Source organism: Gordonia sp. SGD-V-85, assembly GCF_001456905.1.
In the GTDB taxonomy this organism is placed as follows: Bacteria; Actinomycetota; Actinomycetes; order Mycobacteriales; family Mycobacteriaceae; genus Gordonia; species Gordonia hongkongensis.
Window position 1 is genome coordinate 1 of record NZ_LNQO01000025.1, and the last position, 57671, is coordinate 57671.

The following is a 57671-nucleotide window of genomic DNA, read 5'->3' on the forward strand; positions in this document are numbered from 1 at the left end:
CCTTCGTGGCTCGTCGCTGATATGTAGTGCTGCTCTGTCAAGTCCCATGGCGAAATTGCCTCCTTCTCAGGGGCTGTTGTGGGGTTGGCCACCCGCCGCGGTGTGTGGTGGTCGTTACTCGCGACGGTGTTGTCGGACTGATATACGCGGGTTGGTTACCGCTCAACGGTGTTCGACAGGAGATGAAAACGCTGGCCGACGGGTCTATGTAAACGTGCGTACCGTGCACCCAAAAGTGCTGGCGCACATAGCGACGCCGTGGATTCGTTCCCTGTTCACCACAGCGGGAGTCCCGCGACGGGTGGCCAAGATTGTGTGTCAGTGCTGGTTAGTCGTCGAGCACCGCCAGCGACCAGCACCAGCCGGCGAGCTCACGAGCGATCGCGGTGTTGGCCACGCAGGGATGTTTGCTGCGGCGGTCGAATTGTTGCCAGCGCTTGTGTAGCCGACGATTGCCGGCATGGCCACGGGCGCGGGCAGCCGGTGAGGCCGCCTCCCACCGGCGGCGCATGGTCTGTCCGGGTGTGGCGTAGGGGCGTCGGTGTTGCCAGGCCGCCTCGACCAGTAGCCGCCGCACGTGGGCGTTACCGGCCTTGGTGATCGATCCCTGACTGCGGGTCCCGCCGGTCGAGTATTCCGAGGGCACCAATCCTGCGTAGGAGCCGATCGTGGCGCCGCTAAACCGTGACCAGTCGCCGATCTCGACCGCCAGAGCGAACGCGGTCAGCGTCGACACACCCCGCAAACACGACAGCCGGGTGACCACCGCCTGCCACGGATCGGTGGCCGCGGTCTGTTCGATCAGCTCATCGAGGCGGTCACGGCGGGCGGTCACGCTCAACACCGCGTCCAGGTCGTTGTCGAAGGCGGCTTGCAGCAGCGGCAGCTCGAAACGTTGACGCTGCAGCCACCGCTGATGAACACCGGTCCAGGGTTTCCCGCCGGAGTAGACGATCCCCTGTCGCAGAAGCAGTTTGGACAATCGATGCCGAGCGCGCATCAGGTCGCTGCGGGCGTCCTCGCGGGCGCGGACCAGATCCCGTGCGGCTTCGGTGCCCACCTCAGGAACACTGACCGCCACCACTTCGCCCAGGCGCAGCAACTTCGCCAAGTGTGCAGCGTCTCGGGCATCGGTCTTGACGCGGTCCCCGGCTGGCCGCTGCAGCTTCGAGGGCGCGGCAACCACACACCCCATCCCGGCCGCCGTGATCGCCCGCGCCAATCCGAAGCCGGTCGGACCGGCCTCATAGGCCACCCGCACCGGCGGGGCCAGGCCTTGTAGCCAGCTGACGATGGTCGCCGCATCGGGGACCAAGGTCTGCCGAATCACCTGCCCGGTGTCTTCATCGATGGCATGAGCGACCACCGAGCGTGCGTGAACATCCAATCCGACACTTGTACCCTGAACAATCACCGGAGGCCTCCTGATCTGCAATGTGGTGCTACCGCAGAGTGTGAACTCAGCAGCAGCAACCCACGATGTGTTTGCAGCTTGAGGCCTTCGGCCCCAAGGCCCTCATACCGTCTATCGCTCCTCGCACCTCAGGGAGCAATGGTTATGTCGTTCTTTCGGATCAGGGAGCAGTGTGGTCGCGCCCTCCGCAAGCTCCGGGAGCAGAACGGGACCAGGGGGCATGCGGTTCTTGCGGATCAGTCGCAGGCGGCCAGGAGCTGCTTGATCTCGTCGTCGAAGGCGTTCGCGATGGCCCACGGGTCCGGGGTCTGATCGGTGCAGCCGACGATGCCGATGTTGAGGTTGCCGTCGGCGGAGAAGACCGTGATGTTGAGTCCCAGGCCATGCATGATCGGGCCCAGCGGGTAGACGCCGGTCACGCGCGCGCCGAGGAAGTACAGCGGGAAATCCGGGCCGGCGACGTTGGACACCAGGACGTTGAACACCGGCGGATGCGCCGACGCCCAGTTGCGGTCGCCGTAGATCTTCATCGCGGTGGACAGTGTCGTACCGGGAGCGAACTGCGCCCAGGACCGCAGGATGTTCGCGTCGATCTCGGCGTGGTGCTCCTTCGAGGTCCGGCTCAGCTCTGCCTGCTTCCGCAGCCGCGCGACCGGATCGGGCTCGTCGGAGGACAGCAGGGTGAACATGCCGGTCACCTTGTTGGTGCCCTCGACGACGAGGTCCTTCTCGTCGGCGCCGTGCACCGAGACCGGGACCATCCCGACCAGCGGACGATCGGGGAGCTCGTCGTGGCCGAGCAGGTAGGTGCGCAGTGCCCCGCCGACCATCGCGAGCACGACGTCGTTGAGCTTCACCTCGAAGTGGTCTTTCACTCGCTTCACATCGTCGAGCGAGAGCTGGGTGACGGCGATGCTGCGGTGCGGGGTGATGGGTGCGTTGAACCGAGTCCGCGGGGCACGGAACGGTGCGGGCATCGCCGAATCCTGTTGTGCCCGACGGAACCAGCCGACGGGCACGCTCAACGTGCGGGGGAGCAGTTTGGCCATGGCGAGGGGCCGCTGCACGAAGTAGTTGACCGCGCCGCCCGCGGCCATCGCGACGCGCGACGACGGGCCGGCCGACTCCCCCACCTTCTCCGCGTCGAGATCCGGCGGTTCGGGCGTGAGCGTGCACATCTGGGCGAGCATCTCGGCGCCCGTCACACCGTCGGTCCCGGCGTGGTGCATGCGCAGCATCGCGCAGACCCGGCCGTCGGCGAGACCCTCGATGATCCACAGCTCCCACAGCGGCTTGCCCCGGTCGAGCGTCTGTCCGGCCAGATGACCGCACAGTTCGGCGACCTCGCCGGCGCCGCCGGGGGCCGGCACGCCGACCCGGTGCACGTGACGCTCGATGTCGAAGTCCTCGTCTTCGATCCACACCGGGTGGTCGATGTTGAACAGCGAGTTGTCGAGTTTCCGCCGGAACGCGGGTATGGCAGCGATGCGTCGTTCCATCTCGGCGCGGAGTTTGTCGAAGCGGTAGCCGCCCGGCATGGTGCTCGGATCGATCTCGAACAGACCGATGACATGCATCAGTTGCGAGCGCGTCTCGAGGTAGAGAAACGATGCGTCCAGTCCGCTCAAGCGCTGCATGGGATTCGCCTTCCCTCGACGTCGGGCACCCGACCCCGTGGGCACCCCACGCCATCATGCCGCACGTGACGACCCCGGCGGGGTCGGTTCCGACACAGCCGTGACGGCGTCGAGATGCCAGATGATCCCGGCTCAGAGCGGCAGCGCGTCGACCATGTCCAGAATGTCTTGTCCATCCGTTTCGAGGACGACGATCATGGCCAGCTCGCGCGACGGGTCGTCGGTGATCTTGAAGACCCCGCGTCCGTTCTCGTCGATCAACCCCGTCCCGTGCCGCCATCGCACCGGCCGCGACGTCGCCGAGGAACGCGAGTACTCCGCGTTCAGCGCATCTCGGGACGCGAACCAGAACACCCCGAAGGGGCGATCGACCGAGCCCGCGGCACATCGGACGACGAACACGGTGCGCACCTGACCCGCTCCGGTCTCCGACGGCCCGACCTCGTCGCGGCCGCCGGAGTATCGGCGGATGCACTCGGTGTTCATCCACTGCGCCGCGGTGTCGGGGGCCTGCGGGAGCAGCTCCGGGAACTGCGCCACCAGCGGCGCGAACTCCCCCCAGCTCGCGCCCGTCCGGACCCGCTGCACGGGCCCAGGCTCGGAGTACACACCCGCGCGGATCGCGATGACCCGGTAATCATGTTCTCCGGCAGGCACACTCACGTCCTCGGCGGAGGTCTCGGGTCCCTGGTGGACGACGTAGCCGTCGCCGCGGAGCAGCTGATAGGCCGACGCCCCGGCGACCGGGTCCCACGACGCGACCACCCGTCCCGGTCGCGCCTGCAGGGTCAGGCCGCCGGGGGTGTCCGGCGCGTCGGGCGCGGTCACCGACCGGACGACGACGAAGCCGCCGACGGCGACCACCGCAGCGACGAGCACGATCAGCCCGATCAGCCACGGGCCCGACTCGAACCGGCGTGGCGAGCGCGGTGTCGTGGTGGGGGCCGTCGAGGGTGTCGGCGAGGTCATCAGATCGGCAGCCTTCGCAGAACGTCGCCGGCTGCGGCGGCGGGCTCACCCGGGACGACCACCCACACCACCGAGCGGGCATGGTCGCCATCGTCGAAGGTGAGGATCGCCTGCCCCTGATCCCGCTGCTTGTCCGACAGGTACAGCGTGCCGGTGTGCCCCTGCGCGGTGGTGTAGTCGACGCCGCGGAGGTCGTGGGCGGTCACCCTCGCCGCCGCGACCGCTTCCTCCGGGGTCTCGTAGGTGTCGACGATCACTTGATACGCCGCCACACCCGGGTCCGACGCCCGCCCGCTGTCGTCGCCGGTCGCGGCGTCGGCGTCGCGGGTACACGACACGGTGCGTTTGCTCGACGAGAACGCGAGATCGCCGTCCTCGCCCCAGCAGCGCATCGCGTCGAAGCCGTTGGTGCTCAACGGCGTGGCCGGGATCAGGTCGTGGTACAGGTCGGCGATGGGCTGCAACTCGCCCCATGTCATGAAGACATCGACCTGTTCGGAGTTCCGGGAGAAGTCCGACACCCGGCCGCCGTCATGCGCGGCGACCTGATACGTGTACATGCCGGGCACCGGCCGGGGCGCAGTGAACTCGGTGGCGGGCCCGGAATAGATCACGTCCTCGTTCTGGGTGACCACGTAGTCGGTGGCCCCGGCCACGCCGTTCCAGGTCAATTCGACAGCGGTGGTCGTGACCTCCACGTCCGGGGGATCGGGGGTGTCCAGGGAGGTGGCCGACATGCGTGCGAAACCGATTCCGGCGCCGAGGATTCCGGCAACGAGCACCGCCACGATGGCGATCGCGGCGAGGTGGCGAGGCCGACGGACGGAAGTGGGTTGCGTCGCATCGTCATCGGGTGGCCAGGTCTGCAACGGACCCGGTTGCACGGGCGGTGGCGTGTACCCCGTGCTCCCCGCGACGCCGGCGCCGACGTGCCGGAACCCCGGGCTCGGTTTTGGACCGGCCGGTGCGGGCCCGACGGGGGTCCCGGCCGGGGGCTCCGTCGGGGGCTCGGGCCTGATCGCCGGGCCGATGAGCGTTGCGCGGGAATCGAAGACGTCGGCGAGCGCGGCGGCGAACTCCCCCGCCGTCGGGTGACGGCGACCCGGCTCCTTGGCGATCGCCCGCGCGAGCACGGCGTCGACCCCGGCGGGCAGCGCCCGGTTGCGGGCGCTCGCCGACGGGGGTTCGTGATGCATGTGCGCGGTCATCAGTCCGTGCAGCGACGGTGAATCGAACGGCGGTGCACCGGTGAGGAGTTCGTACGCGGTGGCAGCGAGAGAATAGATGTCGCTCCGGCCGTCGACGCGCAACCCCTCAATCTGCTCTGGCGAGGCGTAGCGCATGGTCCCGATGGTGATCCCGGTACCGGTCAGGTGGGTCACCTCGTCGAGGACCTGGGCGATGCCGAAGTCGGTGAGCTTGACGGCCTCCGGGGCGCTGTCGGTGTCGCCGTCCGCGCCCGGCGTGATGAGGATGTTTGCCGGTTTGATGTCCCGGTGCATGACGCCGCGCCGGTGCGCCGCGTCCAGACCCGCCGCCGCCCCGGCGATGATCGTGCACGCGAGACCGGGGTCGAGGGGCGACTCCCGGGCGAGCATCCGGGCCGCGTCGGTACCCGGCACGTACTCCATCGCGATCCACAGCAACTCGTCGAAGACGCCACGGTCGTAGACGGCCACGATGTTGGGATGGTGCAGCGGAGCGACGATGTCGGCTTCGCGTTCGAACCGCGCGCGGAAGACCGGGTCCGCGGCGTGGACCGAGCGGAGCACCTTCAGGGCGTCGGCGCGCGGCAGCCGGGGATGCGCGGCCTGGTAGACCTCGCCCATGCCGCCGCGTCCGAGCACGTCGAGGACGCGGTACCCCGCGATCAGGTCCCCTACCTGGTACATGACGTCCTCACCGATCCGTGTGCGGTGGCTGTGCTGGGGACGAATGGTACCGATTGTCGCGAAACGCGGTGGACCACACCGGTGCGGACTCTACGATCGGCGGCGATGGAAACCACCGAGAACCCGACCCCGACGACCGCCGAATTCACCCCGGCAGAGCTCGACGAGGCCTTCGCACGGTTCCAGCGCACGGTCGCCGAGATCGCCGTGACCCGGGACTGGGATCGCTATGCCGAACTGTTCACCGAAGACGCCGACTACATCGAGCACGCCTTGGGCACCATGCGCGGCCGCGAGGAGATCCGGACCTGGATCTGGCGGACGATGACGTCGTTCCCCGGCAGTCACATGACCGGGTTCCCCTCGCTGTGGCATGTGGTCGACGCGCCGACCGGCCGGGTCATCTGCGAAGTCGACAACCCGATGCGCGATCCGGGCGACTCGACACACATCACCGCCACCAACATCACCATCCTCACCTACGCCGGCGACGGCCGGTGGAGTCGCGAAGAGGACGTCTACAACCCGATGGAGTTCGGGCGCGCGGCGATGCGCTGGTGTGAGAAGGCACGCGAACTGGGCACCATCGACGAACCGGCCACGGCGTGGATGGAGACGACGGGCGCGATGTTCACCTCGCGTCCACGTTCCGGTTGAGGGCCCGCCGACCTGCACGAACACCGGTTCCGGCGTCGCCCGTACCGACGTGACCGACACCACCGGCCGGACGCGTAACGCGACGCGCGGGCGTGAACGAAACCCAGGCGACGGACTTGGGACACCGGTGTGCGTGCCGTACGCTAGAACTTTGACCAGTGGCGACGGGGCGGCGCGGGGGACCCGGCCCGACACACCACGGTTCGGTGGGCGGGTGCGCACCTCCCCACGACGACGTCGCGAACCACGGTCGTGGCCGCCGGCCACGCACGCGGATCGATCGACACGACGCACGACGACGACACGCAATGACGACACACGCGGACACCGTTCGGAGGACATCTATATGGCACGCGACCTGACGCAACTCGAGCTACTCAAGGAGCTGGCCCCGGTTGCCGAAGACAACGTCAACCGCCACCTCAAGATCGCCAAGGACTGGAACCCGCACGACTACGTGCCGTGGGACGAGGGCCGTAACTTCGCCGCCCTGGGTGGCGTCGACTACGACCCCGAGCAGTCGCAGCTCGACGAGGTCGCCAAGGCCGCGATGATCACGAACCTCCTCACCGAGGACAACCTGCCGTCGTACCACCGTGTCATCGCCGACAACTTCTCGATGGACTCCGCCTGGGGCCACTGGGTCGGTCGCTGGACCGCCGAGGAGAACCGCCACGGCATCGTCATGCGCGACTACCTCGTGGTCACCCGCGGCGTCGATCCCGTCGCCCTCGAAGAGGCGCGGATGATCCACATGACCAATGGTTACGACCCGATGCTGGCCGCCGCCGGACGCGTGGACGAGCTCGAGGAGCACGCCGACGAGCTCGGTCTGCTGCATTCCGTGGCGTACGTGACCTTCCAGGAACTCGCGACCCGCGTCAGCCACCGCAACACCGGCAAGGCGTGCAACGACCCGATCGCCGACAAGATGCTGCAGCGCATCGCGGCCGACGAGAACCTGCACATGATCTTCTACCGCAACATCTGCGGTGCGGGCTTCGACATCTCCCCCGACCAGACGCTGCGCGCCGTCACCGACATCGTGACCAACTTCCAGATGCCCGGCGCCGGTATGCCCAACTTCCGTCGCCACGGCGTGCTCATGGCCAAGCACGGCATCTACGACCTGCGTCAGCACCTCGAAGAGGTCGTCATGCCGGTCCTGCGTAAGTGGAACGTCTTCGAACGCGACGACTTCAGCAGCGAGGGCGAGAAGACCCGCGAGGAGCTCGCCGCCTTCCTCGAGCAGCTCGAGAAGGACACCATCCGCTTCGAGGAGATGCGCGACCGTTCGCTCGCCCGCGAGGCCAAGAAGCGGGAGCAGCAGGCATCCTGAGCACCCTCGTCGACAGCCACCCGGCGCCCTCGACCACCGAGGGCTCGCTTCCCAGCTCCCTGAGGAGCGAGCTTGCGAGCGTCTCGAAGGGACTGCGTATCGGGTCCATCGAACTGGCCAGCCCGGTCGTACTGGCCCCGATGGCGGGTGTCACCAACGTCGCGTTCCGGACGCTGTGCCGCGAACTCGAGCTCGCCCGCACCGGAACCGTCTCCGGGTTGTACGTCTGTGAGATGGTCACGGCCCGCGCGCTCGTGGAGCGGCACCCGGTCACGATGCACATGACGACCTTCGGACCCGACGAGAACCCGCGGTCGATGCAGCTCTACACCGTCGACCCGGAGTACACGTACCAAGCCGCGAAGATGATCGTCGACGAGAATCTCGCCGACCACATCGACATGAACTTCGGCTGCCCGGTCCCCAAGGTGACCCGCAAGGGCGGGGGGTCGGCGATCCCCTACAAGCGCACGCTGTTCCGCAAGATCGTCGCGGCGGCCGTCCGGGCCACCGAGGGTACCGACATCCCGGTGACGGTCAAGTTCCGGATCGGCATCGACGACGATCACCGCACCCATCTCGACGCCGGCCGGATCGCCGCCGAAGAAGGTGCCGCGGCCGTCGCCCTCCACGCGCGCACCGCATCGCAGCGATACTCCGGTGAGGCCGACTGGGACGAGATCGCCCGCCTGAAGGAGCACGTCACCACCGTTCCGGTGCTCGGCAACGGCGACATCTTCGAACCCGCCGATGCGGTCGCGATGATGCGCCGGACCGGCTGCGACGGCGTCGTCGTCGGCCGCGGTTGCCTCGGCCGGCCCTGGCTGTTCGCCGAACTCGCCGCCGAACTCGGCGGTTTCGACGCGCCGGCGCCGCCGAACCTGGGCGAGGTCGCCGACATCATGGTCCGGCACTGCCAGCTCCTCGTCGATCACCACGGCGAGATGAAGGGTTGCCGCGAGATCCGCAAGCACGTCGCCTGGTACCTCCGCGGTTTCCCGGCCGGCTCGGAGATCCGGCGGCGGATGGCGCTCGTCGGCAGCGTCGACGAACTACGTGAACTGCTCGCCGAGCTGCCGGCCGACGCGCCGTTCCCCTCCGACGGTCACGGCCCGCGCGGCCGGCAGGGTTCGCCGGCGAAGGTCGCGCTGCCGGACGGCTGGCTCGACGACCCCGACGAGGACGTGATCCCCGCAGGCGCCGAGATCATGCACTCCGGCGGTTGAACCGGATTGCGAAAACCGTCACAACCGGTGCCCGGCTGAGACGCTTTCTCAGGTGGGATCAGTACTATTGCGCGGAGGTCCCGGCCGCCGGGGCCTCCATTCTGTGCGCACCGCGCTGGTCGAGCCCCGATCCGCGGTGACTCCGCGACACGACCACGGGGCATGAGGAACGTGCATTGAGTCGTAGGACACCGGGCCCGGACGACCCCGAGGTGGGCGACGCCGGTCGCTCTCGTCGTGGTCGACGCGCCGGACGCTCCCGCGACGACTTCGAGCCCGTCCCCGGTCCGGATGCGCCCGGTTCCACCGACCCGGGCTCCCCTCCCCCGGCGCACCCCAGCCTCCGCGAGCCACGCTCGGCAGATCGCTTCGTCCGGGGACGCACTCGCCTGACGGTTCGCCAGCTCATGGAGCAGATGAACGCGGAGGAGTCGTCACCGTCGGAGCCCCCCGCCGGCTCCGGCCGGTCCGGCACCCGCCGCGCTACTCCGCCGCGCCCGGAGTCGCGGACGTCCGAGCCCCCGTCGTCGACCCGCGGGCGGTCTCGCCGCACCGGACCGCCGTTCGGCGGAAATGCCACGCCACCGTCGGCCCCGGGCGGGCGGGTCCCCGCAGCTCCGCAGCCGGCGCCCGACGACCGCCCGACGACCGTCCATCGTTTCGACAACGAGGTCACCCAGAAGATCCCCACCGTCGGCGACGCCGCGCCCGACCTGTCCGATCGCGCCACCGAGCAGCGGGTGATCGAGGAATCCCGCGCGCAGGAGCCGGTCGCCGGCGGCCCGGCCGGACCGCCGGCCCAGCCCCCGCTGGAACGCACACCCGACCTCACCGAACCCCTCGCCCTGCGCTCGGCGCCTCGGCGCCATCCCGGACGCGACGAGGACCGGCAGCGCGCGATGCTGCGCAAGACCGCCGCGACCGGACGCATCCTGGTCGCCATCGCGTGCGTGCTCGCACTGGTGGGCACCGGCTTCGTCTGGGGTTACCTGCAGTCGTGGAACGGCAACTGGCGGAACGTCACCGCCGTCGACCCCGATGACCAGAACATTCGGAACAAGGACGCCCAGTACGGCGACGAGACGTACCTCATCGTCGGTACCGACACCCGCGGTGGCCAGAACTCCAGGGTCGGCGCCGGCACCACCGCCGACGCCGAGGGCGCCCGTTCGGACACCGTCATCCTGGTGAACATCCCGGCCAACCGCAGTCGCGTCGTCGCGGTGTCGTTCCCGCGAGACCTGCAGGTCGACCAGCCGGCCTGCCGCGCCTGGGACAACACGACCGGCGCCTATGGCGCCGAGATGCAACCGGCTTACGACGTGAAACTCAATGGCGTCTACGCCGCGGGCGGCCCGCAGTGTCTCGTGCGCGTGATCACCGCGATGAGCGGTTTGAACATCAACCACTTCATCGGGATGGACTTCGTCGGCTTCGAGAAGGTGGTCCGCGCGATCGGCGGCGTCGAGGTCTGCTCGACGGTGCCGCTCTACGACTACGAGATCGGCCAGATCCTGCGCAAGCCGGGCAAGCAGAAGCTGACCGGCCGCCGTGCGCTGAATTACGTGCGCGCCCGCAACATCAGCACGGAGGGCAACGGCGACTACGGCCGGATCAAACGCCAGCAGCTCTTCATGTCGTCGCTGTTGCGGTCGAGCCTGTCGGGCAATGTGCTGTCGAACCCCAACAAACTCAACGGGATCGTCAACACGTTCATCGAATACAGCTACGTCGACGGCGTCGACACCCAGTCGCTCATCAACCTGGCCGAGTCGATGCAGGGCATCGAGGCCGGCCGCGTCTCGTTCCTGACGATCCCGACGTCGGGTACCTCCACCGACGGCGCCAACAACGAGATCCCGCGCACCAGCGACATCGACGCGATCTTCGACGCCATCATCGACGACCTGCCACTCCCCGGCGAGCAGGCGCGTAAGAAGCCGCCGTCGTCGTCGAAGGCGCCGACGACTCCCGGCGCACCGAGTACCGACTCGAACGCCAGTGCTCCCGGACCCGTGACCGCGACCGCCCAGAACCCCGGCAATGTCGGCGTCCGGGTTCTCAACGGCACGGGCCAGACGGGCCTCGCCACCGAGGTGTCCGAGCAGCTCACGCCGTACGGTTTCGACGTTCGGGGTGTCGCCGATGCCTCGGAGAACCGCGACGACACCGTCGTGCGCTACGGGCCGGGACAGCGCGACGCCGCCGCGACGCTGGCCGAGATGTTCCCGAACGCGAGCATCCAGCTCGACCGCACGGTCAAGTCGGGTGTCGAGCTCATCGTCGGTGCGGATTTCACCGGCTCCCTGGAGTCGGTACCGGCCTCCGGGGCGACCCTGACGGCGAACCAGCTCGCACCTGCGGAGAACACCGGCAATCTGCCCAACGACCTGGCCATCACGAACGCGGGCGACACCACCTGTACGTGATTTCAGGTGTCGGTGCACTCGCAGGTGGACGGATCTGCACCCGACGTTCACTGGACGTTCATCGATCGGAGTCGGCCAGGAGTGATCACGCACGTATCCTTGGACCATGCGTACCGCCTATCAAGAGCAACTCGAGGCGCTGACCTCGGTATTGGGTGAGATGTGCGAGCTCGCCGGCACCGCGATGGCGCGCGCCACGCAGGCACTGCTGCAGGCCGATCTCGCCATCGCCGAAGAGGTCATCGGGGACACCGACCGGATGAGCCGGCTGACGGCTCGCGCGGAGGAACAGTCCTTCGCGCTCCTCGCCCTGCAGGCCCCGGTCGCCGGTGACCTGCGTGGAGTCGTGAGTGGATTCCAGATCGTCGCCGACGCCGATCGGATGGGTGCACTGGCGCTGCACGTCGCCAAGGTCGCCCGGCGCCGGCATCCCGCCAAGGCACTCCCGGAGGAGGTCAACGGCTACTTCGCCGAGATGGGCCGCCTGGCCGTCACCCTGGCCAAGAACGCACATGAGGTCCTCGTGACCAGCGACCCGCAGGCCGCCCTTCGTCTCCAGGAAGACGACGACGCCATGGACGACCTCCACCGCCACCTGTTCACCGTCCTGATGGACCGCGAATGGAAGCACGGCGTCGCCGCCGCGGTGGACGTGACCCTGCTCGGCCGCTACTACGAACGGTTCGCCGACCACGCCGTACTCATCGGGCGCCGCGTGGTGTTCACCGCGACGGGCAAGACCCCGGAGCAGTTCCAGAGCGTGGGGTGATTTCTCTCGCTCGGTGCTGAACATCGAGCGAGGGCCACACCGAAAGAGGCCGAGAATTCAGTTTCCGACACTGAATCTCGGCCTTTTTTCGTGTCCGTGAATATCTGGGCCCCAGCGACGTCGAGGAGATTTCACACGCGCCGAGGTCGTCGTTAGGGTGGCGACATGGCCCAGCACTATCCGACCGAGCCCGATTTCAATGCGGTGACCGACGAGGACGCAGAGGCTGCCGCCCACCGCCGCAAGATCCTGGCGTACCTGGGTGTGACCGCGTCGCTGGTCGCCCTGCTGGTGATCCTGCTGCTCAACATGTGACACCCCGACACGACGACCCAGGCACGACGAGGCCCGCTCCCCCGGACGGGTGAGCGGGCCTGTTCGTGCGCGGAGGCTCAGCCGAAGCGGCCCGAGATGTAGTCCTCGGTCTCTTTCTTCGTCGGGTTCGAGAACATCGTCTCGGTGTCGTTGATCTCGACGAGCTGTCCCGGCTGGCCGACCGCCTCGAGGTTGAAGAACGCGGTCTGGTCGCTGACGCGGGCGGCCTGCTGCATGTTGTGGGTCACGATGACGATGGTGTACTCCTTCTTGAGTTCACCCATCAGGTCCTCGATGGCCAGCGTCGAGATCGGGTCGAGCGCCGAACACGGCTCGTCCATGAGCAGGACGTCGGGAGAGACCGCGATGGCGCGGGCGATGCACAGACGCTGCTGCTGACCACCCGACAGTCCGCCGCCCGGCTTGTCGAGGCGATCCTTGACCTCTTCCCAGAGGTTGGCGCCGCGCAGGCTCTTCTCGGCGACGTCGTCGAGCTGTGATCGGTTCCGCACACCCTGCAGACGCAGGCCGGCGACGACGTTGTCGCGGATCGACATCGTCGGGAACGGGTTCGGCCGCTGGAACACCATGCCGATGGTCGCGCGCACGCTCACCGGGTCCACGGTCTTGCCGTAGATGTCCTCGCCGTCGAGCAGCACGCTGCCCTTGGCGTAGGCACCCGGGGTGACCTCGTGCATGCGGTTGAGGGTTCGGAGCACGGTCGACTTACCGCAGCCCGACGGGCCGATGAACGCGGTGATGCAGCGCGGCGGCACCTCGAGGGTGACGTCCTTGACCGCGTGAAAGTCGCCGTAATAGATGTTCAGGTCTTTGATGTCGAGGCGCTTTGCCATGTCATTGGTCCGTTCTGGAAAAGATGACCCGAGAAGGGTGGGAGGTCAGGAAGTCTTGGGGGCGAAGATCTTCGACACCGCCTTGGCGCCGAAGTAGACGATGGCAACGAGGATCACCAATGTCAGCGCCGCGCCCCATACCTGATCGAAGGCGCCCGGTCCGTTGTTGTACTGCTGCACCATCATCAGCGGCAGCGACTGCTGGTTGCCGTCGAAGGGATTCCAGTTCATCGCGCGTGTGGCACCGACGAGGATGAGGACCGGCGCCGATTCGCCCATGACCCGGGCGATGGCCAGCATCACGCCGGTGACGATGCCCGACAGGGCCGTCGGCAGGACGATCTTCACGATCGTCTTCCACTTCGGGATACCCAGGGCGTACGACGCCTCGCGAAGGTCCTGCGGGACGATCTTCAGCATCTCTTCGGTGGCGCGCACCACGAGCGGGACCATCAGCAACACCAGCGCGATCGCGACCACGAATCCCGAGCGGGGCAATCCGAGGGTGGTGCGCCACACCGCGTAGACGAACAGCGCGGCGACGATCGAGGGCACACCCGAGAGGATGTCGACCATGAACGTGGTGACACGCGCGAGGAGCGATTTCTTCGTCGCGTACTCCACCAGATAGATGGCGACGAAGATGCCGAGCGGGATGGAGATGACCGCCGCGAGGGCGGTCTGCATCAGCGTGCCGACGATCGCATTGGCGGCGCCGCCGCGTCGCTCGGCCTGGGTCCACCAGTCGATGTCGATGATCGTCTCGATACCCCGCGACACCAGCGTGAAGACCAGCCAGAGCAGGGGAACCAGCGCCAGCAGCAGGGCGGCCATGACGGCGACGCGGACGGTCCCGTCGGTGAAACGCCGACGCCCGGACATCGGGGTGAAGCCGGAGGGCTTCTTGACCGGATCGGCCGCGGAAGTAGTCGTGGTCACAGACATGGTCACTTCTTTCCGGCGACGACCGCGCGGGCGGCGGCGTTGACGATGAAGGTCAGGACGAACAGGGTCAGGCCGGCCGAGATGTAGGCGCCGGTCTTGGCGGGCGAGTCGAATTCGGCCGCGTTGTTGGCGATCTTGGTCGCGAAGGTCTCGCCGCTCTCCATGAGGTTGAAGTTCATGGGACCGGCGGTCGAGATGATGAGCAGCAGGGCCATCGTCTCGCCGAGCGCGCGGCCCAGGCCGAGCATCGAACCGGAGATGTATCCGGAGAACCCGAAGGGCAGCACGGCGACCTTGACGACCTCGAACTTGGTGGCGCCCAGGGCGAGCGCGGCCTCACGATGCCCCTTGGGGGTCTGCATGAAGACCTCGCGGGTGACCGCGGTGATGATCGGCAGGATCATGACCGCCAGCACGATGCCTGCGGTCAGCAGCGTGCCGCCGGTGCTCATGTTCGCGATCTGGGTGGGTTCCTGGAAGAACGGCAGGAAGCCGAGATTGCCGACCAGCCACTCGTTCACCGGCACCAGCGCCGGGCCGAGCACGAGGATGCCCCAGAGGCCGTAGACGATGGACGGCACCGCGGCGAGGAGGTCGACGGTGTAGGTGATCGGGCCGACGAACCGCTTCGGCGCGTACTCGGTGAGGAAGATCGAGATACCCAGCGCCACCGGCATGGCGATCAGCAACGCGATGACCGACACCACGACCGTTGCGTAGAACAGCTGGGGGATACCGAAGGCGAGCTGATCTCCGCTGGTGATCCACTGCCCGGTGTAGGTGAAGAAGTTCTCCTCGTTCTGCGCCAGCGACGGAATCGCCTGTGCGAGAAGGAAGAGTGCGATCAGCGCGATGACGATCGAGACCACGAATCCCGAGCCGACGGCCAGGGTGCGGAACACCCGATCGGCGACGCGGTGATGCGCGGCCGCGTGGAGCGAGGATCCGGGTTGGTCGGGCGATGACCCGGGGGCCTGGACTTCGCCGGTGTCCGGCGGGATCGCGCCACCCTCTTTGCTCAGCGAGGTCATGCGTCCTTCTTGTGATTCGGCTCTGGTCATTGGGGCCACTTCCCGCCGTCTCGTGGACACGCGAAATGTCGTGTCAGTGTGTCAACCACACGCGCGGGGCCGCAACCGAGGCGGCCCCGCGCACGTGATCAGAGGGGATTGATCAGGCGTTTCCGGACCCACCGGACAGCGAGTCGATGGTCCCCTGCAGCTTGGTCTTGAAGGCGTCGGGCACCGGCACGTAGCCGATCTCCTCGAGACCGGCCTGGCCGTCGTTCAGGACCGCGGTGAACGCGTCCTTCAGCGTCTGGCTGGTGGCCTCGTCCTCGTAGCCCGCCGAGCAGACGATCGAGTACGGGGTGAGCAGCAGCGGGTAGGCGCCCGGAGCCTTCGAGGCGAACAGGGCGTCGGTGTCGACGACGAGGTCCTTGCTGGCCGGATCGGCGAAGGCGAGCGACTCGAGGGCGTTGCCCGCGCTCTCCGCGTTCAGCGTGACCGGACCGGCACCGAAGTCGACCTGGGCGACACCGAGGTTGTTCTCGGTGGCGAAGCCCCACTCGACATAGGTGATCGAACCGGGGGTCTTGCTGACGGTGTCGCCGACGCCGGTCGACTTCGAGGCACCGGAACCGACACCCTTGGGCGCGAATTCCTTGCTGTGCTCGTACGGCCAGTCAGCCGGAGCCGCGTTCTCCAGGAAGCGCTGGAAGTTGTCGGTGGTACCCGAGCTGTCCGAGCGGTAGACCGGGACGATGTCGGTGGTGGGCAGCGACACACCGGGGTTCAGCGCGGCGATCTTGGGATCGTTCCAGGTGGTGATCTTGCCGTTGAAGATCTGCGCGATGACGCTGGGATTGAGCTTGAGGTCCTCGACACCGTCGAGGTTGTAGGCGACCGCGACGGGGCCGACGACCAGCGGGAGGTGCCAGGGGGCGTTGCCGTTGCAACGTGCGGTGGCGTCGGTGACCTCGTCGTCCTTGAGGGCCGAGTCCGAGCCGGCGAAGTCGACGTCGCCCGCGATGAACTTCTTGATGCCGTCGCCCGAGCCGCTGCCGGTGTAGTCGAGCACGATGTCGCTGTTGTCGGTGAGGACCTGGCTGAAGTGCTCCATGGCCTTCTGCTGCGCGGTCGAGCCCTCGCCGCTGACAGTCTGTTCGCTTCCCCCACCGCCGCACGCCGTGACGAGTGTCAGTGCCGCGATCGCCGACACCGACGCCAGGGCGCCGTTCCGATTGATTTTCACCGCTGGTGTTGCCTTTCCGTTCGCGTTCCCCGCTCCGACCGGCGTCGGCTCCGGAGTGTCCGAGTGGAAAGCTATGGGGGCGTGGTGGACTGATCCCCTCCAAAAGATGAACGACAGGTGAACTGGCCAAGGCAGACGGGATGCGACCTGCCCAGGCGTGATCGTACGTGATCTGCGTAACCCGACATTCGAGACTTGGGCACCTGGCTACAGGACGGATCGTCGGGCTCGCGCGAATCGGCCCGCACACCCGGGGCGGGCTCCTGCCCTCGCCCCACCGGCGAGACCGCCCGGTGGCCTGCCCGACGACCGGCGGCCGCGCGACGCCTCGAGGCCGACGGGCACCATGTCGATCTGGTCGTCGTGGTGGACACGTTCGTCCCACCGCGGGTGCTGCATCGCGCCAAGCGCGCCGACCCGTCCCTCACGACGGCCACCACATATGAACCGCTCCCCGGAAAGAATCGTGGCGCCGACGAATTCGGGTTCCGCTCGCCGGTGTGGTGAGAACCTCGCCGACCGCCGACGCGCAGGCGCTCGAGGAACTCGGTGTCCGGGTGGCGCGGCTGCACCGCCCCCGCCCGTACACCGGTCGCGCGCTCGTGGTGCAGGGCAGCGAGAATCGTGACGACCCTTCGGTGTGGCGGCGGCACATCGTGACCGGGGACGTCGACGTCCTCCGTCTCGAGTGCAATCACCTGTCCGTGGTTCGCGAGCCCCACATCGGCGACGTCGTCGACGCCATCGGCGCCGCACTCGGGCAGCCTCAGCCGTAGGCGACGTCGACGGCGTATCGGGTGAACCCGAGGCGCTCGTAGGTGTGCAGCGCGGCGACGTTGTCACCCTCCACGTAGAGGTTGATCTCCGAGACGCCCTCGCGCGCAAGGTGATGCAGGCCGGCGAGCGTCAACAACCGACCCAGTCCGCGACCCTGCGCCGCAGGATCGACGCCGACGATGTACACCTCGCCGAGGTCCGCGTCGTGCCGCTTCGTCCAGTGGAACCCGAGGAGCTTGCCATCTCCCCCGCCCGATCCGTCGCCGGCACGGTCGAAGGCGAGGAACAAACCCGCCGGATCGAACCAGTCGGCGGCAACCCGTTCACGGATCTGCTCCGGCGACCAGCCACCCTGCTCGGGATGCCAGTCGAAGGCCGCGTTGTTCACCCGCAGGATCTCGGCGTCATCGGCCGGTCCGGCATAGGTCCGCAGGTCGACCGTCGGGTCGACGACGAGTTCGGGGAGTTCGTGGCCGGGTCCGACCGGGCGGCGCAGCTGCAGCAGTTCGCGACGTTTCGTCAGCCCCATCGCCGCGGCGAGCGCCACCGCACCAGGCAGATTTCCATGAGCCCACACCCGGACCCCCGACCCCGATTCGGGCGCGGCCCCGAACGCCGCGTCGAGCAGCGCCCGGCCATGTCCCTCCCGTCGGTGCGCCGGGTCGACAACCGCCTCGATCATCGCCGGCTCGCCGTCGCGACCGGGGACGATGACGGCGTACCCCGCCTTCGACCTGACGTGCACGATCGGCGAGCCCTCGGGGGCGTCGATCGCGGCGACCGCCCCCTCCGAGAGCGGGGCGACACCATCGGCGTCGTTCGCCTCGCGCACCAAACGGTGAGCGAATTCAGCGACGTCGTCGGGCAGTGCGCCTCGACGCACCTGCGGGTCCTCAGTTCCCGGCACTGGCACTGAACTCCTCGTCGAACGGATCGGGACCGTCGAGCGCGTCGTCGAAGTCATCGGTGCCGACCGCATCGGGGCCAGAGGCGTCCTCGGACAGGTCGGCGTCGGCCGCGGGCGCCCGGCCACGCGTCGGACGGACTGCCTTGTATCCGACGTTGCGGACGGTCCCGATCAGCGACTCGTGCTCGCTGCCGAGTTTGGCGCGGAGTCGACGGACATGGACGTCGACGGTGCGGGTGCCGCCGAAGAAGTCGTACCCCCACACCTCCTGGAGCAGCTGGGCGCGCGTGAACACGCGACCCGCATTCTGCGCCAAGTACTTCAGGAGCTCGAACTCCTTGTAGGTCAGGTCGAGCGGACGTCCGCGCAGGCGTGCGGTGTAGGTCCCCTCGTCGATGACGAGTTCCCCCAGCGTGACCTTGCCCGAGGACTCCTCCGCAGCAACCCCCCGGGTTCGAACCACGAGCAGGCGCAACCGGGCATCGAGTTCGGCCGGACCGGTACCCGGCAGCAGGAATTCGTCGATGCCCCAGTCCGCGTTGACCGCGACCAGCCCGCCCTCGGTCAGCACCGCCGCGACCGGCACCGAGGAGCCGGTGCTGCCCAACAGGCGGCACAGCCCGCGGGCCGCCGCCAGGTCGGCGCGGGCATCGACCAGCGCCACATCGGCGTTCCCCGCCTCCATGAGTGACGACACCTCGGTCGGAGCGGTCCGCACCGTGTGCGCGAGCAGCGACAACGACGGCAAGACCGACTCCGGATTCGGGTCGGCCGTCAACAACAAGAGATCCACCCAGCACTCCGATCTCGTTCGTCCCCGTCCCGGACCATCCAGATCGCTCACCACGACGTGAACGCCACCCGCGCGTGGCTCGGCGATTGTTTACGCCGCCTTACCAACGTGTGCGAGATAGGTGACAGAATAGCGCCACCGGCGCGCTCACCTGTTAACAAGGCGACCACGACCGCCGGATGACCACGACGGGGAGGGTGATCGGCCGAGCATGCCGCGCATCCGGAAAGTGCTCGTCATCGGTGTGGTCGCCGCCCTGGCCGCCGCGGGGGTCGCGCTCGGCGTCGACGTCGGGGCCGCCGTTCGCGGGGAGCATCAGTTCTCCCGCGCCCTCGCCCAATCCCCCCGCGTGACTTTCGATCCCGAGGTCACCATCGCGGGTTTCCCGTTCACCCCGCAGTCGTCCGCCGGTCACTTCGACGGGGCCACGATCGCCGCCCGCGGCGTCGAACTACCCGGGTGTCCGCCCGCCCGCGGAGTCTGCCGCGGTGAGCTGGGTGCTTCTCTCGGCCCGTTCGACGTGGCCGACGGCAGCGGATTCTCGGCGAGTGATGTTCTCCACACCGGCTCGATCTCGGCGTACACCCGCCTCGATGCCGTCACCCTGGCCCGGTATCTGCGCATCATCGACCTGACCGTCAGCACCCCGGGACCGGACGACACGGCGGGCGCAGGCGGGCCCCAGGACGGCATCGTCAGTCGCGAGACCGGCGTCGTGCTCACCGGCACGGTCGCACTGCCGCCGGGCGACGGGCTCGATCCCGCCGACCCGCCGTCGGCGTCGTCCTACGACCGCCCCAAGGTGCGGGTGAGTGTGTCCGTCGACCTCTCCGTCGTCGACGGCGCACTGGACATCCGGGCGACCGGCTTCTACACCGGCCCCGAACGCCACGTCGACGCCGAGGTCCCGGCGGAATTCCGCGCCGCCGTGCTCGATCGGTTCAGCCTGACGCTCCCGCGCCTGCCGATGGCCTGGGATGTCGAACCCGATCGCGCGGAGAGTTTCGGCGGGGACGTCCAACTGGTCGGCGACTCCGGTCCGGCATCGGTGCGCCTCGACCGCTTCTGAGCAGTTCAGACCGTGTTCTCCCGGTCTCGGCGGCAAAGCACCCCGGCCGTTGGGGGCTCGATCGGCTCTGTTGTACCCTCGTGGGCATGCAGCAGCGCCGTGAGTACTTGCTCACACGACGCCGGGCGATCGACTTCTGTCGTGTCGCCGACTGCTGTTGTCGCACTCGCCGTTGACGGTGTGACCAACCCGTGCTGCGTTGAGCAGCCGGTCCGCCCACACCGTCGATGAGAACGGGGGCGTCTCCACCGAGGTCTGCGACCTCGTTCCCATGCGCCGTCACCCGTGCTCATCTCCCCGAGACGCGGGCATCCTTCTCGCGCCTCACCGTCTCCACCATCTCCATCCGTTCGACGACCATCACCGATCCACTCCGAAAGGACACCGCCATGGCACGTTCCGACGTCCTGGTCAGCACCGAATGGGCTGAGCAGAACCTCAATGCCGACAAGACCGTCTTCGTCGAGGTCGACGAGGACACCTCGGCCTACGACGGCGGGCACATCGCCGGCGCCGTCAAGCTCGACTGGAAGACCGACCTGCAGGATCCGGTCCGCCGCGACTTCGTCGATGCCGAACAGTTCGGCAAGCTGCTCTCCGAGCGCGGGATCGCGAACGACGACACCGTGATCCTCTACGGCGGCAACAACAACTGGTTCGCTGCATACGCCTACTGGTACTTCAAGCTGTACGGCCACAACGACGTCAAGCTCCTCGACGGCGGCCGCAAGAAGTGGGAGCTCGACGGTCGCCCGCTGTCCAGCGACGCCGTCAGCCGTCCCGCCACGACCTACAAGGCCGGCGAGCCGGATGTCAGCATCCGCGCGTTCCGCGATGAGGTCGTCGACGCCATCGGCACCAAGAACCTCGTCGACGTGCGCAGCCCGGACGAGTTCTCCGGCAAGATCCTCGCGCCGGCCCACCTCCCGCAGGAGCAGAGCCAGCGTCCCGGTCACATCCCGAGCGCGATCAACGTGCCGTGGAGCAAGGCCGCCAACGAGGACGGCACCTTCAAGTCCGACGAGGAGCTCAAGGAGCTCTACGGCGAGGCGGGACTCGACGGCTCGAAGGACACCATCGCGTACTGCCGCATCGGCGAGCGGTCGAGCCACACCTGGTTCGTGCTGAAGGAACTGCTCGGCCAGCAGAACGTCAAGAACTACGACGGCAGCTGGACCGAGTACGGCTCGCTGATCGGCGTCCCGATCGAACTCGGAGAAGGAAAGTAAGAGATATGTGTGCTGCACCCAAGCAGGGACAGAAGCTGCCCGCTGGCGTCGACGTGGAGAAGGAGACCGTCCTGACCGGACAGGTCACCGACGGCTCGGGTTCGCCCGTCGCCGGCGCCTTCGTGCGTCTGCTCGACTCGACCGGTGAGTTCACCGCCGAGGTCGTGGCATCGCCCACCGGCGACTTCCGTTTCTTCGCCGCCCCCGGCACCTGGACGCTGCGCGCCCTGTCCGCGGTGGGCAACGGCGACGTGACGATCAGCCCCGAGGGCCCCGGCATCCACGAGAAGGACATCACCGTCTCGAAGTGACGCCACGCTCGACCCGGCAGCCCGGTCACCGCATCCGCGGTGACCGGGCTGTCTCGTTCTCACCGCCCTCTGATCCCACTGGTCCCTGAGGTGAGAGGAGCGTAAGCGACGAGCCACGAAGGGCCCACCCCTCGACGGCGCCCTGACCACGCCGGGGTTAGAATTTCCCTCGTGGTCCTCTTCTTCGAAATCCTGCTGATCCTGGCCGCCGTGCTGATCACCTGGTTCGGTGTCTACACCCTGTACCGTCTGGTGACCGACGAGTCGTGACGTCCTCACCCGGAGATCCGGCCGCGGACGGCCCCGCCGGCGCGGAGTCATCCGGTGACGGGTTCGCCGCCGAAGCCCGCCGGTCGGGCGACGAGGCGATCAGTCAGGCCGAGGCCCGGGCGGTGGAGTCCGGCAGCCGTGAACGCAACGTCCCCACATGGGATGATCTGCCGCTCCCGGCCGACACCGCGAACCTCCGCCTCGGCGCGGACCTGCATCCCGGCCTCCTCGCACTCCTGCCGCTCGTCGGCGTGTGGCGTGGCGAGGGCGAAGGCCACGATCCCCAGACGGACACCGACTATCACTTCGCTCAGCAGATCGTCGTGTCCCACGACGGCCAGAACTTCCTCACCTGGGAGTCCCGCTCGTGGGTGATCGACGACGATGCTGCCTACCAGCGGCCCGACCTCCGCGAGTCCGGGTTCTGGCGGATCGGTGAGGACGACACCATCGAATTGCTCCTCGCCCACGCCGAGGGCTCGATCGAACTCTTCTACGGCACTCCCCTGAATCAGACCACCTGGGAACTCGCCACCGACGTCGTCATCAAGGCAGAATCAGGTCAACGCACCGGCGGCGCCAAACGGCTGTACGGACTCGTCGCCGACGGCGACCTCGCCTACGTCGAGGAGCGCGTCGACGCCGACGGGGACCTCACCCCGCGGCTCTCCGCCAAGCTGCGCCGCCACGTCGGCTGATCCACCTCATCGACGGAACCCGCGGCAGGGACGCGCGCCCTGCTCCCGGCGGCTCGCACATTCGCCCCGCTCGCTTCGCTCCCGGCGGCTCGGCCCCCTGCTCCCTGAGGTGCGAGCGAAGCGAGCCTCGAAGGGCCGCCGATCCGAGAACGCAAGGTACAGATTGCGTTTCGGCAGCGCGCTGTACACCGGCGCGCCGAGCATGACGACGACCGAACCGTAGGCGGTGACTTCCCCCGGCCGACCCGCCCAACCGGGATGCACGGTTCCCGACCTCGACATGTACGGGGCGTGCCCGGCCGTGCCGCCGCCCCGGCGACCGACGACCGAGAACACCTCAGCGCGGGCGGACTGCGGGGAGAGTTCGAAGACGGCACGCCCACCCGGTGGGCATTCGACGAAGGTGAACTCCGTGCCGGACCGATGGACCACCCCGATCCAGTCGCTGCCCGCGTTGCGTACGACGAACGTCGAACCGCCCGTCCGGTACTGGTACGAGACACCGGCCGCCGCGGCATCGAGCATGTGCCGACCGGAGACACCGCCGTTCCACTCCGCGCTCCACGGGGTGAGATATCGCTGGTCGAGGAACTCGCGGCGGGTGGGGATCGGAACCGTCACCGGCATCACCCGCCCGTCGCGCACCCACACCGCGCCGTACAGAACCGGCCGGCCGTCAGCGGTGCGGGGGGCCTGGAGGTAGGTGAGCGAATCCGCCTCCGGCAGAGCGATTTCCGAACCGGGAGGCAAGAGTTCGACATACGACCGGCCATCCTCGAGCAGGACCACGGCAGCCACGTCGTGCACACCACGGTTGTGGACGGCGATGCGGTCACCGGCCTCCCGCGACAGGTCCTCGGCGTGGAACAGGCCGGCGGCGTGCGGGTCGGCGAACGCGAATCGGGGTGCCGACGCCGTCCCGAAGTCCGGGTCGCCCGGGGTCCAGTAGTTCTCGCCCACCACGGGTTCGATGCGATCGCGATCCTGCGTCCCGACCGCCGCGGCGACATGCATGGTCACCATCTCTTCTTCTCCCTCTCGGCGCCCCGGCGGGCGCCGTGGACTGTGCTGTGCTCCCAGTCCAGCGGTTTCACGCCGCGGTTTCGCGAGTACTGCGCTACGCGAATCTTGTAGCGCTGCCCTACCTGCGCCCGGATCGGTTTCGGATGGAACCGGGACGCAGATCGAGTCGACGCAGCAGCTGTGCGTTCAACGCCACGACCACCGTCGAGGCGGACATCAGGATCGCGCCGACACTCATGGGCAGGACGAACCCGATCGGCGCCAGGATCCCGGCCGCCAACGGCACCGAGATGAGGTTGTAACCTGCTGCCCACCAGAGGTTCTGCGCCATCTTCCGATAGCCGGCACGCGACAGCTCGATGACCGACAGGACCGATCGCGGATCAGAGGAGGCGAGGATGACGCCGGCCGAGCCGATGGCCACGTCGGTGCCGGCACCGATCGCGATCCCGACGTCGGCCTGCGCGAGTGCGGGGGCGTCGTTGACGCCGTCGCCGACCATCGCGACGCGACGACCTTCGTGCTGCAGGTCCGCGACGATGGCGGCCTTGTCCTCGGGTCGGACCCAGGCGTACACCCGGTCGATGCCCAACCGGCCGGCGACATCGTCGGCCACCGCCTGCGCGTCGCCGGTGATCATCACGACCTGCACGTCGAGAGCGTGGAGTTCGTCCACGGCCACACGCGACTCCGGACGCACCTCGTCGGCGAGCCGGAACGCCCCCACGACACGATCGTCGACGAGCACGTGCAGGATGATCGCCCCCTGCTCCCGCCACGACGACGCGACGGGCAGTTCGTCGAGGCCGCGCTCGGCGAGCAGGTTGGGTCCACCCACCCGGACCCCGTGGCCGTCGACGGATGCAGACACCCCCACCGCAGGCGACGAGGAGAAGTCCTGTGCGACGGGCAGATCGATTCCCTCATCTCGAGCGGCCCGCACGATCGCCGAGGCCAGCGGATGCTCACTGCCCGCCTCCGCGGCGGCCGCGAGGGTCAGCACTCGACGCCGGTCCTGCCCGGGAGCCGGTTCGAGCTCGAGGACGGTCGGTTCTCCCTTCGTCAGGGTGCCGGTCTTGTCGAAGAGCACGGCGTCGACGTTGCGCATCGACTCGAGGGCGAGCCTGTCCTTGATCAGGACCCCGGCGCGCGCGGCCCGCTCTGTGGCGATGGAGACGACGAGCGGGATCGCGAGTCCCAACGCGTGGGGGCATGCGATGACCAGCACCGTGATCACGCGAACGACCGCCTCGTCGGGCGATCCGACCGCGGTCCAGGCGATCGCGGTGAGGACCGCGGCGCCGAGTGCGAACCAGAACAGCCACCCGGCCGCGGTATCGGCGAGTCGTTGGGCCCGTGACGACGATGCCTGCGCATCGGCGACGAGGCGTCCGATCCCGGCCAGCGCGGTGTCGTCGCCGGTCGCGGTCACGCGGACCCGCAGTCCGGAATCGGTCGCGACGGTGCCGGCGACCACGACGTCACCGACCTCCCGCCGAACGGGTGCCGACTCCCCGGTGACCATCGACTCGTCCATGCTCGCCGAACCGTCGACGATGGCGCCGTCGGCGGGCACGGACCCGCCGGGCCGGACGACGACCACGTCGCCGACGACCAGTTCCTCGGGAGATACCGAGATGATGTCGCTGCCCACGACCTTCTCGGCCTCGTCCGGAAGGAGCGCGGCGAGTGAGTCGAGAGCCGATGTCGTCCGGGCCAGCGAGCGCATCTCGATCCAGTGGCCGAGCAGCATGATCACGACGAGCAGTGCCAGCTCCCACCAGAAATTCAGGTGGTGGTCGAACAGGTGCAGCGTCGAACCCCAGGAGGCGACGAAGGCGACGGTGAGCGCGAGCGAGATCAGAAGCATCATCCCCGGGCGACGAGCTCGGAGCTCGGCGGCCGCGCCGACGAGGAACGGGCGCCCGCCCCACACGAAGAGAACTGTGCCGAGCAGCGGTGACACCCACCGGACCCACTCCGCGTCGGGCAGACCGTAGCCGAGTATGTCGGCGAACATGTCGTTGAAGGCCACGGTCGGGACCGCCAGCACGAGCATGATCCAGAACAGTCGCCGGAATTGCGCCACGTGGTCGCCGTGGCCCGCATGGCCGGCATGTCCGCCGTGGCCGGTGTGATCGGCGTGCCCCTCGTGGCCGTCGGGCCCGGGATCGAACTGGGGGCGGTGCGCGTGGTCGGCCGGTGCCGGCGTTGTCGGTGGATGGTCGTGGTGCGTGTTCATGAGGTCGAGGGTATACCCCCCTAGGGTATATACGCCAGGGGTACTTCTACCCTGTAGGGGTATTCACCGAACAAAACCGTCAGCAGACATGGAACGGCCCCCGCACCGCCCACGAAGGGCCTGCGCCGACCGGACCGGGTCGGGATGCGGGGGCCGGGTGACCACCTGGTATTCGCTTGCGCCGACCGGCGGGAATCCCGCCTCGGTGCGACACGAATGCCACACGGTCAACTGCTAACGGATGGTCACCTCACATGTCCGATGAGAAATCACTATCAGACCACCTCCTTCCTTGTGTACCCGCGAACGTACGCCCGATTCGGGCGGGCCGCAACGGATTAAGGCGGTCAGGGAGTCGGCACCGGCGCCACGGACGGGCCGGGAGCCGGGGACGGCGCACCGGAGGGTGCCGAACTCGGGCCGGGCAGCGGCTTCGCGTCGGGCGGCAATGACTCGACGACCTCGATCTTCGATCGGAACGTGTCGTCGGTGATCACCTCGATCGAGTTGATCATCCAGCGGTCGCCCTCGCGTTTCATGTCGAAGGTCAGCCGCGACGGGTTGATGCTCACGAGTTCCTTGTTGCCGCGGGTCACCGACTGATTCATGAAGATCAGGACCTGCGAGGTGTCCGCGGTGTTGGTCACCACACCCGCGTCCTGGATCGTCACCTCGGACACCACCGACTGCTTGCGCACCTCGGCGGCGAGATTGTTGTCGGTGATCAGCTTCGTGTACTCCGGCTTCGCCGGCCCGGTGAGCACACTCATCGACTGGTCGATGTGCTCGGTGACGTTCTCGGCGTTGTACCCGAACATCGTCGTCGCATAGTCCCGGGCCGCCGCCAGCGACGATGCGCGGGCGTCCTCGACCCCGCGGCCCTGGGTGAAGCGAAAACCGAGAAATGCGGTCACGGCGATCGCGGCGACCAGCACCACGCCGAGTGCGATCAGACCCAGGCGCCCCTTGCGCAGGGCGAATCGAGATCCGGTCGACTTCGGCGCGGGCTCGGATCGGGGCGCGGACTCGGAGCGGGCCGACATCACGCCACCCACTCGAAGTCGGTCATCTTGAGGTCGCCGTTGATCCGCGTCATGTCCACCCGCCAGCGGAACACCTTCTCCTGTGACGGCACCTCGCCGTCGAGCGATCGCTGATGCCAGCCGAACACCATGATGACCGAGCCTTCGTCGGGTTCGGCCTTGGTCACCGCGGACGAGAGGATGAGCGAGCGGGTCTCGAGCTTGCCGTCCCGGACAAGGGCCGCCACCTGCTGGATGTTGTTCTCGACCTCTTGCTTGACCTTGCCGCTCGTGTCCTCCTGGACCGACGTCAGCGTCTGGTCGACGGTGTCGGGATTCATGCTGGTCAGGTTCACGAGAACCTGCGAAGCGAACGCGGAATACTCGGCCCGCAGGTCGTCGGTCCGGTCCTGACGCGCGATGCCGAGCGCGAACACCACCGATGCGATGGCGCACACGACGATGACCACGAGCGCCACCACGACGCCCACGATCGCCTTCGCCGACCGACGACGATCGGACCCGCGATAACGGACGCGACGCTTGCCTTTCCGCGTCACCGCCGCCGACGACGCCGCGGCCGTCCGGGCGCGTCGACGCTCCCGGTAACCGACGGTCTTCTCGACCTCGGACGGGTCGGGCGAGATCGACTGCTCCGCAGTGACTTTCTCCTCGTGCTCGGCGGTGGTCATCGGCTGCGCGGCGGCCACATCCGAGGACTCGGGTTCCACGGGCGCGGGGACCGGGGCGGCCGGCGTCGACGGCTTCTTCCCCGTCGGACGCCCACGCCGGATCGGCGCCGACCGCACCGGCCGCTTCACGTTGCGGCGATCACCTGCACGCTCCGAGCCGGACCGTTCCGGGGACGTCGTGCGAGGACCGTCCGGCGTCACGGGGTGACCGTCCCGCTGATCATCGTCTGCCATGTACTGCTCTGTTCCTGCTCATCACTGCCGGCCCCGGCGTTGTAGGTCTTCCCGTCGGGCCCGATGAAGTCACCCGAGTCCGGGTCGTAGGTCGTCGCATACACCGCGGGCTCCGCGTCGAAGTCCTTCGGTGTGCCGGGTGTCACGGTACCGGAGGACGCCGGCTGCCATTTCAGGCCGAACGGCAGCCCACTCTGGAACGGGTCGACCGAGCCCGGTTTCGGTACGTAGCCTGTGGCACACTCTGCGGGGGTGGGTGCGCGACGGCCCGGAAACTCCGCGCACGGATAGTTACGCGCACCGCGGACGGCGATGTTGGAGTTCTGCGGCACCCGGCACAGCATTCCCGGCGGGAGCTCCCGGGCGGTCTGCACCGACGGCCAACGCCAGTCCTCCTTGGGGAGGAAACCGATGTTGCACGGCGGCCGGTCCTGGAAACCGAGCGAGAAGTTCACGTTCGGACCGAACCGGTTGGTGCCGGTGTTCACGGCCGTGATCAACGAACTGACCAGTCGCGGATAGAGAACGAGCACCTGCTTCCAGTTCGGCAGGTACACCACCTGGGTCTTGGCGATCGTACCGAGGTTCGACACGAGCAACGGGTACGACGCACCGAGGGATTCGAAGAGTTCCTGACTCTTCGACGCGGTCGACGGCCCCTTGCGCAGGATGTCGCCGATCTCGGGCCGGTTCGCCCGCAACTGATCGGTGAACGCGGTGACGTTTCTTGTCCAGGAACGGATGTCGTCGGCCGTACGTGACTGGGTTGCCAGCAGTGGTGCGCCCTGTTCGACGAGTTGGATTGTCGTGTCGGTGTTCTTGTTCGCCTCGTCGACGAACAGCACCATCGAGTCCAGCAGGCGCTGCAACGCCTCCCCGGTGCCGTTGAACGCGATGAACGCCTCGTCCATCAGCGACCGCAAACGGGTGTCACCGATCTCGGCCAGCAGGCGGTCGGCCTGGTCGAGCATCGCCGAGATCTCCACCGGGACCTCGTCGGTCGACACCGTCGCGCCGTCCTGCAGGTATTCGCCGGACTCGCCCGCCTCGGGATCCGGCGTGAACTCGACGAACTGCTCACCGATCGCGGAGACGCTGCGCACCGACGCGGTCGACGAAGCCGGGATCTCCGCGCTGTTCTCGATCGTCAGCACCGCTTCGACGCCGGTGTCGGTCAGCTGCACGGAGTCGACCTTGCCGACGTACACGCCGCGGTAGCTGACGTTCGCGTTCTGGTACAGCCCACCGCTGGTGGGCAGCAGCAGCTGCACCTGGTAACTGCCGACCCCGAACATCGACGGGATGCGGATGTAGAACAGCGCCATCACCACCATCGCGACCACGGTCACGATGGCGAAGATCATCAGCTGCATCCGGACGAATCTCGTGATCTTCATCAGCGGCCACCTCCCGCGGCCGGGACTGCCGCCGGCGTGGTCGGCGAGACCCGCGGGACCATGTTCGCCGGAATCGGTTCGGCCGAGTCGGGCACGCGTTCGCCGCCCGGTTGCAGGGGCGCGATGAACGGGTTCAGTCCGCGCGCGGCGGCGCCTGCGGGCCGTCCGAAGACGCCCTCGGGGCCGGTGACGCCGAGGCTGGCGAACATGCTCTTGCTCAGTCGTTCGACGGTGAGGTCGAGCACCAGATCGGAGTTCACGTAGTCACCCTTGACGATCTGTCGGATCGTCGGCTCGTAGAACGGGAAGGTCAGCAGGATGTTCAGCGATTGAGTCATCGCGGGACCCGCGGCCTGGAGCTGATCGAGGGCCGGTTCGATCCCCTCCACGATCGTCACGATGTCCTCGGAGTTGGCGTCGAGGATGTCGTTGGCGGTCTTCGACAGCGTCGCGACCGAACCGAGAGTGTCGAGGAACTGCTGACGCTGGTCGACGAGCAACTGCAGGATCTGCGGGGCGTCGGCGAGCGCCCGCTCGATGGTGCCCTTCTGCTCGTTCATGGTGCGCGACAACCGGTCGAGTCCCTCGGTCGCGCGGATGATGTTGCCCTTCTGCGCATCCAGATCGGCGACGAGGGTGTTCAACCGCGGGATGAGCTCCTTGATCTGCTCCTCGCGTCCGCCGAAGACGTCGCTCATCTCGTGCACGATGTCGCCGATCTGCGACAACCCACCGCCGTTGAGGACCACCGACAGCGAACTCAGCACCTGCTCGGTACTGGGGTAGGTACACGCCGACACCTGTTGTGCCGCATTAATGTCGGGCACCGCGGGCACCGACGGGTCGGTCACGATGTTGGACTGCTCGGGACACTTGGTCAGGGGGATCTGGTCGCCGGGTTCGAGCCGGCCGCCCTCGGGCTCGGCCGGTTGCACGATCTCGAGGTGCGTCGAACCCAGCACACTGGTCAGCCCGACCATGACATGCGAACCGCGCGGGACGATCACCCCGTCGTTGAGCCGCATCGTGACGAGCGCGTTCCAGTCCTGGACCTCGATGTCGCCGATGCTGCCGACCGTCGCGTCGTCGATGAGCACCGGCGCGTTGTTGACCAGTCCGGCCGCCGACGGGATGACCGCGGTGATCTCGTAGGATTCACCGCCGGTACCTTCGGCTCCAGGGACCGGGAGCGAGTTGGGGCCGTCGAAGGAACATCCGGCGAGGACGAGCGCGAGGCTCGCCGCGCCCACGATGAGCGAACCACGGGGTCGTACCGACCTCATCGCTCACCCCCGAACGGCACCAGCAGATCCTCGAGCGGGCTGCCCCGGTTGTCACGACGGGTCTCGTTGTCGAGCCGGGTGACCCCGGCATTCGCACGAGCCCGGACGCTCGCGTTCTGGTACTCGAGCTGGCTCGGCGTGGCGTTGCGACCCTGCACCGGATTGGTCAGGAACGGTGGGTAGTTCATCGAGATCGACGACAGGACCGGAGCCAGGATCTCCACACACTTGTCGACATCCGCCATCGTCGATCCCGGCCGCTTGGTGGATTCCATGGTTCCGCACAACAGAGTGATGAGATTTGTTCCCATCCCCAAACCGAAGACACCCGACAGGGATCCCGAAAGCGGGTTGTAGATGTTGTAGAAGTTCGCGAGCTGGTTGGGCGCCGAATGCAACACGCCACGCACCTGTTCGTCCTTGTCCGCCACGATCTTCGTACTCGCGGCCAGACGCTCCACCGATGACGACAGCGCCGTCTGATTGGTGTCGATGAAGGTCTGCACATCGGTCATCGCCGCGTCGAGACCTTTGAGCGCTTCATCGAGCTCGGTCGTGTTGTCCGCGAGCACGGAACTGACCGAGGCGATCCGGCCGTTGAACTGCACGAGTTGCTCGTGGCTTCCCGACAATGCATCGGTGAGTTTCTGAAGACTCTGGATGGTGGCGAACAGGTCGCCGCTGCCGGCTGCGAGGGTGCCGATCACGTCGGACACCTCCCGGATCGACGCGTTGATCGCCTCGCCGTTGCCCTCGAGATTCTCGTCGAAGACGTTCACCGCCTTGGCCGCCGAGCCCGGATCGGCCCCTTGCGGACCGATGGCCTCGGTGAGTCGGGTGAGCTGGGCCTTGATGTCGTCCCACTCCATCGGCACCGCGGTGCGGTCCATCGGGATGTCGGCGCCGTCGGACATCTCCGGCCCACCGGAGTAGACCGGCGTCAGCTGTACGAACCGACCGGAGACCAGGCTCTGCGCGACGATGACGGCCTTCGCGTCCTGCGGGATGTCGACGCTCTTGTCCACGCGCAGTTCGACTTTCACGTCGTTCTCGCGCGGGGTGATCGCGGAGACGCTACCCACGTTCACACCGAGCACCCGGACCGGGTCCCCCTTGTACAGACTGGCGACCCCGGCGAAGTAGGCGGTGAACGTATTCGTCGTCGACTTGGTGAACACCTTCCAGCCCACGAGGACCAGGGCGACCGCGAGAATCACGGCGAGTACCCCGAAGAGCACCTTGCGTCCGATGGACATACTTCCGACGGTCATGTCACCTCCCCCTCGTGGTCGGCGCGGGCGTGGGATAGGTCGGGCTGGGCAGTGGTCCGCGCGGCGTATCGCTACCCGCTGGAGGTCCCAGGCTCCAGCCCTGTGGAAGCAGCGGGTTGCCCGTGTACATCAGCGACTGCCACAGCTGCGGGTACCGACCGCGCAGGGCGTTGAGGAACACCGCGGTGTAGTCGCCGAAGGTGTTCACGCCGACGAGGGAATCGAAGTTCGGGCCCGACGCCACTGCTTCGCCGAGGGTGTTCGCGAACGGTCCGAGACGGTCGATCGTCTCCTTCAGCTCTTTCTCGTTGTCGGTGAGGATCGTCGCGACGCGGTCGAACTTCTGCAGCACGGGCGTCAGCTGCGCGTTGTTCTCGGCGATGAAGCCCCGCAGCTGAGCGGTGACGTCACCGATCCCCTTGATCAGCTGGTTGAGCGCGTAGCGCCGCATCTCGATCTCCCCGACGAGCGCGTTGGCGTCGATGAGCAACCGGTTGATCTGTTCGTTGCGGTCGCCGACGATCTTGCTCACCTGGTTGGCCTTGGCGAGCAGCGCCCGCAGTTCCTTGTCGCGGTCGGCGACCGCTTTCGACAGCCGCGCAACACCGTTGACCGCCCCCTGGACCTGATCCGGTGTCTCGGAGAACGTGATCGTCAGCGTGTTGAGCGCCTCGTTGAGCTGGTCGGTGTCGGTGTCGGCGACGGTGTCGGTCGCTCCTTCGAGTGCGTCCTGCAGCGAATACGGCGAGATCGTGTTGCCGACCGGGATCGAGCCACCGGGCTTGATCCGGTCGCCTCCGTGCGGGATGACCGTGAGATTGCGTCGGCCCAGGACGGTCTCGGTCCGGATCGCGGCCTGGGAGTCCGACCCCATCTCGACGGTGTCGTCCATGCGGAACCCGACCTTGACCTTGGTCCCGGCGTCGGTACCGGCCAGTTCGATCGACTCGACCGTGCCCACCTGGACCCCGGAGACGGAGACGATGTCGCCCTTGGTGAGTCCGCCGGCGTCGTCGAAGTAGGCGGTGTAGGTGCTGATCGGCGAGATGTAGGGCAGCTTGTCCATCTGCATCGCGGTGATGACCACCAGGCCGATCACGACGATGCCGATGACGCCGACCTGTGCGCGACTCCGCTGTCCGCGTTTCTGCTCGCGGGCGACGTCGGCCTCGTCGGATTCGGATCTACGGCTCGAGAACATGCCGCCGAACGGAAGACTCATGAGCCGTCACACCTTCCGCCTGCCGTCGTCGAGTTCCCCATCACGTTGTTCGACGTGTACAGGATGGTCTGACCGCCGGGCGCCGGCAGCATCAGCCGGATGCGGCAGAAGTAGATCTGCAGCCAGGCGCCGTAGGAGCCGAGGTTCGACAGCGTCTTGTAGTCCTCGGGAAGTCGCGAGATCAGGTTCCGGACAAACGGTTCCGCGGCCAGCAACTCCTCCGAGACCCGTCCGGTGTTGGTCACCATCGACTGCAGGGTCGGCCGGGTGGTGCCCAACAGGTCGGCGAGACCGTTGGTGACGCGCGAGGTCTGCGTCAATGCGTTGCCGACGGTGCTCTTCTGTTCGGCGAGCCCGGTGACGAGTTGCTGCAGGAGGTCGACGCTGGTGTCGAGGCCCTCCCGGTCGCCGTCGAGGGTGGCGAGGGTGGTGTTGAGGTTGTCGATCACGTCGCCGATCAACTGGTCGCGGTCGGCCAGCGAGTCGGTGAACGACGCGGTGTTGCCCAGCAACGTGTTCAACGCGCCGCCCTGCCCCTGGAAGACCGCGATCAGCGAACTGGTCAGCGCGTTGGCCTCGTCGGCGTCCAGGGTCCGGAACAGTGGTTTGAAACCACCGACGAGCTTGTCGAGATCGAGTGCGGGCTCGGTCTGGCCGATCGGGATCTGCGCGCCGTCGGCAAGGAAGGTCGACGTGTTGCCGGTCCCCTGCTGCAACTCGAGATACCGGTCGCCGGTGAGGTTCTCGTATCGGATCAACGCGCGTGCCGACTCCGGCAGCGGATACTGCTGGTCGACGCTGAAGGTGATGACGGCATCGTTGTCGCGGTTCAGCTCGACATCACCGACCGACCCGACCTCGACTCCGGCGATCTTGACCTTGCTGCCCGATTTCATCGCCGATGCACTGGTGAAGACGGCACTGTACTCGTTCGACGCGCCGGACCGATAGCGGCTGAAGACGACGACCAGCGCGACGAAGACCAGGACCATCACCACGGTGAAGGCACCCAGTTTGATCAGGGTCGCGCGGAACGCGCGAGCGCGGTTATCCACGGGGCGGTTCTCCGAACAGGATCTGGAACAGCTTCTGCGAGTTCGCCTTCGGCTTGGTCCTGGGCTGGTAGGGCTGGGGTGCGTTGTCGCCGACGTAGAACGGTGCCGGCACCTTGGTTGCGGGATCACTGAGTCCGCCCTGGCACGTCGGCGGTCCCTCGACGCCGACCCGCGGCAGGTCGTACGGATATTGATACGGATCCTTGCCGGGGAGGATGCTCGCGTCGAGCATCAGCATGCCGTTGCGTTCACCGAGGAACGGCGCCGCGACCTCGGAGGCGATCGCGCCCGCGGTGAGGAAGCACTTGATCCCCGGGGCGTTGTATCCCAGGAGCGCCGCGATGGGATCGAGATCCGACAGCGCTCCGATGAGCGTCTTCTTCGAGGGGGCGATGACCCCATCGATGGTGTTGGCCATCCCGGTGGCGTTGATGAGCAGTGCGTCGAGGTTGGAAGTGTTGTCCACCAACGTGTTCCCGACAACGGTGAAGTTGTCGACGGTGCGCAGGAGATCGGGCATCGAATCCGCGTAGACGTTGGTGACGGTCGCGCCCTCCCGGAAGAGTCGGTTCAGGGCGGGCAGATGCGGATTGGTCTTGCCCAGCAGCGTGGTCAGTTGCTCGAGGGCATCGCCGATCTCCTCGCCCTGACCCTGCAGCGCCGTGTTGATCGCACCGAGGGTCGCGTTGAGTTTCTCCGGCTGCAGCTGTGCGAGCACCGAGACGAGCTGCTGGTACACGGTGTTCAGTTCGACGACGACGCGGTCGGCGGGGATCTCGGCACCCGCGGTCAGCGTGCCCTCCGGCTCGCCGGGCACCACGAAGTTGACGGCCTTGGCGCCGAAGATGGTGTTCGACTTGATGTCGGCGGCCACGTTGGCGGGGATCTTCGCCATGTCACCGTCGGCGATGTCGAGGGTGAGGATCGCATCGCCCCCGCGCTCGGTGATCTCCGCGACGCGCCCCACCTCGACCCCGCGCAGCTTGACCTTGGCGTCGGGGTTCATCACCAGGCCGGCCCGGGGAGCCACGAGGGTGACCTGCTGGGTTCCCTTGAAAGCACCGAGGAACGACGCGCTGGCCCCGATGATCAGCGCCAACAGCACCGCGACCATGACCACCGCCGCCGTCCGGCGGGTCGCCCGTGAACGCTCTTGTCTCCTGCTCATCGCTCAGCCCGCCAGGTTGAACTTGCCGTCGGCGCCATAGATGGCGAGGGAGGTCAGAAGTGTGATCACGACCACAACAACGAGCGATGCGCGGACCGCGTTCCCGACAGCGACACCGACGCCGACCGGCCCGCCCGAGGCGTTGTAGCCGTAGTACGTGTGGATCAGCATGACGGCGACCGCCATACAGATCGCCTGCACGAACGACCACAGGATGTCCGACGGGATGAGGAACGTGTCGAAGTAGTGGTCGTACACGCCGGGCGACTGTCCGTAGAGGAACACCGTCGCCGAGCGGCTCGCGAGGAACGACGCCAGTGACGCCAGCGCGTAGAGCGGGATGATCGCGATCAGCCCGGCGATGATGCGCGTGGACACCAGGTACGGGATGGACGAGATCGCCATCGTCTCCAGCGCGTCGATCTCCTCCGAGACGCGCATGGCACCGAGCTGCGCGGTCGCGCCGGCACCGATGGTCGCGGCGAGCGCGATACCGGAGATCACCGGGACGGCGATGCGCACGTTGATGAACGCCGAGAAGAAGCCGGTGAGCGCCTCGACGCCGATGTTGGCCAGCGAACTGTACCCCTGGACCGCGATCGTCCCGCCGGTGAACAGTGTCAGGAATCCGACGACCACGACGGTGCCGCCGATCATGGCCAGCGCGCCCGTGCCCATGGAGATCTCGGCGATGAGCCGCAGGGTCTCCTTCTTGTAGTGCTTGATCGCACGCGGGATCGACACGACGCTGTCCCAATAGAACAGCGCCTGATCGCCGATCTGATCCCAGTCCTCGCCGGCCCGCTTGACCGCGACGCGCGCGGTCCGGAACCGGGTGGTGAACGGAAGTACCATCGCTCAGCCCGCCGTTGCCTTGAGACCGACGGCGGTGACGACGACGTTGACGACGAACAGCGCCATGAACGAATACACGACGGTCTCGTTCACGGCATCGCCGACGCCCTTCGCGCCACCCTTGACGTTGAGGCCCTGGTAACAGCCGACCATGCCGGCGAACAGACCGAACAGAGCCGCCTTGACCATGGAGATCATCAGCTCGCCGAACCCGGTGAGCAGTGTCAGGTTGGCCACGAATGCACCGGGATTCACGTCCTGGAGGTAGACGGAGAAGATGAACCCGCCGCCGATGCCGATGGTGCACACGAGACTGTTGAGGAGCAGCGCCACGCCGGTGGAGGCCACGATGCGCGGCACCACCAGACGGTGGATCGGGTTGATGCCGAGCACCTTCATGGCGTCGATCTCTTCGCGGATGGTCCGGGCGCCGAGATCCGCACAGATCGCGGTGGCGCCCGCCCCGGCGACGATCAGCACGGTGACGATCGGGCCGATCTGGGTGACCGTGCCCAGCGCGGCACCCGCACCCGACAGGTCCTGTGCGCCGATCTCGCGCAACAGGATGTTCAGCGTGAAGCTGACGAGAACCGTGAACGGGATGGCGACCAGGAGCGTCGGCACCATCGACACGCGGGCGATCGCCCAGGACTGTTCGACGGTCTCCCGCCACTGGAACGGACGGTGGAACAACTCGCGCGTCGACTCGACCCCGAGCGCAACGAAATCCCCGATCCCGCTCAAGGGTGTGGCCAGTTTACTCAGCACCGCCAGCCCCCCCTTCACCCTCGCACCATCGCGAAACCTATCACGCACAATCGAGCCGATTTGGTCAGTTGACCAGAGCACTTGCCGAGAATGTGCGTCCCGGATCGCGGTCGGCGAAGTGGCCTGTCAGGGTCTTCGCGAGGTCCTCCGCCGCCCACGCGTCGCCCTCGGCCACGAAGACCTCGTCGACGGTCGGCGCAGCCATCAGCGTGACCTTGGGACCGTAGACGACGAACACCTGACCGGTGACCGCGTCGGAGTCGGGACCGGCGAGATAGGACACCAGCCGCACGACGTGTTCGGGGTCGAGGGGATCCACCCCGTCGGTGGGCGCGTCGCCGAACACCGCGGCGGTCATCGCCGTCCGCGCCCGCGGGCAGATCGCATTGGCACGCACGCCGTATCGCTTGAGAGCTCGAGATGCCGACAGCGTCAGCGCGGTGATACCCGCCTTCGCCGCCCCGTAGTTGGCCTGCCCCTCGGGACCGAGCAGACCGGCCTCCGACGCGGTGTTGATGATCCGGCCGTAGACCGGACCGCCCGCCGCCTTCGATGCGGCGCGCCAGTGCGACGCGGCGTTGCGGGTGAGCAGGAAGTGACCGCGCAGATGCACGCGGATCACCAGGTCCCACTCGTCGTCGGTCATGTTGAACAGCATCTTGTCGCGCACCACGCCCGCGTTGTTCAGGACGATGTCGAGCGAGCCGAGTTGGTCGGTCGCCGTCGTCATGATGGCGGTGGCGGTGGCCGAGTCGCCGATGTCGCCGGCCACCGCGACAGCTCGGCCGCCTGCGGTCGTGATCGTGTCGATCACGTCGCTCTGTTCGAGCGCCGCGGGGAGGTCGTTCACGACGACCGTTGCCCCCTCGGCAGCCAATCCGATGGCCTCCGCGCGACCGAGACCTGCACCTGCACCGGTGACGACCGCGACGAGACCGTCCAACGAGTAACCCACCCGACATCCTCCTGAGCTAAAACTAGAACCTGTTCTAGCATGATTCACGAACGGATGGAACCGAACCGCATTTTCGCCGGGGTCAGTCCTCGACCACCGACAGCGCCGACTTCGGGCAGTTGGCGGCGACCTGACGAAGTTCCTCGACGCGGTCCGCCGGGATGTCCTCTTGAAGAATCACCAGGTAGTCGTTGTCATCCAGGTCGAAGAAGTCCGGCGCCATCCCGACACAGATGGCGTTGGACTCGCAGAGGTCGAAATCTGCCTTGATACGCATCGGAACCGTCTCCTCATCGATGGGTCACCTGTTGACTGGGCTGTGAGAACAGGTTAGAACGTGTTTCAGAAGTGCACGAGCACTTCGCCTGTCAACTTGACCATAAGCCGGGACCGGACGCTAGCCGATCCACCCCTTGGAGTGTCGATGCGCATCGCCTATACCGACCAACAAGCCGAGCTCCGCAGAGAACTCCGCGACTACTTCTCCGGCCTCATGACCGAGGAACGTCGTGCCGCTCTGTCCGGCGGCGACGGTGAACTCGGCGAGGGCGACGCGTACCGTGACGTCGTCGCGCAGATGGGCGCCGACGGCTGGCTCGCCCTGGGCTGGCCCACCGAGTTCGGTGGCCAGAACAGGTCGATGATGGACCAGCTGATCTTCACCGACGAGGCTGCGATCGCGGGTGCTCCCGTCCCGTTCCTCACCATCAACTCGGTGGCGCCGACGATCATGAACTATGGGTCGGACGAGCAGAAGGCGTACTTCCTCCCCCGGATCGCGGCGGGCAAACTGCACTTCTCCATCGGGTACTCCGAGCCGGGCGCCGGCACCGACCTCGCCGCACTGCGGACCACCGCGGTCCGCGACGGCGACGACTACGTCATCAACGGCCAGAAGATGTGGACCAGTCTGGTCGCCTACGCCGACTACATCTGGTTGGCCTGTCGCACCGATCCGTCGACGCTGGAACCGGGCGGCAAGAAGCACAAGGGCATCTCGATGCTCATCGTGCCCACCACCGCCGAGGGCTTCAGTTACACGCCGGTGCACACCATGTCGGGGGTGGACACCAGCGCGACCTACTACCAGGACGTCCGGGTCCCCACGTCGTCGATCGTCGGCGAGGAGGGCGGCGGGTGGCCGCTGGTCACCAACCAGCTCAACCACGAGCGGGTCGCGCTCTGCAGCGCGGCGCCGATCCAGACCGCCCTGCGCGAGACGATCGCGTGGGCTCAGCAGACCAAGACCGGTGACGGTCATCGGGTGATCGACGCCCCATGGGTGCAGCAGAACCTGGCCCGCGTCCACGCCAAGGTCGAGTTCCTCAAGCTGATCAACTGGAAGATCGCCTCGGTCGCGAGTTCCGGCGGATCGCCGAGCCCGGCCGACGCCTCCGCGACGAAGGTCTACGGCACGGAGTTCGCCACCGAGGCCTACCGACTCCTCATGGAGGTCGTCGGACCGGCCGCGACGCTGCGGACCGGAAGCACCGGCGCGCACCTGAACGGTCGCCTGGAGCGGTTCCAGCGCACGTCGCTGATCCTCACGTTCGGCGGCGGCACCAACGAGATCCAGCGCGACATCATCGCGATGCTCGCCCTCGGCCTGCCGCACCAGCGTCGCTGATCCCCACCGAAAAGGGTTCCCAACATGGATTTCTCACTTCCCGAATCCGGCGCCGACGTCCGCGGGCTGGCCCGCGACATCGCGACGTCGATCAGCACCCCCGAGCGGGTCGCCGAACTGGAGACGGCTCGTGCCGCGCTCGACGCGGACCTGTGGCGCGAACTCGGCGGCGCCGGACTCCTGGGCCTCGAGTTGTCCTCCGAGACCGCCGGGGATGCCGGCGGCGACCTCGGGATCGTCGAGAATGCGCTCGTGGCAACCGAACTCGGCCGCGTGCTGGCCCGCGTACCGTTCGGTCCGCACGCGATCGCCGCCCTTCCGGTGATCGCCACGCACGGCTCGTCGGCACTCCGGGAGCGGATCCTCGGGTCCGGGGCCACCGGCGACTCGGTGCTCACGGTCGCGGTCGAGGAGGACCTGGCCACCGACTTCACCTCGCCCGCAACCACCTTCTCGTCCGACGGTGGCCTGACCGGCGTGAAGGTCGACGTCCCCTACGCCGAGGCCGCGGACATGTTCGTGGTCACCGCGTCCGGACCCGACGGTGTCGTCGCGGTGGTCGTGGCCGCCGATGCCCCGGGCGTCGTCGTCACCCCGACCCCCGCCACCGGGCTGATCCCGTCGGCGCAGGTCGAATTCGACGGCACGCCGGTGTCCGACGACGCCGTTCTCGACGGCGGCGCCGACACGGCCGCGAGGCTCATCGCGCGTGCGACCCTGGCCTGCTGCGCCGAACAGACCGGCGTCGTCGAACGCGGCCTCGAGCTCACCGCCGAGTACGCCCGCGATCGCGAGCAATTCGGCCGCGCCATCGGGTCGTTCCAGGCGGTCGCCCAACGTCTCGCCGACGGGTACATCGATGCCCAGGGGCTGGCACTCACGACGACGCAGGCGGCCTGGTTGCTCGACCATTCGACCGGCCACACCCCGGAACTGCAGAATGCGGTCGCCACCGCCAAGTTCTGGGCCGCCGAGGCCGGGCACCGGGTGGCGCACACTGCCGTACATGTGCACGGTGGTGTCGGCCTCGACACCAGTCACCCGGTCCATCGTTACTTCCTGCGCGCCAAGCACAACGAGTTCGCATTCGGTTCCGCGACCGCCTCGGTGCGGGCCATCGGAGCCGAACTGGCCGCCACGCCGGCGTGAACCGACCGGTCGCGGCGACGCAAGCCTCGACGGTCGCCGATCTGCTCGCTCCGCTGATCGAGATCGACGACCGCGGGGTCTGGTTCGAAGACGGATTTCGCTCCTGGACCGATCATCTCGCCGATGCGGCGTTGCTGGCCGGGGTGTTGCGCGGCCGGTTGTCGGATGACCGCCCGCGTCACGTGGGCGTGCTGCTGCCGAATACGCCGGTGTTCAGCGCGCTCTTCGCCGCGGCGGCACGTCACGGATTCGTGCTGGTCGGCCTGAACACCACCCGCCGCGGCGACGCACTCGCCGCCGACATCGCCCGTGCCGAATGCCAGATCGTGCTGTGCGGCGACGACACCCGGCATCTGCTGGACGGCCTCGACCTGGGCGGAACCCGCGTCGTCGATGTCGATTCGCCCGAATGGGCGGCCGCGGTGATCGCGGGTGAGCCGGCACCCCTTGCCGATGCGTCGCCGGACGACCTGTTGATGCTGATCTTCACGTCGGGGACGACCGGCGACCCGAAGGCCGTGCGGTGTACGCACCGGACCTTCGCGACCAGCGGTCCGATGCTGGCCGATCGCTTCGATATCGGGCCGAACGATGTCGCGTATCTCTCGATGCCGATGTTCCATTCGAACGCGATGATCGCCGGGTGGTGCGTCGCGGTGGCGGGCGGGGCGTCGATCGCGTTGCGGCGCAGCTTCTCCGCGCGTGGGTTCGTCGACGACGTCCACCGGTACGGCGTGACGTATGCCAACTACGTCGGCAAACCGATGCACTACATCCTCGCGACCGATCCGCGCCCCGACGACGCGGCGAGTCCACTGCGGATCATGTACGGCAACGAGGCATCTGCCCGCGATCGGCTCCGGTTCTCCGAACGCTTCGGCTGCCCCGTCGTCGACGGATTCGGATCCACCGAGGGCGGCGTGGCCATCACGCGCACCCCTGACACACCCGATGATGCCCTGGGCCCACTGCGCGAACCGACCGCGGTCGTCGACGTCGACACCGCCGAGCCCGTTCCGGCCGGCGTGGTCGGTGAGATCGTGAACCTCTCAGGGCCCGGCCTTTTCGCCGGCTACCACAACGATCCCGACGCCACCGCGGACCGCATGCGCGGCGGGATCTACCACACCGGCGACCTCGCCTGGGTCGACGACGCCGGTTACCTGCACTTCGCCGGACGTCTCGGCGACTGGTTGCGCGTCGACGGCGAGAACATCGGCACCGGCCCCATCGAGCGAATCCTGCTGCGTCACCCGGCGATACGGCAGGTCGCGGTGCACGGCGTGCCGGTCGAGATCGGTGACGAGATCGAGGCGGTCCTCGTCGCCGACGTGCTCACGGCCGACGACTTGAGCCAGTTCCTCTCCGCGCAAGAAGATCTCGGCCCGAAACAGTGGCCGCACCGGGTGCGGCTCGTCGACGAACTCCCCGAGACCGCGACCTTCAAGACCGTCAAACGCCTCCTGGCTTCCGATGCCACCCCACCGACGTGGGTTCGGGACGGTCGGGTCTACCGCGCCGCGACGTAGGCTCCCTCCCACGATCCGTATGACGTTGTGCCCGGTTTCCGGGCACAACGTCATACGGATCTGCTGCCCCCTGTGGACGGCGTTCCGCGTTCGCGATCGTCACGCACTACGTTGACAGCGCACAGTTCTGGTATGCGCTGATCGTGCTAGCTTCTACGCACACTCTCGGGGGGAGACGATGGCAGATCTGACCGTAGATCCGGCAGCGCTGGTCACAGCCGCTATGGAGATCCAACAGTGCGCTTCGAACATCGGGGGGTTGCACCTCAGTGCAGGACTGGGGACCACCTACGCGACCCAGACGTTCGGCGGCCTCGCCGGCTCCTTCCGAGGCGCGACCGACGACATGAGCGATATCGCGAGCTCCGGTGATTCGCAGATCAAGACGTCGATGTCGAATGCTTCGAAGGCAATCTCTGCTTTTGCTGAGTTGGTGATCAACGCCCGCGACACCACCGTCGACACTGATCAATCCGGAGCAAACCGCATTTCGAGCGCGATCGCCTTCCCTTCGAGGACCGGCCCACTGACGGACCACCCAGTTCCGCTCGAAATTCTCCTGGGCGTCACGGAGAGGGGACCGCGGTAGCATGCCGCCGAGCTACAACGAGGTCACGGCATGGACGCCTGATCAACTCCGGTTCATCGCCAATGGACTCTTCGCTATGAAGGCTCGTCTCGACGCCGAGGCACCCAAGGCTGGAAACCCAGTCCTCAACCTGACGGGTGCGGAGTGGACGGGTAAGGCCAGAGGACCAGCCGATGACCGAGCGGAGGCCATCACACGCTGGCTCCGCGGCGTCGCGGACGAATACGGCGATCTCGCCGATGCGATGAACCGCGGCGCGTTTTCCATCGAAGGAGCAGTCACCGCCCTCGAGAACGGGACAACGTCATCAGAGTCCCAGGGTTATGTGCTGAATAGGGGAAGCCGCGAGTACGAGGTGGCCTTCGAGGCAGCGAAAGCTCCACCCGACACCGAGTACGACGAAAATGTCGCCTTTCAGCACCAGATCGCCTTGCGCAATCTCGGTATAGCTGCGGACCAGGCGGTGAGCGACACGAGCGCAGCAGTCAACTCCGCTTTGGCTGCGCTGAGCGGAATAACACCGGCGTCAATCGCCACATCAAGCGGTTCGATGACACGGGTGACGAACCAAGTGGACGCGTTCCGCGAAGTCTACGGTCGAGTCCCGGTTGGTGAGAATGACTGGCGGATGGCCGCCGCGTTGGACCCGCATAGTTACAATCCGAAGAACAAAGGGGCCCCACCGGTTGTCAGCGTGATCAAGATCAATCCTGTACCCGGGCAGGGCGTCGTTGCCACGGGGCTGTTCATTCCCTCCGAGCGCGTAGTGTCAGGGCTAAACTTCTCCGAGTTCGAACTCAAGAGGAATCTCGGCGACGCCCGCGGGTTCGATCCGAACTTCGCTCCAGAAGACGCTCGCGTCTCATACTTCATCGATTACGAGAACGGCGTGATCGTGGCACGGCAAAACCCTTCGGTCGATGAGAATGGCAACGTCAAGACCGGAACACCTTCCGTCCATGCGAGCCAACTGCACGACGGTACCGTGGCAATCAAATATGACGCGTCCGATCCCCTGGCGCCACCTCATACAGAGGACATCGGTTGGAGTGTACGGGGCCAGACCATTGTCACGCCGGGCGCCGACGGTGCCAGCGTATCGGGTGAAAGAACGGACTTTCCCTCGATGGAGACGTACCAGTACATGCCTGACGGTCGTACTCGAATAATGTTCCAGGACGACGCTGGCGATCATACGGAATACGGGCCACTGCGCGACCTCCCCTCTCAGCATCATTATGGGCAATACACCTCAGATCTATCTCGATTCCCCAAGGACGCCGGGTCTGTCGTCTACGGCCCACCGCCCCACCCCATCGACGAGATGACCGAGTTCGGCGGTGCGGACGACCCTCCTAGGGTCAATCAGGCCAAATGACCATTCAAACGAGTTATTGACAGATACCGCAAAAAAAATGAGGACGGCGTCCATGACCAACGAATCAAGCAGCAACGCACCACCCGGCGACCAGGCTGGTCAACGCGTCTTCGCTGCCCAAACGGCAACCGTCGTTGCCATCCTATGTTCGAGTTTCGGCATTCCGTTCCTATTCGCCGATAACCGAGTAGTAATAGCCTTGGTGCTGGCCACGACGACGTTGCTGATCGGATGCGCCCTTGCCCTACCTCGTCGCACCCGCTCGTGGGGAGGCGTGGTCGTTGCGGCCGCGGTGCCCGTCTACCTCATAACTGGTGTGATGTGACAAATCGCGACGACCGCCAATCGGCCAACCGATTCTTCGGACCGATCACGCCCTACATCTGCGTTGCCGCGATCACCCTCGCTTTGATTGCGGTGAATTACCTGTGGGTGATCGGAATATTGCTCAATATCGTGTTCGTATTCGTCGGCATTGCGCTCATGGCGAATCGGGGGGTGGCTCGTCAAGTCGGTACCGGGATTACTGTCGCGTACCTCACCTTCGTTGCCGCACTTGGCATCCTGATACTCTTCGACTACGTCAAGACTGGCGACGGCCCGTCCACGACATCGTCTTTGTCGGCTCCGCCCAACCCAGAAACGTCACATGGAAGTGACTGACGAAGTCGCCTCTGTGGGCGGAGAATCTTTCAAGCCAACCCAATTGAGCTACGCGGCACAGACACTCGTGTCGTTGCTTCTGCCAGTCGCGATCTTTCTCGCTGCGCTCAACTCCGACACGTCACGCGTTCTCCCCGTCCTCGTAACGATCTCGCTAGCCACCGCGTGTGTCGTCGCCATCGTCAAACGTCCCGCTGCGCGCAGCTGGGTTATCACGATCACGACGGCCACCGTGACCATGAGTGTGGCCGTCATTCCCTACGGGGGTTGGCTGTGAACCCGTGCGATGAGCCACCCGACAACCGATTCTTCGGACCCGCGACTCCGATGACAGTGATCTTTACGCTGGTAGCGGCACCGTGCACGTTTCTGTTCGTGTGGGTCGCCAACGTCTTCCTGTTTCTGTTTCTCTTTGTCCTCGGCGCGGCAATGCTCGTCACCGGCACATCCCGCCAGATCGGCACCGGCCTAGTGGCCGGCAGCCTGACTTACGTACTGGTTCTCGCGGGTTTGCTCGTGTACGCCAGCGCCTGAGGAAGCGACACCGCCGCCTCACAAACCCCCTCGGTTCGACACCTGCGCCCGCCGGGACGATGAGGGTTCTGTCCATTGGTGGTGGATGCGCTCCGAATGGGTGAGACTGGCACCGGTACGCCCGACGAGAGGCTGGACACCATGACCGGTAGGTACCTGCTCCGCACCCTGGGCATCGCACTCGGATGTGCAACCGCCGCACTCCTCTCCCCCACGATCGCGAACGCCGTACCGAACGACGTGACGATCACACCCTCGGTGTCGGGCAACTCGGTCACCGTGACCGTCACGAACCGGTCCACGGCGGTGATCGGGTGCAAGATGTTCGGACTCCCGGCCGGGTCTGTGGCCGACAGCGATTCGCGACCACCCTTCGGATACGTCAACCCGGTCGACCCGCGCGCACTGATCGCGCCGGGCGGCACGCGCACCGTGGCGCTCGAGGTGTTCACCGACGAGGGCCCGAGTGGGTCCACCGTCCTGCCCGACGGCGCCTACGACCTGTACTGGGGATGCACGACGGTACCGGGGTTCGACGGCATCGAACAGTGGGGCACGCTTGGCCCGACCGGAAAGCCGTCGACCGCACGAACCACGCGGCTGACACTTCCCGCCGAAGTCGGCACCCTGATCGCACCGACCCCCATGCCGCAGGGGCCGTGCTCCGACGCCAGCTGCCTCCCGCCAGACGTCGCCGACATCGTCGACGACCTGTGGGCCGAGTACACCTCGCCCTAGCCTGAGCCAAGCGGCGAGGCCGTTGCCGTCGGGGACACTCGCCCGGTCACCCAGTGGCTTCGACTCGGCTCCTCGCTCCGCTCGGTGCCGGCTCAACCAGCGGGGGGGTGGCCGACCGCGCGGGCACCAGCCTGCCGGCTCATCCAGCGGGGGGTGGCCGACCGCGCGGGCACCAGCCAGCCGGCTCAACCAGCGCGGGGTGGCCGCTGCCGCGGGATCAAGACGACTGGCGGCCACGACGCAACGGTAGTGCCGACGCGTTGGTTCCGGCGACGGGCCGATTGGTGACCGATTGCCCGGCTGGTCCCGCATGTGGTCGGACTCACGTGGCGCCGACGGCCGACTTCCGGTGCTCTGGGAGATAGGGAACCGCTCAATTCGGGCTTCCCCGACGGGACAGACCGCCGATGCCGCCGGGACGCACTCCCCGTTCGAAAGCCGATCACGACCACAGCCCTATCGACGGGACTGGAGCCGACCGATGACCGTAGCCGAACGCACCGCACCCGAATCCGACTCCCGCAGACAGTCAACCCGCAAGGAGCTGCTGGGCCCCTTCTACGACGGGCGGGAAATGATTCTCGCCGCCGTCCTCGCCGCGTTGGCCGGCGCCACCGGCGCCGCGGCGTGGCTGTACTCCTCCGGGTGGTACGTGACCTTCATGACGGGCAACAGCGAGCGACTGGTGCTCGAACACGTCAAGGGGGCTCATCAGCTCGGCTTCACCGCTCTGCTCACCGTGGTGGTGTTCGTTCTCGGCGTGTCCGTGGCCACCCTGGCCAGGATGTACGTCTGGCGCAAGGCCCGGCACGGGGCGACAATGCTGACCGCGGGCTCGACGATCGCCGCGTGGCTGATCGACATCAACCTCGACAACGGCAACCGAGAATTCGGCGCCGGCCCGGTCCTTTGCCTGGCCTTCGGTCTCGGCGCACTCAACACCTCGATCAGCCGCAAGGGCGAGGTCGTCATGCCTCTGTCCTACGTGACCGGCACCCTGGTGAAAATTGGCCAGGGCGCCGGGTTGCACGTGTCCGGCGCCAAGCGATGGGGATGGGTCGCTCACCTGAGCACCTACGCGGGATTCCTCGCCGGCGCAGGATTCGGCGGCCTGCTGTTCAACGCCTTCGACGAACGGAACTCGCTACTGACCCTGGCCGTGGTCGCGGTGGTCGCCGCGGCGATCACCTGGCGTCTGGATCATCCCAAGTTCTTGCGTGCCGACGTCCGCTGACATGAGTAGCCGCGTCGGCGGCCGGTCGCGTCGACTCGGGAGCGTCCTGAGACAGGCCGGTCAGCCGCCCAGCGTCTTGTTCATCCGGCCGACGGCCTCCTCGTACTCGCTGACGAGGTCGGCGATGAGGTCGGCGACGGGCGTGATCGCGTTGCAGCGTCCGACGATCTGACCGGCCGGCATCGCGACGACATCGGGATTGTCGGCCTGTGAGATCCGTGCGTGCGCCTCGGCGACGAGCAGGTTCTGCAGCGGCATCGGCAACGGTTCGGGCGCGGACTCGGCGTCCCAGGCATCGGTCCAGGCCGTCTTCAGCAGTCGCGCAGGCTTTCCCGAGTAGATGCGGCGGCGCACGGTGTCCCGCGACGTCGCCTTCAGCAGTGCCTGCTGGACAGTCGACGGCTTGTCGGAACCCTCCGGCACGCCGAGCTTGTACTCCGCCGCCGTCAGCCAGTACGTGCCCATCCACACGCCCTGCGCACCGAGCGCGATCGCCGCGGCGATCTGGCGGCCACTGCCCACGCCACCGGCCGCGAGGACCGGCGCGGTGTCACCGACCGCGTCGACGAGATCCGGCCACAGGATCATCGAGGTGACCTCACCGGTGTGCCCGCCGCCCTCGTAGCCCTGGGCGATGACGATGTCGACGCCCGCCTCGACGTGATGCAGCGCATGCTCTTTCGCGCCCGCGAGCGCGGCGACCAGGACGCCGTTGTCGTGCGCGGTCTGGATGACGTCGGCCGGCGGCGAGCCGAGTGCGTTGGCGATCAGCTTGATCTGTCCGTACTTACGACGATGCTCCATCGCGACGTCGACATGCGAGCGCGCGACCGAGTGCAACCAGCCGAGCACCCCGGCGTCGACCCGGTCTCCACCCGGGAGCGGGGGCACACCCAGATCGTCGAGCGTGCGTTCGACGAACGCGCGGTGCTCCGGCGGGATCATCGAGTCGAGGTCCATCTTCGAGCCCTCGGTCGGGATCTTGGCGGGCATCACCACATCGACGCCGAACGGTTTGCCGTCGGTGTTCTCGTGCATCCACTCCAGGACTTCGTCGAGCTCCTCGGCCTCGTTGAAGCGGACACAACCCAGGACACCGAGGCCACCGGCCCGGCTGATCGCCGCCGCCACGTCCTGGCTGGGGGTGAATCCGAAGATCGGATACTCGATGCCGAACTTCTCGACCAGTTCAGTACGCATGTTTCAGCTCCCTTTCGGCGCTCTACTGCGCCTCGTCGGCGGGACGTTCGGTGGTGACCGACGCTCCCCATCGATAGTCGGGTTTGCCTGCGGGAGAACGCTTGATCTCGTCCACGAACCACACGCTGCGCGGACACTTGTAGCCCGCCAACTCTTTTCGGACAACGTCGTTGAGACTCGTGAGCGACGGGCGCGCACCGTCCCGAGTCGCGATGACTGCCGCGACGCGCTGACCCCACCGGTCATCGGCCACACCCACCACGACGGTGTCGAACACGTCCGGGTGGGCCTTGAGCGCCCCCTCCACCTCCTCGGGGAAGACCTTCTCGCCGCCGGTGTTGATCGACACCGACCCACGGCCGAGCATGGTGATCGTGCCGTCGGCCTCGAGGACGGCGTTGTCGCCGGGCAGCGAGTAGCGCACGCCGTCGAAGACCTTGAACGTCTTCGCCGACTTCTCCGGGTCGTTGTGGTAGCGCAGCGGTACGTGGCCGGATCGCGCCAGCACACCGACCTCGCCGCTGCCCGGCTCGACCGGCGTACCGTCCTCCCGCAAGACGTGGGTCTCCTTGTCGGCCTTCACCCGCGGACCGCCGGTGTGCGGCGTGTCCTTCGCAACGACGCCCATCCCGCCGAAGCCGGTCTCCGACGATCCGATCGCGTCGATGATGACCGAATTCGGGAACCGGTCGAGGAACTGTTCCTTGACGCTCGGTGAGAACAGGCAGGCCGACGACGCGATCGACAGCACGCTCGACAGGTCACGGTCCCCACCGCTCTCCAGCGCCTCGATCATGGGGCGCCCCATCGCATCTCCGGTGATGAACACGACGTTGACCTTGTGTCGTTCGACGATGTCCCACGCCGACGATCCGCTGAACTCGGGGTACACCACCGCTTTTCCGCCGGCGAAGAGGGACTGGAAGATCGCCCACTGCGAGCCGCCGTGAATGAACGGCGGAATCGGGTACCGGACGAGCTGTCCGCCCTCGGCACCGGTCTTGGCAAGATGCCACTCGTCGGGTACGGGTTCGCTGGTGTACCAGTCGATTCCACCACCGAGGACGCGCCACACGTCTTCCTGCCGCCACACCACGCCCTTCGGCTTCCCGGTGGTGCCGCCGGTGTAGAGCATGTACAGGTCGTCGTCGCTGCGTTCCTCGAAGTCGCGTTCGGTCGACGACACCGCGATCGCCTCCTCGAAACAGATCGCATCGCTGTGGCCCGCGCAGCACAGGTCCTCGTCCGACCCGTCCTCGATGACGACGCGGTACTCGAGATCGGGCGCTTTCGGCAACGTGTTGCACACGCGACCGGCGAAGCTCCGCTCGTGGATCAGCACCTTCATCCCGGAGTCGGTGAAGATGTGTTCCAACTCGGCTTCGACGTAGCGGTAGTTGACGTTGACCATCACCGCGCGAGCCTTGAAGATGGCGACCATCGCCTCGACCGACTCGATGGTGTTCCTGCTGTACAGACCCACTCGGTCGCCCGGTTGTACGCCCAGTTCCCGGAGTTTGTGGGCGAGGGCGTTGGCACGCGCCTCCAGGTCGGCGTAGGAGCGCAAGCGGTCGCCCGACTCGAGCGCGACGCGCTCGGGAACAAGGTCGACGGCATGCTCGATGAGGTCGGCGATTGTGTAGGCCATGGTTCAAAATTAGAACGTGTTATCGTTCTGGGCAAGCGGCAATACGCGCCCGCCGCCATCACCTGATCACCACCCGAGCACAGCGACACCGGAGTGCAGCGATGACCACAGCAACCCCCGCCGAGTCCGTCACCGAAAAGGCACCCGAGTGCCTCGTCGAGAAGCGCGGGCACATCCTGATCGTGACGATGAACCGACCGGAGGCGCGCAATGCGCTGTCGACGGAGATGATGCGGATCATGACCGAGGCGTGGGACCAGGTCGATGCCGATCCCGACATCCGGGTGGCCATCCTCACCGGCGCCGGCGGGTACTTCTGCGCGGGCGCCGACCTGAAGAGCATGAACAAGAACGCTCCCGGCGACACCGTCGACTCCGGTGCGTGGAATCCGGCCTCGTTGCCGGCCCTGCTGAAGGGACGCCGTCTCACCAAGCCGCTCATCGCCGCAGTGGAGGGACCCGCCATCGCCGGCGGTACCGAGATCCTGCAGGGCACCGACATCCGGGTCGCCGGCGAGAGCGCGAAGTTCGGTGTCTCCGAGGCCCGTTGGGGCCTGTACCCGATGGGTGGCAGCGCGGTTCGCCTCGTCCGGCAGATCCCGTACACCGTGGCGTGCGACATCCTGCTGACCGGCCGCCACATCACCGCGCGCGAGGCGCTCGAATACGGACTGATCGGCCATGTCGTCGACGACGGGACCGCTCTCGACAAGGCACTCGAACTCGCCGGGAAAATCGCGGCCAACGGTCCGCTCGCGGTGCAGGGCATCCTCAAGACCATCCGCGACACCGAGGGCCTACACGAACTCGACGCCTTCGAGATCGATGCGAAGATCGGCATCTCGGTCTTCAAGTCGAAGGATGCGAAGGTCGGACCCCGCGCGTTCGCGGAGAAGCGCACGCCGGAGTTCACCGGGGAGTAGCGGCACCGGGCGGTCGCGCCGCGCAGCGACTTCCGCGACGCCCCCGGTCAGCAGACGGCGTCCGACGTATCCTCCGACGACCTACGTGGGCGCAGCACGATCTCGTCGAGACGCCGACGATGATGCTCTTCGATGGTCATGCCCGCCTGGATCTCGTCGACGAGGGCTGCGGCGACGTCGCGGATCTTCACGTTCTCCTGCTGTGAGCGCCACCTGAGCATGTCGAACGCCCGGTCGGCGTTGACTCCGTAGACCAGCATGAGCATGCCCTTGGCCTGCTCGATCACGCCGCTGCTGTCGCGGAAGGCTCGTACCTGGTCGTCGCCCGCCGTTGCACCACGGCCATCTCGGCGTCGGTCAGGTCGAGGTAGAAGCCCTCGGTGCCGATGGCCCGCCCCGTGGCGTCGGTGATGGAATGCGCGATGACCGCGACCGGTCGGACCCGCCCGGACGTGTCGACGATGCGGTGCCGACTCGAGAACGGCGCGTGATTGGTGAGCATCTCGGCCAGCACGGCGTCGAAGTGGGCTCGATCGTCGGGGTGCTTGTGGCGGCGCATGAGTTCGGTGGTCGGTTCGACCTCCCCCGGCGCATAACCGTGCAGGGCGGCGACCTCATCGGACCATTCCCACTTCTCGCCCTCGTAGAAGAAGCGGAAGCCGCCGATACGTTGCATGCCCGACGGCATCCGGCCGGACCGGCCGGTCTGCCGACCCGCCGGGAGGCCATCCCGTCCGTGGTCGGCGTCTCCGCAACGGGGCCGTGATCACTTGGCTGCACGCGAGAAATTCTATGTTCGATCGGCATGCACGGCCGCAGGTTCTGCAGTTGGGAAGTCGTCGACGACGGTCGCACGCGGCGGATCACCGATACCGTGTCCCGTCGGGCACACGCCGACACCGGGTGCGTCGTCACACCAACGTCGCGAGTTCCCGGATCGTCTCGGTGTCGCGGGCGGTGACCATGAGCATGGTGACGCCGGCCGCCTCCCACTCCTTGATCTGAGAGCGCACCTCGTCGGCCGTGCCGACGAGCATCGTCTCGCGGACCATCTCGTCGGGCACTGCGGCGATCGCCTCGGCCTTCTTGCCGCTGAGGAACAGGCTCACGATCTCGTCGACGGCGTCGGCGTAACCCATCCGCTTGTACAGCTCGGCATGGAAGTTCTTCTCCTTGGCGCCCATTCCGCCGACGTAGAGCGCCGTCGACGGCCGGTAGCGATCGATGGCCGCGGACACATCGTCGGTGATGACGACCTGAACCGTCGCGGCCACCTCGAAGTCGTCCCGGGAACGCCGTGCCCCCGGCCGGGCGAACCCCTCGTCGAGCCACGAGTTGTACTGGTCGGCGAGGCCCAGGCTGAAGAAGATGGCGAGCCAGCCGTCGGCGATCTCTGCGGTCTGCGCGACGTTCTTCGGGCCCTCGGCACCCAGCCAGATCGGGACGTCGGCGCGAAGCGGATGAGTGATCGGCTTGAGTGGTTTTCCGAGTCCGGTCGCCCCGGGTGCGTCGCCCGGGTACGGCAGCGGATAGTGCGGACCCGCGCTGGTCACCTTGTCCTCTCGGGCCAGCACGTCCCGCACGACGCGCACGTATTCGCGGGTGCGTGCCAACGGTTTTGCGAACGGTTCGCCGTACCAGCCCTCCACCACCTGCGGACCCGACACCCCGAGTCCGACGATGTGCCGGCCGCCGGAGAGATGGTCGAGGGTCAGCGCGTGCATGGCGAGGGAGGTCGGCGGCCGCGCCGACAGCTGGGCCACCGCCGTGCCCAGACGGATGCGCGAGGTCGCCGCGCCCCACCAGGCGAGCGGCGTGTACGCGTCGGAGCCCCACGACTCGGCGGTGAAGACCGCGTCGAACCCGCATTCCTCCGCGGTGGCGATCAACTCCGGCGCTTCGCGAATCGGATCGGCACCCCAGTACCCCAGTTGCAGACCGAGCTTCACAACCACTCCCCTTCTCGCCGGGCCGCGCTTCCCACGGCCTGACATGCATCTTGTGCCCAATACTAGAACGTGTTCTACTCGAGATGTGAGCATGAGCGTAACGTCTCCGGCCGCCCCGAATCCCGTCGCCGAGGTGCCCGAGCCGAAGTCCCCCATCCTGACCGCTCCCCTGACCAACTCCTTCGACTACACACGGTCGCTGGGCCCGGTCCTGAGCCAGTTCGCGCTCGCGTTGCGCGATGGCCGGATCATCGGGTCCAAGGGCAGCGACGGCAAGGTGTCGGTTCCCCCGGTCGAGTTCGACCCCGTCACCGGCACCCAGTCCGCCGAGTTCGTCGAGGTGTCGACCGTCGGCACGGTGACCACGTGGACGTGGAACCCCGAGCCAGTGCCGGGCCAACCGTTGGACACGCCGTTCGCGTGGGCGCTGATCCGTCTCGACGGCGCGGACACCACACTGCTGCACGCGGTTTCGACCGACTCGCCCGACGACCTGTCGACCGGCCTGCGGGTCCACGCCGTCTTCGGCGCCGCGCGCATCGGCCGGATCGACGACATCGCGTACTTCGCCCCCGGCGAGAAACCCGCCACCGCTCCGGCCAACACCGCCGACGCCCCCCAGGGCGCGGAGGCGGGGCTGCTCGTCATCCCCACCCCGGTCAGCACCGCGATCACGCACTCGGCCAACGAGGAAGAGTCCGTGTACCTCGAAGGACTGAAGGCGGGCAAGCTGATCGGCACCCGCATCGGTTCGGGAGTCGATGCCGGGCGCGTGTACTTCCCGCCCCGCGGCGTCAGCCCCGCCGACGGTTCACCCGCATCCGAGCGCGTCGAGTTGGCCCACACCGGCATCGTCACCACGTTCTGCATCGTCAACGTGCCCTTCCAGGGACAGCGGATCAAGCCGCCCTACGTGGCGGCCTACGTGCTCCTCGACGGGGCGAACATCCCGTTCCTGCACCTGATCCTGGACTGCGAGGCCTCTGAGGTCCGGATGGGCATGCGCGTCAAGGCCGTCTGGCTCCCCGAGGACGAATGGGAGTACTCGATCGGCAACATCAGCCACTTCGCGCCCACCGGAGAGCCCGACGCCGAGTACGAGACCTATAAGGACCACCTCTGATGACACTGCCACCGATCGCGATCATCGGCTTCGCGCACAGCCCGAACATCGCCGGCTCCCACGGCACCACCAACGGCGTCGAGATGCTGATCCCCTGCTTCGACAAGCTCTATGCCGAACTCGGCATCGCCCGCACCGACATCGAGTTCTGGTGCAGCGGTTCCTCCGATTACCTTGCCGGACGGGCATTCTCGTTCATCTCCGCAATCGACTCGATCGGTGCGATGCCGCCGATCAACGAGTCCCACGTCGAGATGGACGGCGCCTGGGCGCTGTACGAGGCGTGGGTGAAGATCGCGACGGGCGAGGTCGATCTCGCCCTCGCCTACGGATTCGGCAAGGCCACCGCGGGCAACGCCGACCAGACGCTCACCCTGCAGACCGATCCGTACACCGTCGCCCCGCTGCATCCGGATGCCCGGTCGCTCGGCGCCCTGCAGGCTCGCGCCGGCCTCGACGCGGGCGTGTGGACCGAGGCCGACATGGCCGCGGTCGGTGCTCGGACCTTCGGCGGTTCCGTCGACGAGCTGCTCGGTCGTGAGTACGTCGCGAACCCGCTGCGACAGCACGACATCGCGCCGTACACCGATGCCGCCGCAGCGGTCGTCATCGCCAGCGAGCGCAAGGCCCGCGAGCTGGTGGCCAACCCTGCCTTCGTCACCGGGTGGGATCACCGCATCGACACACCCAACTTCGGGGCACGCGATCTCACCGTCTCACCGTCGACGAAGCTGGCCGGCGACACCGCCTTCGGCGACCGCAGCCGCGCGGTCGACGTCGCCGAGATCAACGCGTCGTACACGCACCAGGAGATCATCGTCCGCAACGCGCTCGGACTCCCCGACTCGGTGCGGATCAATCCGTCCGGCGGTTCGCTGGCCGGCAACTCGCTGTTCTCCGCGGGTCTGCAGCGGATCGGGTACGCGGCCAACGAGATCCTCGGCGGCAACGCCGGCACCGCGGTCGCCCACGCCTCGAGCGGCCCGCTGCTGCAACAGAACATGGTGGTCACCCTGAGCGCCCAGAACAACGAGGGGGCCTGAGAACTGATGGGACACAACAATCGTGCCGCGGTGCTGGGCACCGGGCAGACACGGTACGTCGCGAAGCGATCCGACGTCACGATGGCGGGCATGGTCCGCGAGGCCATCGACGCCGCGCTGATCGACTCCAAGGTCTCGCTCGACGACATCGACGCGATCGTCATCGGCAAGGCCCCGGACCTCTTCGAGGGGTCGATGATGCCGGAGCTCGCGATGGCCGAGGCCATCGGCGCTGTCGGCAAACGCCTCATCCGCGTACACACCGCGGGTTCGGTCGGCGGTTCGACGGCCAATGTGGCCGCGTCGCTGGTCTTCGCGGGCGTGCACAAGCGGGTCCTGGCCGTCGCCTGGGAGAAGCAGTCCGAGTCCAACGCGATGTGGGCGCTGTCGATCCCGGTGCCGTTCACCAAGCCGGTGGGCGCCGGCGCGGGTGGCTTCTTCGCCCCGCACGTGCGCGCCTACATCCGGCAGTCCGGCGCGCCCGAGCACATCGGGGCGATGGTCGCCGCCAAGGATCGCCGTAACGGCGCGCTGAATCCGCTTGCGCACCTGCACCAACCGGATCAGACGGTCGAGAAGGTCATGAGCTCGCAGATGCTCTGGGACCCGATCCGTTACGACGAGACCTGCCCGTCGTCGGACGGGGCCTGCGCGGTCGTCATCGGCAGCGAGGATGTCGCCGATGCCGCGATCGCCGCAGGCGATCCGGTGGCGTGGATCCATGCCACCGCGATGCGCACCGAGCCGCTGTCCTACGCGCACCGCAACGTCGTCAGCCCGCAGGCCGGTCGCGATGCCGCGGCCGCGTTGTGGAAGGCCGGCGGCATCAGCAACCCGCTGGAGGAGATCGACGCCGCCGAGATCTACGTGCCCTTCTCCTGGTTCGAGCCGATGTGGCTGGAGAACCTGGGATTCGTGGCCGAGGGCGAGGGGTGGAAGCTCACCGAATCCGGCGACACCGAGATCGGCGGGCGCATCCCGCTCAACGCGTCCGGCGGTGTGTTGTCGTCGAACCCGATCGGGGCGTCGGGCATGATCCGGTTCGCCGAGGCCGCCATCCAGGTCATGGGCAAAGCCGGAGACCACCAGGTCCCGGACGCCCGGAAGGCACTGGGCCACGCCTATGGCGGTGGCTCGCAGTACTTCTCGATGTGGCTCGTCGGCGCCGACAAGCCCCTGCACTGAGCGGAACTTCGTGGCATTCATGCGCCATATGTGCGCATGAATGCTACGAAGTGCGTTCGGGGACAGCGCAGGCGAGGCCGTCGGCCATTCCCGTGGGTCGCACACCCAGCGACTGGTTGAGACGCGCGCGCTGATTCTCCCAGGCCACGGTCATCGCGAGTTCGACGATCTGGGTCTCCGACAGGTGTTCGGCCAACCGGCGGCGCAGGTCCGCGAGATCGTCGCCGACAGCCGGCGTACGGGTCATCGCCTCGGCGTAGCCGATGACGAGTTTCTCCAGATCGGTGTAGGCCGTCGACTCCTCATAGCGCGGCAGATCGCGGAGTTGCTGCTCGGTGATTCCGGCGCCCGACGCCAGCGCGGAGCCGATGTCGAGGCAGAACTCGCAACTGACCATGCCGGCGGCCTTGAGCTCGGCCAGTTCTTTGAGTTTCGGATCCATCCGGTTGGACAGCAGCATCGCGCTCTCCATCCCGGCGATCCCGCCCGCCACCAGCGGCCGACGAACGAGGTGGCCGACGAGTTCGGTGCGATGACGCCGGGCCCGCCGCATCGCGCGTACATAATTCCGGATTCGATGCAGTGCTCTCATACCCGTCCTTCCCGATCCGGCCGAAAACTGTAGCGCCGCCCCAGCGCATATGTGACCAGCAGCACCAGGGCAGCCACACCGACCGCACCGTGGGCGACCGCACCCCAGGCGAAGACGCCGATCTCGTGGAGACCGCGTCCGCCCATCACCAGTCCGAGCGGCACGCCCGCGATGACGGCGACGGGTAGCCACTGGCGACGCGTCGAGGCGACCGCGATCGCCGCGCCGACGGCGATGAACGCCAATCCGCCGTCGACCATCGCGTGCTGGTTGAACGGCTCGCCGAGCGACGCCGAGATCCACTCGCCGGCAATCATGTTCCCGACGCCATGGATGATCAGGATCGCGCCGAGCGCGGCCGCGGCCACCTGCGCCGCCGACCACCGTCTTCTCCGACGACCGGCAGGCGCAGGATGCAGTATCCGGTCGACCGAAACGTAGGTCGACGCGGGCGGGTCGGGCCGCAAGCCACCGGCGAGCAACTCGAGTTCCGGGTCCGGAGCATTCGGGACGTCGCGCCCGTCGAGAACTGCCGATATCGCGTCATCGAGTCGTTCGGCCGCAGCGATGTCCACGGGGTCGAACTGTTCACTCGGATCGTGAGGCGTCACCTCGGCATCACCTCCC

At 67.2% G+C, this 57671-nt stretch carries 59 protein-coding genes (1 of these 59 running past the window's edge); 27 read left to right on the forward strand and 32 right to left on the reverse strand.

Annotated features, from left to right (window positions below; genetic code table 11):
* Positions 1-328: 328 nt before the first annotated feature.
* The 4 genes from AS181_RS21430 to AS181_RS21445 form a co-directional block, all read right to left on the reverse strand.
* Positions 329-1414, reverse strand: a complete 1086-nt coding sequence (locus tag AS181_RS21430; protein ID WP_091344265.1) for an IS110 family transposase — start codon at positions 1412-1414, stop codon at positions 329-331.
* A 236-nt stretch (positions 1415-1650) separates the two neighbouring features.
* Positions 1651-3051, reverse strand: coding sequence for a WS/DGAT/MGAT family O-acyltransferase (locus AS181_RS21435; protein ID WP_058253525.1), 1401 nt, complete (start codon positions 3049-3051; stop codon positions 1651-1653).
* A 132-nt stretch (positions 3052-3183) separates the two neighbouring features.
* Positions 3184-4020, reverse strand: coding sequence for a hypothetical protein (locus tag AS181_RS21440; protein ID WP_058253526.1), 837 nt, complete (start codon positions 4018-4020; stop codon positions 3184-3186).
* A complete protein-coding gene (locus AS181_RS21445) occupies positions 4020-5912 on the reverse strand; it encodes a serine/threonine-protein kinase (RefSeq protein WP_058253527.1) in 1893 nt (630 codons plus the stop codon). The genes AS181_RS21440 and AS181_RS21445 overlap by 1 nt, the downstream gene beginning before the upstream one ends.
* Before the next feature lie 105 nt (positions 5913-6017).
* Between AS181_RS21445 and AS181_RS21450 the strand changes: the two genes are divergently transcribed.
* From AS181_RS21450 to AS181_RS25215, 6 genes are all read left to right on the forward strand, one after another.
* Positions 6018-6569: a nuclear transport factor 2 family protein gene (locus AS181_RS21450; RefSeq protein ID WP_058253528.1), complete on the forward strand. Its 552-nt coding sequence runs from the start codon at positions 6018-6020 to the stop codon at positions 6567-6569.
* Positions 6570-6915: 346 nt separating this feature from the next.
* On the forward strand, positions 6916-7908 hold the full coding sequence (locus AS181_RS21455; RefSeq protein ID WP_058253529.1) for an acyl-ACP desaturase: 993 nt from the start codon (positions 6916-6918) through the stop codon (positions 7906-7908).
* A 59-nt stretch (positions 7909-7967) separates the two neighbouring features.
* Positions 7968-9134: a tRNA dihydrouridine synthase DusB gene (gene dusB, locus AS181_RS21460; protein ID WP_280361797.1), complete on the forward strand. Its 1167-nt coding sequence runs from the start codon at positions 7968-7970 to the stop codon at positions 9132-9134.
* A 176-nt stretch (positions 9135-9310) separates the two neighbouring features.
* Positions 9311-11563 (forward strand): LCP family protein, encoded by a 2253-nt coding sequence (locus AS181_RS21465; protein WP_058253531.1) that lies wholly within the window; start codon positions 9311-9313, stop codon positions 11561-11563.
* A gap of 106 nt (positions 11564-11669) precedes the next feature.
* Entirely contained in the window at positions 11670-12332 is a 663-nt protein-coding gene (gene phoU / locus AS181_RS21470) for a phosphate signaling complex protein PhoU (protein WP_058253532.1), read from the forward strand.
* A gap of 165 nt (positions 12333-12497) precedes the next feature.
* Positions 12498-12647: a hypothetical protein gene (locus tag AS181_RS25215; protein ID WP_165629676.1), complete on the forward strand. Its 150-nt coding sequence runs from the start codon at positions 12498-12500 to the stop codon at positions 12645-12647.
* A gap of 77 nt (positions 12648-12724) precedes the next feature.
* Here the strand turns inward: AS181_RS25215 and pstB are convergent, their stop codons facing one another.
* The 4 genes from pstB to pstS all read right to left on the reverse strand — a co-directional run bounded on the left by pstB (position 12725) and on the right by pstS (position 16699).
* Positions 12725-13501, reverse strand: a complete 777-nt coding sequence (gene pstB / locus AS181_RS21475) for a phosphate ABC transporter ATP-binding protein PstB (protein WP_004022008.1) — start codon at positions 13499-13501, stop codon at positions 12725-12727.
* Positions 13502-13546: 45 nt separating this feature from the next.
* The gene (gene pstA / locus AS181_RS21480; protein WP_058253533.1) at positions 13547-14446 is read right to left on the reverse strand and encodes a phosphate ABC transporter permease PstA; all 900 of its coding nucleotides are present in this window, start codon (positions 14444-14446) and stop codon (positions 13547-13549) included.
* Positions 14447-14448: 2 nt separating this feature from the next.
* The gene (gene pstC / locus AS181_RS21485; RefSeq protein WP_058253534.1) at positions 14449-15477 is read right to left on the reverse strand and encodes a phosphate ABC transporter permease subunit PstC; all 1029 of its coding nucleotides are present in this window, start codon (positions 15475-15477) and stop codon (positions 14449-14451) included.
* Between the two features lie 142 nt (positions 15478-15619).
* Positions 15620-16699 carry a phosphate ABC transporter substrate-binding protein PstS gene (gene pstS / locus AS181_RS21490; RefSeq protein ID WP_058253535.1) on the reverse strand — a complete coding sequence of 360 codons (1080 nt, stop codon included), beginning with the start codon at positions 16697-16699 and terminating at the stop codon, positions 15620-15622.
* Between the two features lie 195 nt (positions 16700-16894).
* Between pstS and AS181_RS25490 the strand changes: the two genes are divergently transcribed.
* Together AS181_RS25490 and AS181_RS25495 are read left to right on the forward strand one after the other, a co-directional pair.
* Positions 16895-17206 carry a hypothetical protein gene (locus AS181_RS25490; protein WP_058253536.1) on the forward strand — a complete coding sequence of 104 codons (312 nt, stop codon included), beginning with the start codon at positions 16895-16897 and terminating at the stop codon, positions 17204-17206.
* A complete protein-coding gene (locus tag AS181_RS25495) occupies positions 17200-17475 on the forward strand; it encodes a hypothetical protein (RefSeq protein WP_058253537.1) in 276 nt (91 codons plus the stop codon). Before AS181_RS25490 ends, AS181_RS25495 begins: the two co-directional genes overlap by 7 nt.
* Here the strand turns inward: AS181_RS25495 and mshD are convergent.
* On the reverse strand, positions 17466-18389 hold the full coding sequence (gene mshD, locus AS181_RS21505; protein WP_058253538.1) for a mycothiol synthase: 924 nt from the start codon (positions 18387-18389) through the stop codon (positions 17466-17468). The two genes, AS181_RS25495 and mshD, sit on opposite strands and share 10 nt — an antisense overlap.
* Positions 18370-19176, reverse strand: a complete 807-nt coding sequence (locus tag AS181_RS21510) for a winged helix-turn-helix domain-containing protein (protein WP_058253539.1) — start codon at positions 19174-19176, stop codon at positions 18370-18372. Before AS181_RS21510 ends, mshD begins: the two co-directional genes overlap by 20 nt.
* Before the next feature lie 211 nt (positions 19177-19387).
* Between AS181_RS21510 and AS181_RS21515 the strand changes: the two genes are divergently transcribed.
* From AS181_RS21515 to AS181_RS21530, 4 genes are all read left to right on the forward strand, one after another.
* Positions 19388-20245 (forward strand): LmeA family phospholipid-binding protein, encoded by an 858-nt coding sequence (locus AS181_RS21515; protein WP_058253540.1) that lies wholly within the window; start codon positions 19388-19390, stop codon positions 20243-20245.
* Positions 20246-20634: 389 nt separating this feature from the next.
* Positions 20635-21474, forward strand: a complete 840-nt coding sequence (locus AS181_RS21520) for a sulfurtransferase (RefSeq protein WP_058253541.1) — start codon at positions 20635-20637, stop codon at positions 21472-21474.
* Positions 21475-21479: 5 nt separating this feature from the next.
* Positions 21480-21785 (forward strand): DUF1416 domain-containing protein, encoded by a 306-nt coding sequence (locus tag AS181_RS21525; RefSeq protein WP_010840619.1) that lies wholly within the window; start codon positions 21480-21482, stop codon positions 21783-21785.
* A gap of 266 nt (positions 21786-22051) precedes the next feature.
* Positions 22052-22753, forward strand: a complete 702-nt coding sequence (locus AS181_RS21530) for an FABP family protein (RefSeq protein ID WP_058253542.1) — start codon at positions 22052-22054, stop codon at positions 22751-22753.
* 6 nt (positions 22754-22759) lie between these two features.
* On the opposite strand, the gene AS181_RS21535 is transcribed toward AS181_RS21530, so the two are convergent.
* The 14 genes from AS181_RS21535 to AS181_RS21600 all read right to left on the reverse strand — a co-directional run bounded on the left by AS181_RS21535 (position 22760) and on the right by AS181_RS21600 (position 38217).
* Positions 22760-23776 carry a hypothetical protein gene (locus AS181_RS21535; RefSeq protein WP_231742640.1) on the reverse strand — a complete coding sequence of 339 codons (1017 nt, stop codon included), beginning with the start codon at positions 23774-23776 and terminating at the stop codon, positions 22760-22762.
* A 118-nt stretch (positions 23777-23894) separates the two neighbouring features.
* On the reverse strand, positions 23895-26018 hold the full coding sequence (locus tag AS181_RS21540) for a heavy metal translocating P-type ATPase (protein WP_058253543.1): 2124 nt from the start codon (positions 26016-26018) through the stop codon (positions 23895-23897).
* 347 nt (positions 26019-26365) lie between these two features.
* Complete coding sequence (locus tag AS181_RS21545) at positions 26366-27061, reverse strand: hypothetical protein (protein WP_231742641.1); 696 nt, start codon at positions 27059-27061, stop codon at positions 26366-26368.
* Positions 27061-27933, reverse strand: a complete 873-nt coding sequence (locus tag AS181_RS21550) for a hypothetical protein (RefSeq protein ID WP_374193954.1) — start codon at positions 27931-27933, stop codon at positions 27061-27063. Before AS181_RS21550 ends, AS181_RS21545 begins: the two co-directional genes overlap by 1 nt.
* Entirely contained in the window at positions 27930-29363 is a 1434-nt protein-coding gene (locus AS181_RS21555) for an MCE family protein (RefSeq protein ID WP_058253545.1), read from the reverse strand. The genes AS181_RS21550 and AS181_RS21555 overlap by 4 nt, the downstream gene beginning before the upstream one ends.
* The gene (locus AS181_RS21560) at positions 29363-30646 is read right to left on the reverse strand and encodes an MCE family protein (protein WP_058253546.1); all 1284 of its coding nucleotides are present in this window, start codon (positions 30644-30646) and stop codon (positions 29363-29365) included. The genes AS181_RS21555 and AS181_RS21560 overlap by 1 nt, the downstream gene beginning before the upstream one ends.
* A complete protein-coding gene (locus AS181_RS21565) occupies positions 30643-31917 on the reverse strand; it encodes an MCE family protein (RefSeq protein ID WP_058253547.1) in 1275 nt (424 codons plus the stop codon). The genes AS181_RS21560 and AS181_RS21565 overlap by 4 nt, the downstream gene beginning before the upstream one ends.
* A gap of 1 nt (position 31918) precedes the next feature.
* Positions 31919-33139: an MCE family protein gene (locus AS181_RS21570; RefSeq protein ID WP_058253548.1), complete on the reverse strand. Its 1221-nt coding sequence runs from the start codon at positions 33137-33139 to the stop codon at positions 31919-31921.
* The gene (locus AS181_RS21575; protein ID WP_058253549.1) at positions 33136-34194 is read right to left on the reverse strand and encodes an MCE family protein; all 1059 of its coding nucleotides are present in this window, start codon (positions 34192-34194) and stop codon (positions 33136-33138) included. The genes AS181_RS21570 and AS181_RS21575 overlap by 4 nt, the downstream gene beginning before the upstream one ends.
* Positions 34187-35308 (reverse strand): MCE family protein, encoded by a 1122-nt coding sequence (locus tag AS181_RS21580; RefSeq protein ID WP_058253574.1) that lies wholly within the window; start codon positions 35306-35308, stop codon positions 34187-34189. The genes AS181_RS21575 and AS181_RS21580 overlap by 8 nt, the downstream gene beginning before the upstream one ends.
* Before the next feature lie 57 nt (positions 35309-35365).
* A complete protein-coding gene (locus AS181_RS21585; protein ID WP_004022039.1) occupies positions 35366-36217 on the reverse strand; it encodes an MlaE family ABC transporter permease in 852 nt (283 codons plus the stop codon).
* Positions 36218-36220: 3 nt separating this feature from the next.
* Entirely contained in the window at positions 36221-36985 is a 765-nt protein-coding gene (locus AS181_RS21590; RefSeq protein WP_004022041.1) for an MlaE family ABC transporter permease, read from the reverse strand.
* Between the two features lie 64 nt (positions 36986-37049).
* Entirely contained in the window at positions 37050-37940 is an 891-nt protein-coding gene (locus AS181_RS21595; RefSeq protein WP_058253550.1) for a 3-oxoacyl-ACP reductase, read from the reverse strand.
* Positions 37941-38022: 82 nt separating this feature from the next.
* Positions 38023-38217, reverse strand: coding sequence for a ferredoxin (locus AS181_RS21600; protein WP_004022043.1), 195 nt, complete (start codon positions 38215-38217; stop codon positions 38023-38025).
* A gap of 147 nt (positions 38218-38364) precedes the next feature.
* Here AS181_RS21600 and AS181_RS21605 point away from each other — a divergent pair, with 147 nt between their 5' ends.
* From AS181_RS21605 to AS181_RS21645, 11 genes are all read left to right on the forward strand, one after another.
* Positions 38365-39567: an acyl-CoA dehydrogenase family protein gene (locus tag AS181_RS21605; protein WP_058253575.1), complete on the forward strand. Its 1203-nt coding sequence runs from the start codon at positions 38365-38367 to the stop codon at positions 39565-39567.
* 24 nt (positions 39568-39591) lie between these two features.
* Complete coding sequence (locus AS181_RS21610) at positions 39592-40716, forward strand: acyl-CoA dehydrogenase family protein (RefSeq protein WP_058253551.1); 1125 nt, start codon at positions 39592-39594, stop codon at positions 40714-40716.
* Positions 40713-42245 (forward strand): long-chain-fatty-acid--CoA ligase, encoded by a 1533-nt coding sequence (locus AS181_RS21615; protein WP_058253552.1) that lies wholly within the window; start codon positions 40713-40715, stop codon positions 42243-42245. The genes AS181_RS21610 and AS181_RS21615 overlap by 4 nt, the downstream gene beginning before the upstream one ends.
* 178 nt (positions 42246-42423) lie before the next feature.
* Complete coding sequence (locus tag AS181_RS21620; protein ID WP_058253553.1) at positions 42424-42834, forward strand: hypothetical protein; 411 nt, start codon at positions 42424-42426, stop codon at positions 42832-42834.
* Between the two features lies 1 nt (position 42835).
* The gene (locus tag AS181_RS21625; protein WP_058253554.1) at positions 42836-44212 is read left to right on the forward strand and encodes a hypothetical protein; all 1377 of its coding nucleotides are present in this window, start codon (positions 42836-42838) and stop codon (positions 44210-44212) included.
* A 52-nt stretch (positions 44213-44264) separates the two neighbouring features.
* Positions 44265-44537, forward strand: coding sequence for a hypothetical protein (locus tag AS181_RS25005; protein ID WP_139114248.1), 273 nt, complete (start codon positions 44265-44267; stop codon positions 44535-44537).
* Positions 44534-44875: a hypothetical protein gene (locus AS181_RS25010; RefSeq protein WP_068972596.1), complete on the forward strand. Its 342-nt coding sequence runs from the start codon at positions 44534-44536 to the stop codon at positions 44873-44875. Before AS181_RS25005 ends, AS181_RS25010 begins: the two co-directional genes overlap by 4 nt.
* On the forward strand, positions 44862-45152 hold the full coding sequence (locus AS181_RS21630) for a hypothetical protein (protein WP_058253555.1): 291 nt from the start codon (positions 44862-44864) through the stop codon (positions 45150-45152). Before AS181_RS25010 ends, AS181_RS21630 begins: the two co-directional genes overlap by 14 nt.
* Positions 45153-45202: 50 nt before the next feature.
* The gene (locus tag AS181_RS21635; protein ID WP_058253556.1) at positions 45203-45409 is read left to right on the forward strand and encodes a hypothetical protein; all 207 of its coding nucleotides are present in this window, start codon (positions 45203-45205) and stop codon (positions 45407-45409) included.
* Positions 45410-45550: 141 nt separating this feature from the next.
* Entirely contained in the window at positions 45551-46147 is a 597-nt protein-coding gene (locus tag AS181_RS21640) for a hypothetical protein (RefSeq protein WP_058253576.1), read from the forward strand.
* A gap of 481 nt (positions 46148-46628) precedes the next feature.
* Positions 46629-47381, forward strand: a complete 753-nt coding sequence (locus AS181_RS21645; RefSeq protein WP_058253557.1) for a DUF1275 family protein — start codon at positions 46629-46631, stop codon at positions 47379-47381.
* 60 nt (positions 47382-47441) lie between these two features.
* Here the strand turns inward: AS181_RS21645 and AS181_RS21650 are convergent, their stop codons facing one another.
* Together AS181_RS21650 and AS181_RS21655 are read right to left on the reverse strand one after the other, a co-directional pair.
* On the reverse strand, positions 47442-48581 hold the full coding sequence (locus tag AS181_RS21650) for an NAD(P)H-dependent flavin oxidoreductase (protein WP_058253558.1): 1140 nt from the start codon (positions 48579-48581) through the stop codon (positions 47442-47444).
* 22 nt (positions 48582-48603) lie between these two features.
* Positions 48604-50229, reverse strand: coding sequence for an acyl-CoA synthetase (locus AS181_RS21655; protein WP_058253559.1), 1626 nt, complete (start codon positions 50227-50229; stop codon positions 48604-48606).
* A gap of 101 nt (positions 50230-50330) precedes the next feature.
* On the opposite strand from AS181_RS21655, the gene AS181_RS21660 reads away from it, so the two are divergent.
* Positions 50331-51152, forward strand: a complete 822-nt coding sequence (locus AS181_RS21660) for a crotonase/enoyl-CoA hydratase family protein (protein ID WP_058253560.1) — start codon at positions 50331-50333, stop codon at positions 51150-51152.
* A 47-nt stretch (positions 51153-51199) separates the two neighbouring features.
* Here AS181_RS21660 and AS181_RS25500 read toward each other — a convergent pair whose 3' ends face one another.
* The 3 genes from AS181_RS25500 to AS181_RS21670 form a co-directional block, all read right to left on the reverse strand.
* Positions 51200-51439, reverse strand: a complete 240-nt coding sequence (locus tag AS181_RS25500) for an ANTAR domain-containing protein (protein ID WP_231742642.1) — start codon at positions 51437-51439, stop codon at positions 51200-51202.
* Positions 51436-51828 carry a PAS domain-containing protein gene (locus AS181_RS25505; RefSeq protein ID WP_231742643.1) on the reverse strand — a complete coding sequence of 131 codons (393 nt, stop codon included), beginning with the start codon at positions 51826-51828 and terminating at the stop codon, positions 51436-51438. The genes AS181_RS25500 and AS181_RS25505 overlap by 4 nt, the downstream gene beginning before the upstream one ends.
* A 235-nt stretch (positions 51829-52063) precedes the next feature.
* Positions 52064-53101, reverse strand: a complete 1038-nt coding sequence (locus AS181_RS21670; RefSeq protein ID WP_058253561.1) for an LLM class F420-dependent oxidoreductase — start codon at positions 53099-53101, stop codon at positions 52064-52066.
* Positions 53102-53192: 91 nt separating this feature from the next.
* Between AS181_RS21670 and AS181_RS21675 the strand changes: the two genes are divergently transcribed.
* Genes AS181_RS21675 through AS181_RS21685 form a run of 3 tightly spaced genes read left to right on the forward strand, consistent with a single transcriptional unit; the run spans position 53193 to position 56452 of the window.
* A complete protein-coding gene (locus tag AS181_RS21675) occupies positions 53193-54224 on the forward strand; it encodes an OB-fold nucleic acid binding domain-containing protein (protein WP_058253577.1) in 1032 nt (343 codons plus the stop codon).
* A complete protein-coding gene (locus AS181_RS21680) occupies positions 54224-55267 on the forward strand; it encodes a thiolase domain-containing protein (protein ID WP_058253562.1) in 1044 nt (347 codons plus the stop codon). Before AS181_RS21675 ends, AS181_RS21680 begins: the two co-directional genes overlap by 1 nt.
* 6 nt (positions 55268-55273) lie before the next feature.
* Positions 55274-56452 carry a thiolase domain-containing protein gene (locus AS181_RS21685; RefSeq protein WP_058253563.1) on the forward strand — a complete coding sequence of 393 codons (1179 nt, stop codon included), beginning with the start codon at positions 55274-55276 and terminating at the stop codon, positions 56450-56452.
* 43 nt (positions 56453-56495) lie between these two features.
* Here the strand turns inward: AS181_RS21685 and AS181_RS21690 are convergent, their stop codons facing one another.
* The 3 genes in view from AS181_RS21690 to AS181_RS21700 are tightly spaced (each overlapping or abutting the next) and all read right to left on the reverse strand, a layout consistent with a single transcriptional unit that may run on beyond the window.
* A complete protein-coding gene (locus AS181_RS21690; protein WP_058253564.1) occupies positions 56496-57044 on the reverse strand; it encodes a carboxymuconolactone decarboxylase family protein in 549 nt (182 codons plus the stop codon).
* Entirely contained in the window at positions 57041-57655 is a 615-nt protein-coding gene (locus AS181_RS21695; protein WP_058253565.1) for a hypothetical protein, read from the reverse strand. The genes AS181_RS21690 and AS181_RS21695 overlap by 4 nt, the downstream gene beginning before the upstream one ends.
* On the reverse strand, positions 57652-57671 hold the end of the coding sequence (locus tag AS181_RS21700; RefSeq protein WP_058253566.1) for an RNA polymerase sigma factor. It continues 460 nt past the right edge of the window; only the last 20 of its 480 coding nucleotides appear in the window; its start codon lies beyond the right edge, outside the window; it ends in the stop codon at positions 57652-57654. Before AS181_RS21700 ends, AS181_RS21695 begins: the two co-directional genes overlap by 4 nt.

Bases quoted from the DNA above. Each gene is read 5' to 3' on its own strand.
- AS181_RS21565 (WP_058253547.1), bottom strand. From the start codon at position 31,917: ATGACCGTCGGAAGTATGTCCATCGGACGCAAGGTGCTCTTCGGGGTA.
- pstA (WP_058253533.1), bottom strand. From the start codon at position 14,446: ATGTCTGTGACCACGACTACTTCCGCGGCCGATCCGGTCAAGAAGCCC.
- AS181_RS21605 (WP_058253575.1), top strand. From the start codon at position 38,365: ATGCGCATCGCCTATACCGACCAACAAGCCGAGCTCCGCAGAGAACTC.
- AS181_RS21560 (WP_058253546.1), bottom strand. From the start codon at position 30,646: ATGAGGTCGGTACGACCCCGTGGTTCGCTCATCGTGGGCGCGGCGAGC.
- AS181_RS21600 (WP_004022043.1), bottom strand. From the start codon at position 38,217: ATGCGTATCAAGGCAGATTTCGACCTCTGCGAGTCCAACGCCATCTGT.
- AS181_RS21580 (WP_058253574.1), bottom strand. From the start codon at position 35,308: ATGGTCGCGGTGCTGTTGGCGCTGATCATCGGGGCCAGCGCGTCGTTC.
- AS181_RS21435 (WP_058253525.1), bottom strand. From the start codon at position 3,051: ATGCAGCGCTTGAGCGGACTGGACGCATCGTTTCTCTACCTCGAGACG.
- pstB (WP_004022008.1), bottom strand. From the start codon at position 13,501: ATGGCAAAGCGCCTCGACATCAAAGACCTGAACATCTATTACGGCGAC.
- AS181_RS21515 (WP_058253540.1), top strand. From the start codon at position 19,388: ATGCCGCGCATCCGGAAAGTGCTCGTCATCGGTGTGGTCGCCGCCCTG.
- AS181_RS21545 (WP_231742641.1), bottom strand. From the start codon at position 27,061: ATGTCGGCCCGCTCCGAGTCCGCGCCCCGATCCGAGCCCGCGCCGAAG.
- AS181_RS21690 (WP_058253564.1), bottom strand. From the start codon at position 57,044: ATGAGAGCACTGCATCGAATCCGGAATTATGTACGCGCGATGCGGCGG.
- AS181_RS21540 (WP_058253543.1), bottom strand. From the start codon at position 26,018: ATGAACACGCACCACGACCATCCACCGACAACGCCGGCACCGGCCGAC.
- phoU (WP_058253532.1), top strand. From the start codon at position 11,670: ATGCGTACCGCCTATCAAGAGCAACTCGAGGCGCTGACCTCGGTATTG.
- AS181_RS21450 (WP_058253528.1), top strand. From the start codon at position 6,018: ATGGAAACCACCGAGAACCCGACCCCGACGACCGCCGAATTCACCCCG.
- AS181_RS21620 (WP_058253553.1), top strand. From the start codon at position 42,424: ATGGCAGATCTGACCGTAGATCCGGCAGCGCTGGTCACAGCCGCTATG.
- AS181_RS21440 (WP_058253526.1), bottom strand. From the start codon at position 4,020: ATGACCTCGCCGACACCCTCGACGGCCCCCACCACGACACCGCGCTCG.
- AS181_RS21525 (WP_010840619.1), top strand. From the start codon at position 21,480: ATGTGTGCTGCACCCAAGCAGGGACAGAAGCTGCCCGCTGGCGTCGAC.
- AS181_RS21535 (WP_231742640.1), bottom strand. From the start codon at position 23,776: ATGGTGACCATGCATGTCGCCGCGGCGGTCGGGACGCAGGATCGCGAT.
- AS181_RS21640 (WP_058253576.1), top strand. From the start codon at position 45,551: ATGACCGGTAGGTACCTGCTCCGCACCCTGGGCATCGCACTCGGATGT.
- AS181_RS21650 (WP_058253558.1), bottom strand. From the start codon at position 48,581: ATGCGTACTGAACTGGTCGAGAAGTTCGGCATCGAGTATCCGATCTTC.
- AS181_RS21675 (WP_058253577.1), top strand. From the start codon at position 53,193: ATGAGCGTAACGTCTCCGGCCGCCCCGAATCCCGTCGCCGAGGTGCCC.
- AS181_RS21630 (WP_058253555.1), top strand. From the start codon at position 44,862: ATGGAAGTGACTGACGAAGTCGCCTCTGTGGGCGGAGAATCTTTCAAG.
- AS181_RS21555 (WP_058253545.1), bottom strand. From the start codon at position 29,363: ATGAAGATCACGAGATTCGTCCGGATGCAGCTGATGATCTTCGCCATC.
- AS181_RS25505 (WP_231742643.1), bottom strand. From the start codon at position 51,828: ATGCAACGTATCGGCGGCTTCCGCTTCTTCTACGAGGGCGAGAAGTGG.
- AS181_RS21635 (WP_058253556.1), top strand. From the start codon at position 45,203: ATGACAGTGATCTTTACGCTGGTAGCGGCACCGTGCACGTTTCTGTTC.
- AS181_RS25215 (WP_165629676.1), top strand. From the start codon at position 12,498: ATGGCCCAGCACTATCCGACCGAGCCCGATTTCAATGCGGTGACCGAC.
- AS181_RS21445 (WP_058253527.1), bottom strand. From the start codon at position 5,912: ATGTACCAGGTAGGGGACCTGATCGCGGGGTACCGCGTCCTCGACGTG.
- AS181_RS21520 (WP_058253541.1), top strand. From the start codon at position 20,635: ATGGCACGTTCCGACGTCCTGGTCAGCACCGAATGGGCTGAGCAGAAC.
- AS181_RS21655 (WP_058253559.1), bottom strand. From the start codon at position 50,229: ATGGCCTACACAATCGCCGACCTCATCGAGCATGCCGTCGACCTTGTT.
- AS181_RS21585 (WP_004022039.1), bottom strand. From the start codon at position 36,217: ATGGTACTTCCGTTCACCACCCGGTTCCGGACCGCGCGCGTCGCGGTC.
- AS181_RS21660 (WP_058253560.1), top strand. From the start codon at position 50,331: ATGACCACAGCAACCCCCGCCGAGTCCGTCACCGAAAAGGCACCCGAG.
- AS181_RS21685 (WP_058253563.1), top strand. From the start codon at position 55,274: ATGGGACACAACAATCGTGCCGCGGTGCTGGGCACCGGGCAGACACGG.
- AS181_RS21570 (WP_058253548.1), bottom strand. From the start codon at position 33,139: ATGAGTCTTCCGTTCGGCGGCATGTTCTCGAGCCGTAGATCCGAATCC.
- pstC (WP_058253534.1), bottom strand. From the start codon at position 15,477: ATGACCTCGCTGAGCAAAGAGGGTGGCGCGATCCCGCCGGACACCGGC.
- AS181_RS21610 (WP_058253551.1), top strand. From the start codon at position 39,592: ATGGATTTCTCACTTCCCGAATCCGGCGCCGACGTCCGCGGGCTGGCC.
- AS181_RS25005 (WP_139114248.1), top strand. From the start codon at position 44,265: ATGACCAACGAATCAAGCAGCAACGCACCACCCGGCGACCAGGCTGGT.
- AS181_RS21455 (WP_058253529.1), top strand. From the start codon at position 6,916: ATGGCACGCGACCTGACGCAACTCGAGCTACTCAAGGAGCTGGCCCCG.
- AS181_RS21680 (WP_058253562.1), top strand. From the start codon at position 54,224: ATGACACTGCCACCGATCGCGATCATCGGCTTCGCGCACAGCCCGAAC.
- AS181_RS21645 (WP_058253557.1), top strand. From the start codon at position 46,629: ATGACCGTAGCCGAACGCACCGCACCCGAATCCGACTCCCGCAGACAG.
- AS181_RS21625 (WP_058253554.1), top strand. From the start codon at position 42,836: ATGCCGCCGAGCTACAACGAGGTCACGGCATGGACGCCTGATCAACTC.